The organism is Duganella kummerowiae (genome assembly GCF_053572355.1).
Map to the genome: position 1 here is coordinate 224,620 of NZ_JBKFEH010000015.1, position 56,903 is coordinate 281,522.

Genomic DNA, 56,903 nt, shown 5'->3' on the forward strand with positions numbered 1-56,903 from the left:
CAGTCCGTATCGGAAAGCAAATCCAAGGTCAACTGGGATGTCAGCAGCGTCTACAAGCTGAACAAGGACGTCAACGTGTACGGCCGCATCGCCACCGGCTTCCGCGCCCCGTCGATCGCCGCCGCCAGCACCAGCCAGCCGATCACCGTGGCCGACGCCGAGACCATCACCTCGTACGAAGCCGGTATCAAGGCCGATCTGTTCAACCGCCGCGCCCGCGCCTCGCTCAGCGTGTATGACTACGACGTGAAGAACCAGCAGCTGACCGTGGTTGGCGGCCTGTCCAATGTCACCAAGCTGATCAACGCGGCCAAGACCAAGGGCCGTGGCGTTGAAGGCGAGCTGGAAGGCTTCGTCACCAACCAGCTGAAGATGACGGCCGGCGGCTCGTACAACTTCACCAAGATCGAAGACCCGACCCTGCGCCTGCCCAAGTGCACCACCTGCACTCCGCTGGACCCGGTCGTGAACGGGTTCATGCTGCTGAACGGCAATCCTCTGCCGAACGCGCCGAAATGGACCGCCAACGTCACCGCGCGCTATTCGGTCCCGACCGAGAACGGCGAGTTCTTCGTGTTCACCGACTGGTCCTACCGCAGCAAGGTCAACTTCTTCCTGTATGAGTCGGCGGAATTCACCGGCAAGGCCCTGACCGAAGGCGGCCTGCGCGTGGGCTACAACTGGGATGGCGGCAAATACGAGCTGGCAGCCTATGGCCGCAATATCACCAACCAGACCGTGGTGACCGGCGCCATCGACTTCAACAACCGCACCGGTTTCGTGAACGAGCCGCGCATCTGGGGCGTACAGTTCCGCAGCAATTTCTAATTGCTGTCGCGCACTAGACAGGCCGGATTCCGCTGTATATAATTCGGCCTCCTTTCCCTGATAGCTCAGTCGGTAGAGCGACGGACTGTTAATCCGCAGGTCCCTGGTTCGAGTCCAGGTCGGGGAGCCAGAATAAAAAAGCCCAGCATGCAAGTGCTGGGCTTTTTGCATTTCCGGCCGCGCCAGGCGCGTTTTGTGCGGTTCGGCGATAATCGGCGTTTGCACTGCATCGCCAAGGACCATCATGACCGACCTGTCGCCATTCCCCATCACCAAGAAATGGCCGGCCCAGACGCCGGACCGCATCCAGCTGTACTCGCTGCCCACGCCGAACGGCGTCAAGGCCTCCATCATGCTGGAGGAGGCCGGCCTGGCCTACGAGCCGCACCTGGTGAGCTTCGAGACCAACGACCAGCTGAGCCCGGAATTCCTGTCGCTGAACCCGAACAACAAGATCCCGGCCATCATCGATCCGGACGGTCCGGGCGGCAAGCCGCTGGCCCTGTTCGAGTCGGGCGCCATCCTGATCTACCTGGCCGAGAAAAGCGGCAAGTTCCTGCCGCAGGACCCGGCCGCGCGCTACGAAACCATACAGTGGCTGATGTTCCAGATGGGCGGCATCGGCCCCATGTTCGGCCAGCTGGGCTTCTTCCACAAGTTTGCCGGCCGCGAGGTTGAGGACAAGCGTCCGCGCGACCGCTATGCCGCCGAAGCCAAACGCCTGCTGGCCGTGCTCGACCAACGCCTGGAGGGCCGCAGCTGGATCATGGGCGAGGAATACACCATTGCCGATATCGCCACCTTCCCCTGGGTGCGCAACCTGGTCGGCTTCTACGACGCTGGCGAGCTGGTGGAATTCCCGCGCTACGCCAACGTCCAACGGGTGCTGGACGCCTTCCTGGCGCGCCCGGCCGTGGTGCTGGGCCTGAACATCCCCAAGCGCGGCTGATCAGTTCGCCGCGCGGCAGGCGGCGTCGTTTTCCCAGCGGCCGGAGCAGATGCGCGAGCGGCACAGCAGGCTTTCGATCAATCCCAGCTGGCGGCAGCGCGCCAGTAGCGAGGCCGTGCTGTCGCCTTCCTGGCGTTCGACCACGTCGCGCGTGCGCTCCGGGACGGTCTTGGAGGGCTTGCCGGCATGGTCGACCAGTGCCGCCAGCAGGGCAACGTCGGTATCCGCAGGTGCGCTGGCGGCCTGGGTGGGTGCAGATGGCGCTGCCTTGCGCGCTGCGGGCACAGGCTTGGCGTCCGCCATCGCACCGCCTTGCGGCGGGCTGCGGGCTGCGCCCGCCTGCGCCGCTGCCGCCAGCGATGGCGCCGGATGTTGCGTCTGTTGCGGCCCCGTGCGCAGCGCCTGATGGGGCGGTGGATATTGCAGCGTATGCTGCTCACCGCCTCTGGGCGGCATGGCGGAGATAGCTTCGTTGACGATGGTCGCGGCCTGTTGCTGCTCCTCGGCCACCACTTCCCGCGTGGGAATTGTGGGTGCATGGCCGGCGCTGGAGCTGCGATAGCCGCCATAGCTGCTGCTGGTGCTGCTTGTACCATAGCGGCGCGGCGTAATCTGTCCATCGCGCGTCATCCATACCAGTACCGACAGCGCGGCCAGCATCAGCATCAGGGCCACGGTCCAGCCATCCAGCTGCCAGCGCATGGGGCGGCGCGCCACGGTTGCCGGCGCGCCGCCATGCTCCAGGCTGGACAGGATGCGGCGGCTGTGGTCGCCGGCTCCGGCCGCTCCGGTCCGCAGCTCGGGCCCAGGATTCAAAGTATCCACAATTTCCCTCCGGGTTGATGCAGGCTTAGCCGCGATATCGGCGCCGGCTTACGATGGGCGCTTGCGCGCCGCGTTCCGCTAGTGTCCGGTCAGTGGAACAGGGGCGTTTTGATGGAGCGCACCATGTTTCTCTTTTCAATGCTGCTATTGTTCGTGCTGGTTTGCGCTGGCGCTGCCTTGCTGGTGTTTCCGGCAGGGAGGGAGCTGGCCTGGCGGGTTACCGCCGGGTGGGGAGGGTGGCTGGAGGGTGGCTGGCGCCGCCTCGGCCATGGCGGCGCGCGGCAAGGCGCCCGCCTGGCCACCGTGATGGTGGCGCTGTTGCGCAGGGCCTTGTCGCGCCTGCGGCGGCACTTGCTGCTGGCTGCCTGCGCAGCCGTACTGGTGCTGGCGCCGCCGCTGCTGGCGCTGCTGCTTGGCGCCCGCATCGAGCCCGGCTATGGACAGCAGGCGCCCGCCAACGCGCAGGTCGAGGATTTGCTGAAGGGCGAACAACTCGCGGCGCCGGCCGCCCTGCCACCGCCCGTTTTCCTGACCGCAGAGGTGGCGCGCGAACGCCCCTTGCTGGGCGCCGCCAACCGCAACTGGCAGCAGCTGGCGCCGGAATTTGCCCAGCGTCTGCTGCTGGTGTTCAGGATCATGCGCGAGCGTCACGGCTACGAGATGGCCATCCTCGAAGGCTACCGCAGCCCGGAGCGCCAGAGCCTGCTGGCGGCGGCCGGACCCTCCGTGTCCAATGCACGCGCCTTCCAGAGCTATCACCAGTTCGGACTGGCTGCCGACTGCGCCTTCCTGAAGGATGGCAAGCTGCTCATTTCCGAGCGCGACCCGTGGACCTTGCGCGGCTACCGCCTGTACGGCGAGACGGCCGAAGCGCTGGGCCTGCACTGGGGCGGACGCTGGACCATGTTGGACTACGGCCACACCGAGCTGCGCGCGCCCGGTGTGCTGCACAAATAGGTCGCAGCAACTATTGCTTTGCCTCAAAAAATAGCGGCCCCAGCGGTGGCACCATGGCTGTTCCTTGCCTGGGATGCCTGCCATGATGCGACGAATCTGGGATTTCATCACCGATACCCGCCACCTGACCCTTGCCGCCCTGGCGCTGATGGTCGTGCTGCTGTTGCTGGGGGCGGAAGTGCTGGAGCTGGCGCTGGCCTGGGCGCTGTGCGCGGCGCTGCTGTTGCTGGCAGCGGCGGCGCTGGTGTGGTGGTGGCGCCGCCGGCGCGCGCTGCGCGGCTCGGAGCAGCTGGGCGCGGCCATGGCTGGCGCAGCGGCGCAGCCGGCTGGCGGCGCCGGCGCTGAAGCGGCGCGGGTCGATATCCAGGCCCTGCGCGACGGCGTGCTGAAAGCCATCGCCACCATCCGGGGCTCCAGGATGGGCCGGGTGTCCGGCGCTCGCGCCCTGTATGAATTGCCCTGGTACATGATCATCGGTAACCCCGCAGCGGGCAAGAGCAGCGCCATCGCCCACTCCGGGCTGCGCTTTCCCTTTGCCGAAGCGCGCATCGTGCAGGGCGTGGGCGGCACCCGCAACTGCGACTGGTTTTTTACCAACGACGCCATCCTGCTCGATACGGCCGGCCGCTATGCGGTGCTGGACCAGCACCGCGAGGAGTGGTGCGGCTTCCTCGAGCTGCTGAAGAAGCACCGCAGCCGGGCGCCCATCAACGGCATCCTGATCGCCGTCAGCGTGGCCGAGCTGCGCGGCGACCAGCCGGAGGCTGCGCTGCAGCTGGCGCGCAGCCTGCGCAAGCGGGTGCAGGACCTGATCGAGCGGCTGGAAGTGTACGCGCCGGTGTATGTGCTGTTCACCAAGGTCGACCTGGTGGCCGGCTTCAGCGACTTCTACGCCCAGGCCCAGGGCAGCGAACGCGAACGTGCCTGGGGCGCCACCATGGCTTACCAGCGCAAGGCCGGCAGCCAGCAGCTGCTGGCCTTCTTCGAGCAGACCTTCGACGAGCTGTGCGCCGGCCTGCGCGAACTCTCCATCGCCACTCTGGGCCAGCAGCGGCGCGAGGCGCCCCGGCCCGGCGTCTACACGTTTCCGCAGGAGTTCGCCACCTTGCGCGCGCCGCTGCGTGCCTTCCTGGCCACCCTGTTCGAGGAGAACCCGTTTCAGTTCCAGCCCGTGTTCCGTGGCTATTATTTCACCAGCGCGCTGCAGGAGGGCGAGCCGGCCAGCGAGCAGTCGCGCCGCATCGCCGAGCGCTTCAAGCTGACGGTGCCGGAGCAGCCGCCCGCCATGCGGCCGGGACAGTCGGGTTATTTTTTGCTGGACCTGTTCCGCAAGGTGATCTTCGCCGACAAGGAACTGGTGTCGCAATATGCGAGCAAGGGCAGGCGGCGCCTGGTGCTGGGCGCCTTCCTGGCGGCCACGGTGACGCTGGGACTGGCGCTGGGCGGCTGGAGCTGGTCCTACCTGGGCAACCGCCAGCTGGTGCGCAGCGTGCAGGCGGACCTGGAACAGGCGGTCAGGCTGCAGCAGCGCGGTCCCGGCCTGCAGGCGCGGCTGGAGGCGCTGGGTGTCCTGCAGGACCGCATCGAGCAGCTGGAGCGCTACCGCCACGAGCGTCCCTGGTCGTTGCGCATGGGGCTGTACCAGGGCGATCTGCTGGAACGCAAGCTGCGCGAGGAATACTTCGGCGGCGTGCGCGAGCTCATGCTCAAGCCTGTGGCGGCCAGCCTGGAAACCCTGCTGGCCGAAATGAACGCGCATGCCGCCGAGCTGCAGCCGGCGCAGCGCGTCGCGGCGGCGCCGGCCACGAGGCAATTCGTCGAGGCCTCGCCGCTCAATACGGAAGACGCCTATAACGCGCTGAAGACTTACCTGATGCTGGCCGATAAGGCCCATGCCGAGCCGGGCCACCTGAACGACCAGCTGACCCGCCACTGGCGCGCCTGGCTGGAGGCCAACCGTGGCGCCATGCCGCGCGAGCAGCTGATCCGCAGCGCCGAGCGCCTGATGACCTTCCACCTGGCGCAGCTGGCCGATCCCTCCTGGCCGCAGCTGCAGCCCAGGCTGGCGCTGGTGGACCAGGCGCGCGAGAACCTGCGCCGCGTGGTGCGCGGCATGCCGGCCCGCGAGCGCGTGTACGGCGAGATCCGGGCCCGCGCCAATACCCGCTACGGCGCGGTCACGGTGGCGCGCATCGTCGGCCCGCAGGACCAGGCCCTGGTGGCGGGCAGCCACGCCGTGCCCGGCGCCTACACGCGCGAAGCGTGGGAGCAGTATGTGGCGCCGGCCATCCGCGACGCCGCCACCCGCGAACTGCAAAGCGCCGACTGGGTGCTGCGCACGGCGGCGCGCGACGACCTGACGCTGGAAGGAAGCCCCGAGCAGATCCAGAAAGGCTTGACGGAGCTGTACCAGGCTGACTACGTGCGCGAGTGGCAGCAGTTCGTGCAGGGCGTGACCATTGCCGACCTGGGCGGTTTCGAGGCGGCGGTGGCGGCCATGAACCGCCTCGGCGATCCGCAATCCTCGCCGATCGCCAGGCTGCTGGCGGCCATCCACCAGCAGACCGCCTGGGACCAGCCGGGTGCACTGGACACCGTCGCGCGCGAGGCCGGGACCGGCATGATGGAGTGGATACGCAATCACGTGTTGAACCGGTCCCCATCCATCCCTGTCAAGGCCGAGCTGCGGCTGGACGGCGCCGGGCTGGAGCGACAGCCCGGCCCTTCCCCACCCCCCCGGCCCGGTAGGGCGCGAATTCGCCGCGCTGGGCAAGCTGCTGGCGCCCGGCGACAAGGGTGACTCGCTGCTGCGTGCCTACCTGGAGGCCCTGGCGCGCGTGCGCAGCCGCCTGAACCAGCTCAAGACCCAGGGCGATCCCGGTCCCGGCGCGCGCCAGCTGATGCAGCAGACCCTGGAAGGCACGGGCTCCGAACTGGCAGACGCCCTGCGCCTGGTCGACGACCAGATGCTGAACGGGATGAGCGACAGCCAGAAACAGGCCATCCGTCCCATCCTGGCGCGGCCGCTGATGCAGACCTTCGCCATGATCGTCGGCCCGGCCCAGGCCGACATCAACAAGACCTGGCAGGCCCAGGTCTACCTGCCGTTCCAGCAGACGCTGGCCGCCAAGTATCCGTTCGCCCCGGCCTCGCGGGTGGAGGCCAGCAGCGCCGAAATTGCCCAGTTCTTCGGCCCGGACGGCCTGATCGCCAGGTTTGTCACCAGCGCCATGGGGCCTCTGGTGGTGCGGCGTGGCGACGTGCTGGCGGCGCGCACCTGGGCCGGCATGGGCATTGCGCTGTCGCCGCAGATCCTGGCGCGCTTTCCCGGCTGGATCGCAGCGCCGGGCGCCGGCGGCCTGGCGCCATCCGGCGGTCCGGCGCAAACCCTGTTCCAGATCCAGCCCATCCCGGCGCCTGGCGCGCTCGAATACACCATCGAGATCGATGGCCAGCAACTGCGCTACCGCAATACGCCGCCGCAGTGGACCAGTATGGTGCATCCGGCAGCCCAGGGTGCGCCGGGCGCGCGCATCACCGCGGTGGGCGCCGATGGCCGCAGCGTGGAACTGTTCAACGAGCCGGGCGAACAGGGCTTGAAGCGCATGATCGACGCCGCCAGCAAGCAGCGCAAGGAGGGCGGGGTGTTCGAGCTGCGCTGGGCCAGCGGCGCCATGAGCGTGGGCTTGAACCTGAAGATCACCAGCAGTCCTGACGCTGGCGGCGCGCCGGCACAGGGGCCGGGCCTGCGCGGCATGACGCTGCCGGAGACGGTGGTGGGAGGCGCGCCATGACGCAGGCAGCGCAAGCGCTGCGGGTCGGCTATTTCGGCAAGCTCCCCGCCTGCGGGGATTTCCTCCGCTCCCCCAGCCTCCCGGCCCTGGCCCGGCTGCTGGACGCCTGGCTGGCCGAAGTCATGGAGCGGCTGGTCGCCGAGCCGCGCTGGAAACTCCATTACGATGCGCTACAGCCCTTGCATTTCGCTTTCGTCGGCACGCGCAGCAGGCGCGCCGTGGCCGGCCACCTGGTGGCCAGCAGCGACCAGTCGCAGCGCCGCTATCCCTTCCTGGCCATGACCATGCTGGAGATTGCCGAGCCCGCACCCTTCCTGGCGCGCAGCCCCCTGGTGCTGGCGCCCCTGTGGCGCGAACTGGAACTGCTGGTGTGTGATGTGACCGGGGCCGCCGATCCCCATCCCTGCCTGCAGGCCGTGGCGCACGCCGCCCCGGCGGCCGCGCCCGGCGACGCCGGGCACGGGCGGCTGTACCAGGATTTCCTGGCCGGGAACGCCCTGGAGGAGCTGGAGCGGTTGCTGGCGCATGGCCAGGCGCGCCGCATGATACTGGCCGTCGGCCTGCTGCTGCAGGCGGCGCGGGACGGACAGCGGCCGGACAGGAGCCTGGCGCTGCCGCTGCCGGCCGCGCCAGGGCAGCAGCCGCTGGTGGCGGCCTTCTGGCTGGACCTGGCCTGCCTGTTCCTGGCCCACGACGACTACGAGCTGGCCTTGTTCGTGGGCGTGGTCCGCCAGCGGCCCGTACTGGTGATCGGCTTTGCCGGCGCCGCGCCGGACACCCTGCAGGCCATCATCGACCCCCAGTACGCGGCGCAGCAGCTGGTCACCCTGGAGCAGCTGGACTGGATCGATCCGCTGGTGGCCGCCCAACCCGGCTTGCACAAATTGTCCGCTTGCCTGGAACAGGGCAGATTGCCGTTGCAGGCGGCGCTGGACCTGTTCCGCGCCGCCTTTACCTGAATGGAGACTACCGCCATGCGCGCATCGTTCCTGCTGCTTTGCCTGGTCTTTAACGATGGCGCGGCCCAGACGCCGCCGGTGGCCACGCCCCGGCCCGGCCAGGTCCTCGTCAGCGGCATGGTGGCCGATGAAGCCACCAAGGCCGCGCTGCTGGCGCGCCTGCGCGAGCTGTATGGCGCCGAGCGGGTGGCCGACCAGCTGGCCATCGGCCAGGTGGCGCCGCCGCCCAACTGGAGCGCCTACGTGCAGCGGCTGGTGCAGCCCGGCCTCAAGCTGGTGAGCCGGGGCGAGATCAAAATCGACGGCAACAACGTCAGCCTGCGCGGCGAGGTGGCCAACGAGGCGCAGCGCCAGCAGATCGCCAGCGACATCGCGGCCAGCCTCAATCCCACCTACGTGGTCAGCAATGGCCTGCGCGTCAGCGCCGCCGGCCAGGAGCTGCTGGACGCCACCCTGGCCAACCGCATCATCGAATTCGACAGCGGCCAGGCCACGCTCACGCCAGCCGGCCAGGCCATCCTCAATGAAATGGCCGCCGCGCTGCGCAAGCTGGGCGGGCGCAAGGTGGAGGTGATAGGGCACACGGACGATGTCGGCCTCAGGGCCAGCAACCTGGCGCTCAGCCAGGCCCGCGCCCAGGCCGTGCGCGCCTATCTGGCGGGGCAGGGCATTGCGCCGGACAGCATAGTCGTGTCGGGCCAGGGCCCGGACTGCCCGGTGGCCGACAACGCCAGCGCGGACGGCCGGGCGCGCAACCGCCGCATCGAATTCCGCATCGCGCTACAGGAGGGCGTTTCAAAATGAGGGTGGTCAGGCGCTGCAACGGCGCCGTGATCTTTTTGCAGCGCACTGCAAGTCAGGGCAGGGTGATGGTGACGTAGGCCGGGCGCGGCGCCAGCTTGACCACGTCGCTGTAGGCCGCCATGCTATCCTGCGCGGCCTGGCGCAGCGAGGCCCGCAGCCCGGCGTAGGCGGCGACTGCCACCAGCGCGAACAAGGTCGCCATCACCCACAGCGGGGTATTACTGCGCAGCTTGTGCGCCACCTGGTCGGGCCGCTCCGCATGCGGCGCGAAGCCGCGGCCGCGGCCCCGGATGTGGGCGATCTCGTCGCCCAGGCGGCTGATCAGCCAGGCCAGCTTGTCGCTGCCGTCGGTGGCGTACTTGCCGCGAAAGCCCAGCAGCAAGCACATGTGGAACACCTGCAGCGCCTGCACCCGCGCGCTGCCCCGGCTGCGCAGCGCTTCCAGCCGGTCGTAGAAATGCTCGCCGGCCAGCTGGTCGCCGAACAGCGCCAACTGCAGCGGGTTGCGCTCCCAGGCGGCGCGCAGCGGCAGGCCGGAGGCCAGGATGATCTCGTCCAGCGCCGAGCACCAGGCATATTTCGCGTCCTCGATATCCTCGGCCGTGGCGTGCAGCTTGCGCGCCTCGCGCTCGAAGCCGGCCAGGTAGTCGCGTACGCTGTCCAGCAATTCCCGCTCGCCGGGCGGCGCGCTGCCCTGCTTGAGCATGAACAGCAGGTAGAAGCCGTCGTGCAGCAGGTCCAGCAGGGTGCTGCTGTAGCCGTAGCCGGGCCGCATCTCGCGCCGCTGGCCGCCCATCAGCGAGGGGATGGCGCGCCGTTCGATCTGGAAGCTCATGGCGCCACCGCGATCAGTTCCAGCCGCAGGTCCGGGATGCCGGCCGGGACGTAGATGCAAATCGATTGCGCCTTGAGCATCCGCTCATACAGCGTCCCCTTGTTCTCCAGCGCGAAGTAGCAGGTCTCGGGCCGTACCGGAATCGCGGCCGGCACCTGGGGCGCGTGGGTCAGGCGCACCCCGGGCATGGCGGACAGCACGCACTGGGCCACGTCGTCCGGGGCGCCGGCCTTGATGCGCAGCGGCGCCACCTCCACCAGCTCGTGGGCCGGCAGGCTGGCGCCCACCGCCAGGTACAGCGCCGTGTGCGGGCCGATGCGGCCGGAATCGAGCTTGCCGCCATGGTAGCCGGGCTTGTCCTCGTTCAGGGCGATGGCGAAGTAGCGGGTCGAGATCACGGTGTCGAGCAGGTCGCGGATGATGCGGTCCAGCTCCCCGAAGCAGCCGCCCAGGTCCTCGTGGCGGTAGGGCGGCAGGTGCGCCAGCGTGTAATGCTTGGAGTAGGTCATCAGGGCCCCGGCCAGGGCCAGCATGGCGGCGTACAGGCGTTCCGGATGCAGGGCGCCGTGGCGCGCCAGGTGGGCCAGGCCGGCGGCCGCGGTGCTGGCCGTGTGCAGCAGCCAGAACGAGGACACGTCGCCCGAGCGGAACTCGATCACGTTGCGGCTGGGTTCGCGCATATGGCCTTGCAGCGCATGGATCTTGGCCTGCAGGGCGTCCAGCAGAAGGTCCAGCAGCTGGCGCAGGCGCGGCGCGCCGTCGATGGCCAGGGCCGGCGGGATGAAGGCCGGATCGGGCTCGAAGGCCCCGGACACCGTGCGGCGCAGGCGCGCCAGCGGCAGGTGGTCGTAGCCGCCCAGCGTCTCCTGGTCGCTGACCAGGCGCAGCACCGGCTGCAGGGAGGCGATGTCGGTGTCCGCCGCAGTCCCGTGCTGGTCGCTGCAGGGGCAGCGCCGGACGCGGTAGCGGGCCCCGGTGTCGGCCACGTTGCCGCTGGCCGCCAGCGCGGGCAGGGCGGCGTAGCAGATGAATTCCTGGGTGGCGGGGGCGATGGCGGCCAGGTCCAGCGCCGGCGGCGCCGGCGCGCTGGCGGGCGCATCGACCATCTCGCCGTCGGGGAAGATGGCGCGCAGCGACAGCAGGCGCAGCTTGTTCAGGGCCAGCGCCTCGCGGTCCCACTCGATGCCGCGCACGCCCCACAGGAAGGGCTGCAGCGTGCGTCCCAGCTGCAGCAGGTGCGCTTCGTGGTAGCGGTCCTGCTGCTGGAAGTGCTGGGGATGCAGGAATTCGCCCTCGCCCCACAGCAGCCTGGATGGTATGCCCATGTGTCTCTCCCGAAGATGGTTGTCCGCCATTAGAAACACAGCGCGCCAGCCTGTACTTGCGTCTGCGCAAGCATGGTGGATTTGCGCCCGGGCTTGTGCCAGCGCAATCCCATCGATGAAGCTTGTGGGAATAATGGCCCTCCTGTCCAGTTCAACAGTGGAGCCAAGATGAAGACATTGACACGATATGCGCCGGCACTGGCCTGCGCCATGCTGCTGTCGGCCTGCGCTACCGACGGTGCGTTGGTGCGCAACGACAAACCCGCCGCGCCGCCGCTGGAGCGCTCGCTGGCCGACGCCGACACGGCGATTGCCGCCGGCCAGGCCGACAAGGCGCAGGCCATGCTGAAGGCGGCCGCCGCCAGCTACCCTGCCGACAAGGCGCCCTGGCTGCGCCTGGCCCAGCTCAAGTTCGACCAGAACAACTACGGTGACGCCATCGGCAACGCGCTGGAGGCGCTGCAGCGCGATCCGGTCGACAAGCTGGGCAACAGCATCGTGGCCGTCAGCGGCTTGCGGCTGTCGACCAGGGCGCTGTCGGACCTGAGCCAGCAGAACAACCTGAACGGCCCGCTGCGCTCCGAGGCCCAGGAGCTGGCGCGGGTACTGCGCAGCGCGCTGGGCGAGGAGGTGCTGGTGCCGCCGGCCGCCCCCAACCGCAAGCCGGCTTCGCCGGCCAGGAAAGCGGCCGCCACGGCGTCCAATCCGGTCCCGGCCAGGCCCAATGCGCAAGCGGGAACCGATCCCTTCGGCGGCCTCAAATAACCCTCACGGAGCAGCCATGGCTAAGAGCGACAGTGTACAAAAGCGCCTGACCAAGGTGCGTGCCCCGCGCGTGCAGATGACCTACGATGTGGAAATTGGCGACGCGCTGGAAAACAAGGAGCTGCCCTTCGTGGTCGGCGTGGTGGGCGATTTCGGGGGGCATCCCGGGGCCGTCCAGAAGCGCCTCAAGGAGCGCAAGTTCGTCAATATCGACAGCGACAATTTCGACGAGGTGCTGGCCGGCGTGGCGCCGGTGGCGCGCTTCCAGGCTCCCAACAAGCTGGATGCGGAAGGCGGCAGCTTCGCGGTCGAGCTCAATTTCAAGGCCATGGCGGACTTCCGTCCCGAGGCCTTGGTGCGGCAGGTCGAGCCGCTGGCCAGGCTGCTGGAGGCGCGCACCAAGCTGGCCGACCTGCGTAACAAGCTGGCCGGCAACGACAAGCTGGAAGACATCCTTACCGAGGTCCTGAACAACACCGACAAGCTGGCCAGCCTCGGCGCCGGCAAGGAGTGCTGACATGTCGGCCCTGTTGCATCCATCGGCGGCCGGCGCGCCGCTGCAGCAAGTGTCGCTGCTGGACCAGATCGTCGAGGAAAGCAAGGTGGCCAAGTCCAGCGTCGAACATGCGCGGGCGCGCGACCTGATTGCGGAACTGGCCCGGCAGGTGCTCGATGGCACGGTGGTGGTGTCGGCCAGCCTGAGCGCCACGCTCGATGCGCGCGTGGCGGAGCTGGACCGCCTGATCTCGTCGCAACTGAGCGCCATCTTGCACGCGCCCGAGTTCCAGAAGCTGGAGCAGAGCTGGACCGGGCTGCACTACCTGGTGCGCAATTCCGCCACCGGCCCCCATCTCAAGGTCCGCATGCTGAACGCCACCAAGCGCGAACTGGTGAAGGACTTCCAGAGCGCGCTGGAGTTCGACCAGAGCAGCATGTTCAAGAAGGTCTACGAGGAGGAATTCGGGACCTTTGGCGGGGCCCCGTTCGCGGCCCTGGTGGGCGACTTCGAAATCTCTCGCCAGCCCGAGGACATGTACTTCATCGAGCAGATGTCGCACGTGGCCGCCGCCGCCCACGCGCCCTTCGTGGCGGCCGCCTCGCCCGAGTTGTTCGGCCTGGAGACCTTCGGCGACCTGGGTAAGCCGCGCGACCTGTCCAAGGTGTTCGATACGGTGGAATACGCCAAGTGGAAGGCCTTCCGCGAATCGGAAGACTCGCGCTACGTTGGCCTGACCCTGCCGCGCTTCCTGGGCCGGCTGCCGTTCAACCCGGTGGACGGCACCACGGTGGAAGGCTTCAACTTCGTCGAGGAAGTCGATGGCAGCGACCACCACAAATACCTGTGGTGCAACGCCGCCTACGCCTTTGGCGCCCGCCTGACCCAGGCCTTCGGGCAGCACGGCTGGTGCGCCGCCATCCGCGGCGTGGAAGGCGGCGGCCTGGTGGACGACCTGCCCACCCACACCTTCAAGACCGACGAGGGCGAGATCGCGCTCAAGTGCCCGACCGAGGTGGCCATCACCGACCGCCGCGAGAAGGAGCTGAGCGACCTTGGTTTCATCTCGCTGGTGCATTGCAAGAACACCGCCTACGCCGCCTTCTTCGGCGCGCAGTCGGCCCAGAAGGCGCGCAAGTACGATACCGACGCGGCCAACGCCAACGCGGTCTTGTCGTCGCAGTTGCAATACATTTTCGCGGTCTCGCGCGTGGCGCACTACATGAAGGCCATGATGCGCGACAAGGTCGGCAGCTTCAGCGCCGCCGCCAACGTGCAGGACTTCCTGAACCGCTGGCTGATGAAGTACGTGCTGCTGGACGATAACGCCAGCCAGGAACAGAAGGCCCAGTTCCCGCTGCGCGAAGCCTCGGTGCAGGTGCAGGAAGTGCCCGGGCGGCCGGGCGTGTACCGCGCCGTTTCCTTCCTGCGCCCGCACTTCCAGCTTGACGAGCTGTCCGTTTCGCTCCGACTGGTCGCGGAGTTGCCGAAATCGACCAATTAACCAACCAAAGCAAACCCTAAGGAGCACAGCATGGCAATCGACGTATATCTGCAAATCGACGGCATCAAGGGCGAATCCGCCGACGACACCCACAAGGACTGGATAGAGTGCAAATCGGTCAGCTGGGATGTGTCGCAGCCCAAGTCCGCCACCGCCTCCACCGGCGGCGGCCACACGGCGGAGCGCTGCGAGCACAGCGAAATCATCTTCACCAAGCTGGCCGACCTGGCCACGCCGGTGCTGCTGCAAACCTGCGCGTCCGGCAAGACCATCCCCAAGGCCAAGTTTGAATTCATGCGCGCCGACGCCCAGGGCCAGCGCGTCAAGTACTTCGAGATCGAGATCGAGAACGTCCTGATCGGTACGGTGGCGCCGTCGGTGCAGGAAGGCGACATCCTGGGCGAGGACGTGGGCCTGAAATTCTCCAAGGTGCGCTGGAAATACACCCAGCAGAAAATCACCGGCGGCGCCGGCGGCAATACCTCCGGCGGCTGGGATCTGTCGGCCAACCGCGTGGCCTGAACCGACCTCCCGGCGCCTGCGGAATGGCAGCCGCAGGCGCTACCCCTTGGCCAGGCCGCCCGGCCTGGCTTTTTTTATGCGAGGGCTATCATGACCGGCTATCTCCCCGGCCTGTTCGACCGCCTGCTGGGCGGCGCCGAGGGCCCGCTGACGCTGGACCAGTTGAAGGACGCCGTGGCGCGCGACCTGGAAGACTTGCTCAACACCCGCGCCGTGCTGCCCGAGGCCATGCTGCTGCCTTATCCCGAATGCGCTGCCTCGATCGCCAACTACGGCCTGCTGGACTTCGCCGGCATGTGCCTGGGCAGCGCCGACGACCGGGCCCGTATTTGCACCAGCCTGCGACTGGCCATAGAACGGCACGAGCCGCGCCTGCGCGGCGTCGAGGCGCGCCTGCAGCACCAGCCCGGGTCCATCAACCGGGTCAGCTTCGCCATCAGCGCCGCCCTGCATGCCAGCGGCGGGGCCGAGGCGGTCAGCTTCGACGCGGTGCTGCAGCCATCCACCCTGCATTATTCGATCAATCTTAGCGCGCGCGGAGCGACAGCATGAGCATCGACCTGAAAACCCTGATCGGCAAACTGAATGACTCCACCCGCCTGGCCGCCACCCGCGCCGCTTCCATCTGCGTCGGGCTGGGCCAGTACGAAGTGGAGCTGGAACACCTGCTGCTGGCGCTGCTGGAACAGGAGCGCTGCGACCTGGTGCTGATACTGCGCCGCTGCGACGTCAGCCCGGCGGCGCTGGAGGACGACCTGCGGCGCGAGATCGCCCGCTTCCGCACGGGCAGCGAACGCACCCCGGTGTTCGCGCGCCCGCTGCCGCTGCTGCTGGAACATGCCTGGCTGATCGCCTCGCTGGCGCTGCCGCAGCCGGACCGCATCCGCAGCGCCCACCTGCTGGTGGCGCTGCTGGCCGAGCCGGAACTGGCCCAGCTGGCGCTGCGCGCCTCGCCCCTGCTGGGCCGCCTGCGCATCGACGAGATCAAGCACCAGCTGGACAAATACACGCAGGGCTCGGACGAAGTGGCGCAAGCGGCCGCGCCCGACCCGCTGGCGCAGATGGCCGGCCAGCCGCGCAGCCCCGCTCTGGAGCAGTACACCAGCGACCTCACGGCCCAGGCGGCGCAGGGCAGGCTGGACCCGGTGATAGGGCGCGAAGCGGAAATCCGGCAGCTGACCGACATCCTGCTGCGGCGGCGCCAGAACAATCCCATCCTGACCGGCGAGGCCGGGGTCGGCAAGACCGCCGTGGTGGAAGGGCTGGCGCTGCGCATTGCCGCCGGCCAGGTGCCGGCGCCGCTGCAGGACGCGCACATCCACGCCCTGGACCTGGGCCTGCTGCAGGCCGGCGCCAGCGTCAAGGGCGAGTTCGAGCACCGGCTCAAGTCCGTCATCGACGAAGTCAAGCGCAGCCCGCATCCCGTGATCCTGTTCATCGACGAGGCCCACACCATGATAGGCGCCGGCGGCGCGGCCGGGCAGGGCGACGCCGCCAACCTGCTCAAGCCGGCGCTGGCGCGCGGCGAACTGCGCACCATCGCCGCCACCACCTGGAGCGAATACAAGAAGTATGTGGAGAAGGACGCCGCGCTGGCGCGCCGCTTCCAGGTGGTCAAGGTCGAGGAACCGGACCAGGAAGTGGCGTGCGCCATGCTGCGCGCCATGGCGCCGCTGATGGAGCGCCACTTCGGCATCCGCATCCGCGACGAGGCGGTGATGGAAGCGGTCAGGCTGTCGCAGCGCTACCTGAGCGGCCGCCAGCTGCCGGACAAGGCGGTCGGCGTGCTCGATACGGCCTGCGCCCGCGTGGCCCTGGGGCGCGACGGCATGCCGGCCGGACTGGAACTGGCGGCAGCCCGGCTGGCGCGCCTGGACGGCGAGATTGCCGCCGCCGAGCGTGAACGCGATGGCGGCAGCCGCAACCAGCGCCGCCTGGCGCAGTTGCGCGACAGCCACGCCGCGCTGCAGGCCGGCCACGAAACCGACAGCGCGCGCTGGCGGCGCGAGCGCAGCCTGGTGGCCGACATCGAACGCTTGCGCGGCAGTGGCGACGAGGGCGCGGCGCAGGCAGCGCAGGCGGAGCTGGCTGACCTGCAGGGCGATGCGCCGCTGGTGCCGCTGGAAGTCGATGGCGCCGCCGTGGCCGCCGTGGTTTCCGGCTGGACCGGCATCCCGCTCGGCAAGATGGTGGCCGATGACATCCGCACCGTGCTCGGCCTGCAGGAAGCGCTGCAGCGGCGCATCCTGGGCCAGGACCATGCCATGGCCGCCGTGGCGCAGCGCGTGCGCACGGCGCGCGCCAGCCTGGACGATCCCAACAAGCCGCAGGGCGTGTTCCTGTTTGCCGGGCCGTCCGGGGTCGGCAAGACCGAGACCGCGCTGGCCCTGGCCGAGCTGCTGTATGGCGGCGAGCGCAAGCTCATCACCATCAACATGAGCGAGTACCAGGAGGCGCACAGCGTGTCCGGCCTGAAAGGCTCGCCGCCCGGCTACGTGGGCTACGGCGAGGGCGGGGTGCTGACCGAGGCGGTGCGCCGCAACCCGTACAGCGTGGTGCTGCTCGATGAAATCGAAAAGGCCCACCCCGACGTGTGCGAACTGTTCTTCCAGGTGTTCGACAACGGCGTGATGGACGACAGCGAGGGGCGCGAGATCGACTTCCGCAACACCATCATCATCGCCACCTCGAACGCCGGCTCGGGCGCCGTGATGCAGGCCTGCCTCAACGAGACCGAGGCCGAGCGTCCCGGCCCGCAAGCCCTGGAACAGCTGCTGCGCCCGCAGCTGGTCAAGCACTTCAAGCCCGCCTTCCTGGGCCGGATGAAGGTGGTGCCGTTCTATCCCATACCGGACACTATCCTGGCCGGCATCATCGAACTCAAGCTGGCCCGCATCGCGGCGCGCATCGCCGCCAGCCACGGGGCCGAATTCAGCCACGATGCGGCGCTGGTGGAAGCCGTGCTGGCGCGCTGCACCGAGGTCGATTCCGGCGCCCGCAACGTCGACCACATCCTGAATGGCAGCCTGCTGCCCGACATTGCCGACGCCGTGCTGGCGCGCATGGCGCAGGGCGAACCGGTGACCCGCATCAAGGCCGGCGCCAGCCGCCAGGGCCAGTTCAAATACACCGTTAAATAAGGGGGGGCGCCATGTTCAGCGTTGCGCAACTGCTGCTGCCGGTCAGCGCCGAATCGGCCTGCGGTGAGGACATCAGCTTCAGCAAGGAAGTGGACGAGATCGCCAAGGCGCGCATGCATGACGATCCCACCCTGGACCAGGGCGAATGGGTGGTGGCGCTCAGGGAGGCCGACTGGAACCTGGTGGCGGCGCGCAGCGCGCGCCTGATCGAAAGCCGCAGCAAGGACCTGCGCCTGGCGGCCTGGCTGGCCGAAGCCCTGGCGCACACGCGCGGCCTGCGCGGCCTGGGCGACGGCTATGCCGTGCTGACCGGCTTGTGCGAGCATTACTGGGACGGCCTCCATCCGCTGCCCGAGGAGGGTGACCAGGAGCAGCGCATCGGCAACCTGCACTGGCTGCTGGCGCGCACACCGGTGCTGGTGCGCGCCATGCCGGTGGCGGAGGATGGCTCCTGCAGCATGCTCGATATCGAGGCGGCGCGCCAGCGTGTGGCCGCCGCAGCCGATCCCGGCCAGCAGAGCGGTGAGCCGTACGGCGATCCGTATGGCGGGCACGGCGAGGCCGCCGCCGCGCTGGCGCGCATGGAGGCGGCGCGGCGCCGCAATGGCGCGGCCTACAGCGCCGCCCAGCACGCCGACGCAGAATACTGCCTGGCGGCGCTGGAGGGACTGGAGCAGGTGCTGGACCGCCGCCTGGGGGCGGACGGACCGGCGTTCCGCGCCGCGCGCGAGGCGCTGCAGGCTGCGCTGGAGTTCCTCACCCCGGCCGGGGTGCTGGCGGCGGCCGGGGTTCCGGACCAGCTGGCGCCTGCGGCACGGGACGCCGCGGGCGCGCCGCGCGCACGCGCCCAGGCCCTGGTACAGCTGCGCCAGGTCGCGGATTTCTTCCGCCGCACCGAGCCGCACAGTCCGGTGGCCTACATGGCCGAGAAAGCGGCCGCCTGGGGCGAGATGCCGCTGCACGTGTGGCTGCGCGCCGTGGTCAAGGATGCAAGCACGCTCGGGGCCCTGGAGGAGCTGCTTGGCGCGGACACAACAGACAGCTAAGTGTTGCTGTATCCAATAGGCAACATTTCCGCGCTTAGCGCGGAATTGCACGTGAATGGTGCTAGCATGAACGAACAGTATTTCCAACCACAGGAAAGCACCATGAACAATCTGAAGATCGGCACCCGTCTCGGGCTTGGTTTCTCGTTGATTTTGCTGCTGCTGGTCGCCATGACCGCCATCGGCCTGCTGCGCCTCTCCAGCGCCAGCGCCCTCACCGACGACATGGTGCGCGAGCAGATCCGCGACGAGCGCCTGATCACGGAATGGCGCACCGTAATCGAGGTGAACGCGGCGCGCACCATGGGCGCCTGGATGGTCAGCGACCCCGCCAGCCAGAAGGCGCTGGAAGAGCTGATGGCGGCGTCCTCCGCGCGCGCCACCGAGATCCAGGACCAGATCGCCAAGAGCGAAGATAATCCGGAACTCAAGGCCCTGTTCGGCGATGTGCTCAGCACCCGCAAGGCCTATACGGATGCCCGCAAGGAGCTGTTCGCGGCCAAGGCGGCCGGCGACATGGAGCGCGGCAGGAAGATCTACGACAGCGACATGTCGCCCAAGCGCGAGGTCTACCTGGCCGCGCTGCAGAAGTTCGCCCAGAAGCAGCAGCAGATCCTGGATGAATCGGCGCAGCAGATACAGGCCCAGTACCGCAGCGGCCGCACGCTGCTGATACTGCTGGGGGTGGCGGCCATCGCGATCGGGGTGTCGTCCGCGTGGTGGATCACGCACACCATCACCCGCCCCCTCAACTACGCGGTGCGGGTGGCGCAGACCGTGTCCTCGGGCGACCTGACCAGTGACATCCGGGTCTCCAGCAAGGATGAAACCGGGCAGCTGATGTCGGCCCTGAAGACCATGAACACCAGCCTGGTGAACATCGTGGCGCAGGTGCGCGACGGCACCGAGACCATCGCCACTGCCTCCACCCAGATCGCGTCGGGCAACCTGGACCTGTCCTCGCGCACCGAGGAGCAGGCCAGCTCGCTGGAGGAAACTGCCTCGTCCATGGAGGAACTGACGTCCACCGTCAAGTTCAACGCCGAGAATGCGCGCCAGGCCAACCAGCTGGCCATCAACGCTTCCGAGATCGCCAGCCGGGGCGGCGCCGTGGTGGGCGAAGTGGTCGACACCATGGGCTCCATCAACGAATCCTCGCGCAAGATCGTGGACATCATCTCCGTGATCGACGGCATCGCCTTCCAGACCAACATCCTGGCCCTGAACGCGGCCGTGGAAGCGGCGCGCGCCGGCGAGCAGGGCCGTGGCTTCGCCGTGGTGGCTTCGGAAGTGCGCACGCTGGCGCAGCGCTCGGCCTCGGCGGCCAAGGATATCAAGGGCCTGATCGACGATTCGGTGCAGAAGGTGGAGCAGGGCTCGCAGCTGGTCGACAAGGCCGGCCAGACCATGGACGAAATCGTGCAGAGCATCAGCCGCGTGACCCAGATCATGAACCAGATCACCCACGCCAGCGAGGAGCAGAGCACCGGCATCGAGCAGGTCAACATGGCGGTCTCGCAGATGGACCAGGTGACCCAGCAGAACGCCGCCCTGGTGGAGGAAGCGGCGGCGGCGGCCGAGTCGCTGCAGGACCAGTCGGCGCGCCTGGCGCAGCTGGTCAGCGTGTTCAAGCTGGACGCCGCGCAGGTGGCGCTCACCCCTGCCGCCAGCCACCACGAGGTGCCGAAAGCGGTGGTGGCCCAGGTCAAGCGGCCGGCGGTGGCGGCGCCGGTCCGGCAGGCCCGGGCTCCGGCCGCCAGCACGGCGGCCGCCAGGGCGCCAGTGGCAGCCTCCTCGGACGACGGCTGGGAAGAGTTCTGATAAGAGTCTGATGCGGGGCTGGTGGCGCTTGGGTACAATGGCGTACCATGAACGCCAGCGCCTACCCTTCTTTGCCTCCGCAGCGGGCGCTGTGTCCCGCCTGCCTGCGTGCACAGCGCACCTGCATCTGCCGCTGGATAGCGCGCACCGATAACCTGCCCGAAGTCCTGATCCTGCAGCATCCCATGGAGGTGGCCAACGCCAAGGGCAGCGCGCGCCTGCTGCACCTGGGGTTGGCGCGCAGCCGGCTGGAAGTGGGAGAGCAGTTCGCGCCAGCGCAGCTGGCGCAGTGGCTGGGCGGCGATGCGCATCCGCTGCTGCTGTATCCGGGCGACGATGGGCCACCTTGCGACCCGGCCTGGCTGGACGCGCCACAGCGGCTGCGCCTGGTGGTGCTGGACGGGACCTGGCGCAAGAGCCGCAAGATGCTGCACCTGAATCCCCAACTGGCCGCGCTGCCACGGCTGCCGCTGCGCGCCATGCCGGCCTCGCATTACCTGATACGCAAGGCCCACCTGCCGGACCAGCTATCCACGCTGGAGGCCACCGCCTACGCGCTGGCGCGGCTGGAGGGCGACGAGGCCAAGTACCGGCCGCTGATCGCGGCCTTCGACGGCTTCGTGGCCCAGCTGGCCGCGCAGGGCCACGCCGCGCGTGCCTGCTGATGAACGGGCGCCGCTTGTTCCCCTTGTTCCGCGCCTTGCGCCCGTCCGTGCTGGCTGCCGCCATGGTGCTGGCCTGCCGGCTGGTCGGCGCGGCCCCGGCCGCCGCGCCGGAACCCATCATCGGCATGCAGCACTCCAGCTGGACCGCGCAGGAAGGCGCCCCGACCGGCATCACCGGCATCGCCCAGACGCCGGATGGCTGGCTGTGGATAGGCAGCTCGGTCGGCCTGTTCCGCTTTGACGGGGTACGCTTCCAGCGCGCCGCAGGCGAGCAGGCCCAGCTCTCGTCCAGCATCGCGGGGCTCGGCCTGCTGCCCGACGGGACGCTGTGGGTGGGCTACAAGTACGGCGGCGCCAGCGTGATGGCCGGCGGCCGCATGCGCCATTTCCGCGTCGGCGAGCAGGGCATGCCGGGCGGTGCGGTCCTGGCGATGGGGCGCGACGCCGATGGCCGCCTGTGGCTGGGCGGGCGCGGCCTGTACCTGCTGGGGGACGATGGCGCCTGGCGCAAGCCGGCCGCCGCGATGGGGGCTCCTGAGACGGAAGTCATCGACCTGCTGCGCGACCGCGGCGGCGTGCTGTGGGTGCGCGCCAGCCAGGCCATCTACACGCTGGCGCCGCACGCGGCGCGCTTCGAGCTGCACCGCGAGCCGGTGCAGGGCTATGGCAAGCTGGCCCTGCACCCCAACGGCAGCGTATGGTCGTCCGACATGCTGCGGCCCGGCCTGCATTGGCTGGCGGGCCCGCCGGGCAGCGAGCGCGGCTGGGACACACAGGACAAGATCAGCGCCTTTGGCTTCGATGACGCCGGCAACCTGTGGCAGCCCGACTATTCCGGCGTCGCGCGCGTGGCGGGCGCCGGGGGACGGCAGCGCACCGGCGCCGAACAGGGCTTGTCGGGCGTGCATGGCATTGCCGTGTTCCAGGACAGGGAGCGCAATATCTGGATCGGTACCGAGAATGGGCTGGACCGCTTCCGCGACTACCGCCTGGCGCCACTGGCCCTGCCGCGCTACATCAGCGGCGCCCGTCCGCTGGCAGCGCGGGCCCGGGGCGGCGCCTGGGTGGACCGCTACGCCGTGGCCGGTCCCGATGCGGCGCCGGTGGCGTTCGCGCCGCCCGCGTCCGTGGCCGACCTGACCTCGGCGCTGCACGAGGCGCCAGACGGCCGGCTGTGGAGCGGCGGCATAGGCGGTTTGTGGCTGGTGCGCGATGGCCGGCGCGAGGCGGTGCCGCTGCCGCCGGGACTGGCCGAGCCCATGCGCGCGCCGGTGCTGTCCATGGCCAGCGATGGCGCTGGCGCGCTGTGGGTCAGCCTGGGCCGGCGCGGCCTGTACACGCTGCGCGACGGCGTCTGGCTGGAAAATGGCGGCGTGTCCGGCCTGGCGGGTCTGTACCCGCCGGTGGTGGCGGGCGACGGCCGGCGCATGTGGTTCGGCGCCACCGGCGACCGGCTGGTCGTGCTGGAGGGCGGCGCACTGCGGCGCTACGGCAGCGCCGACGGCCTGCGGCTGGGCACCGTGCTGGCCATCCTGCCCACGGCCGATGGCGCCTGGGTGGGGGGCGAAAATGGCATCGCCTACGTGGATGGGCGGCGCGTGCTTCCCATCACCGGGCGCGGCGGCGATCCGTTTGCCGGCACCACCGGCCTGGTGCCGGCGGCCGACGGCACGCTGTGGATCAATGGCGGCGCCGGGATATCCGCGATCGCGCCCGACCAGCTGCGGCGCGCGCTGACCGAGCCCGGCTACCGGGTGCAGTTCGCCCGCTACGACTACCGCGACGGACTGCAGGGCACCGCCAGCCCCATCACGCCCATGCCGTCGGCGGTGCGCGGTAGCGACGGCAGGCTGTGGTTCTCGACCATGGGCGGCACCTACTGCATCGACCCGGCGGCGCTGCCGCGCAACCGGCATGTGCCGCCCGTGTACATCACCGGCCTGAGCGCCAATGGCCGCGACTACGCGGCGCTGGAGGGCATGCGGCTGCCGCCTCACAGCAGGGAGCTGAACCTGGAGTTCACCGCGCTCAGCCTGCGCGCGCCGGAACGCATGGCCTTCCGCTACCAGCTGGAGGGCGTGGACCACGGCTGGCAGGACGCGTCCGGCCAGCGCTCGGCCCATTACACCAACCTGGCGCCGGGCAGCTACCGCTTCCGCGTGCTGGCCTCCAATGACGATGGCGTGTGGAACGAGCAGGGCGCGGCGCTGTCGTTCCAGATCCTGCCGGGGCTGGAGCAGACGGCCTGGTTCCGCGTGCTGTGCGGCCTGGCGGTGCTGGGCGCACTGTGGCTGCTGCACGTGCTGCGCCTGCGCCGCGTGGCGCACCAGGTGGCGGCCCGCATGAACGGGCGCCTGGCCGAGCGCGAACGCATCGCCCGCGAGCTGCACGACACCCTGCTGCAGTCGGTATATGGCCTGATCCTGAAGATGGGCGTGGCGGTACGGCGGCTGCCGCCGGCCCAGCGCCAGCCGCTGGAGGAGGCGCTGGACGCCGCCAACGCGCTGCTGGAGGAAGGGCGCGACCGGGTGGCCGGCCTGCGCGGCGCGGCGCCCACCACGGCGGCGCTGGCCCATGCGATACGCGACTTTGGCGCCCCTCTGGCGCAGGAGCGCGGAATAAGCTTCGATGTGACGCCGACGGGAGAGGCGGTGGCGCTGGAAGCCGGTCTGGCCGGCGACGTGCTGGCCATCTGCCGCGAGGCGGTGTGGAACGCGCTGCTGCACGCCCAGGCCCGCGCCATCAGCGTGAGCCTGGCGCTGCGGGACGGCCGTCTGCTGCTGGCGGTGGCCGACGATGGACGCGGCATGCCGCCCGAGGTGATGCGTACCGGCACGGCGGCAGGCCATTGGGGCATACGCGGCATGCGCGAGCGCGCCGCCGCCATCGGCCGGCTGGAGCTGGCCTCGGGTCCCGGCGGCACCACCTGGACCCTGAGCCTGCCGCTGCCGGCGGCGCAGGGGAATTAGCCGGCCGCCGAGGGGTGTTCGGCCAGCGGGATGAAGCGTCCGCTGGCGGCGTCCAGCGCATCGATGGAGCCGGTCTCGATATCGTAGACCCAGCCGTGCAGGGTCAGCCGGCCCTGGGCCATGGCCAGCGCCACCGAAGGGTGGGTGCGCAGGTTGTTGAGCTGGGCCACCACGTTGGCGCGCACCATGCCGTCGATGCGCCCCTGTTCATCCGGATGGTTGTCCGATTCGTTGATCATGCGGGCCGCGTCCGTGTAGTGCAGCCAGTGCCTGACGGCCGGCATGTGGTCCAGGCAGGCGCAGGTGGCCACCGCCTTCATGGCGCCGCAATCGGAGTGGCCGCAGATGACGATGTCCGACACCTTGAGTGCCGCCACCGCGTATTCCACGCTGGCGCTGACGCCGCCCGGCTCTGGGCCGAAGGAGGGCACGATGTTGCCGGCGTTGCGGATCACGAACAGCTCGCCCGGTTCGCGCTGGGTGACCAGCTCCGGCACCATGCGGCTGTCCGAACAGGAGATGAACAGCGCCTTGGGCGTCTGTCCGTGCGCCAGGGTCTTGAACAGCTCTTTGCGTGCCGGGAAAACCTCGCTCTGGAAGCGGAGAAAACCGTTGATGATATCGCGCATGGGGGCCTCTTATGGTCGCTCTGATGGTTAGTGTATCAATTTGAGTCCGGGCGGCAGTGCATCGCCCAGCAGGCGTTTTTCCTCGGCCTGGTCGAGTTGGTGGACTTCGCGCACCATGGTGCTCCAGTGCGGCGGGGCGCCGCTGGCGGCCAGGCGGCGCAGCACTTCGGCGCGCAAGGTATCGTTGATGTCGCGCGCGCGGTCGCCCGTCATGCGCGCCAGGTGGGCGGCGGCGTAGCCTGCCGGTTCCGTTTTTTTCCAGTCCAACGCCAGGATGGCGTCCAGCCATTGCTCCACCGTGGGCGTGGGCGCCACGTCGTGCGCGCTGCCGTGGAAGGGCTGGCGCGCGCCGACCCGGCTCAGGCCCCACAGGAAGCGGCCCTGCGCCGCCTCGGCCCGGACGGCGTCGCCGGCGCCGCCGCGGCTCTTGTTGGCGGCGGCCTTGGCGCCGGCCCGGGTGGCGGCCTGCAGCTGGCCCAGGATCCAGGCGCCGATTTCCGCCTTGTAGCTGCCGGGGATGCGTTCCAGCGATGCGCCCAGGCGCAGCATGTCTTCCTCCCCGCCGTTGACCAGGGTGACCGGACGGCGGCCGCGCTCGGCGGCATCGGCCTGTACGTTGAAGGCGAAATCGTCCAGCACGCGCAGCTGGGCTTCCACCGGCAGGCCGCCGGAGACGCGCCGCCACATGGTCCACCATTCGGCGCAGACTTGGTTCTCCTTGTGGTTCTGCACGCCGGTTTCGTACAGGGCCCACAGCTGCTCGATGCGCCACTCGTCCAGCGCATAGCCGTAACCGGGACGCAGGCAATAGCCGCACAGGTTGAGCCAGGCCCGCTCGTGCTCGGCCGAGCGGCGGCGGCCCTTGGCGCGCTGCAGCAGGGCGTCGAACAGGCGGCGCAGCAGCGGCGTGCTCCAGCTTTCGCGGCTGCCCAGCAGGTGTTCCAGCTGGGCGCGCAGCTGGCGCACCTCCTTCAGGTCGACCTGCTGCGCGCGGCTGCCGAAGATGCGCTCGATTTTTTCCAGCGCGGCCGGGGCGCCGGGCGGCAGCCGGACTTCATCGGATGGCGCGGCCTCGCCGCTGTCGCGCAGCTGGAATTCCAGCTGCCAGCGCTGCCCCGGCTCCTGGTCGGACACGCAATGCACTTCCAGCGTGCCGACCTCGCTCAGCGTGGCGGCCAGGCGCACCGGGATGTCGCGCCGGGCGCCGGCGTCCGCCGCATCGCGCAGCACGGTGGCGATGGGCGGCAGCGCGTCGTATTCTCCCTGGTCCAGGTCCACCAGCGCGCCGGCCGCCAGCGCGTCCCCGGACAGGGACGAGACCAGGTGGAAGCGCACCGGGCGGCCCAGGCGCAGGGCGAACACGCGCTCCGCCAGCAGCACTTCGCGGCCCTCCGGGGTGCCGTGCGGCAGCAGGCAGACCGCGCGGCCGGGTTTGCCCTGGCCTTGCTCCAGCACCAGGAAATAGGCGCGCGGCGAGCCGCCGCCTATCACCGGCGCCAGCCCTTGCCGGCCCAGCGCATAGGCCACGCCGCCGCGCGCCACCGCCACGTCGGGATTATCGTTGTGCAGCAGGCGCAGCGGCTGGCCGCGCCAGCCCTCCAGTGTTTGTTGCAGGCGGCGCGCCAGCGCGTCGGCGCGGAACACGCCGCCGTTCAGCAGCAGGGTGTCCGGCACCGGCACGGGGCTGTCGGCCGGCAGCCCTAGCGCGGCGCGGGCCGCATCCGCGTGCAAGGCCAGGAAGCCCGCCAGGTGTCGGGTGATGGCCGCGTCGGCCGCGTAGGGCAGGCCGAATTCGACGATGCCGCCCCGGCTGCGCCTGGCCGGCTCCCGGCTTTCGTTGAGGGGGAAGAAGCCGTCCACCACCAGGCCGGCCACTTCCTCGCGGGTCAGCTCGGCGCTGCGGGTACCGCCGATCAAGCGCGATCCGGCGCCCAGCAGGGTGACGGTGGTGCGTTCGGGCGCATCGGCTGCCAGCAGCACTTCCTTGGCGGCCCGGCAGCGCTCCGTCAACTGCGACAAGCGGCTGGCCGGCAGCTTCTCGCCGCCGCCCATGCGCGACTCGGCCAGGTGCGCCAGCGCCAGGTCCATATTGTCGCCGCCCAGGATCAGGTGGCTGCCGACGCCGATGCGGCTGATCACCGGTTCGCCATCCTGCAGCGCGACCTGGATCAGGCTGAAGTCCGTGGTGCCGCCGCCGACGTCGCACACCAGCGCCAGGCGCGTGTGCGCCAGTTCGTCGGCCAAGGTGGCGCGGTGGCGCAGCAGCCAGTCGTAGAAGGCGGCCTGCGGTTCCTCCAGCAGGCGCAGCGACGGCAGCCCGGCCATGCGCGCCGCCTCCAGCGTGAGGGCGCGCGCGCCCTCGTCGAAGGAGGCGGGGATGGTCAGCACCAGCTGCTGGCGTTCCAGCGGATGCCTGGGGAAGCGGGTATTCCAGGCCGCGCGCAGGTGCGCCAGGTAGCTGGCGCTGGCCGCCACCGGCGACACCTTGGGCACCTCGTCCCCGGCGCCCCACGGCAGGATGGGCGCGGAACGGTCCACGCCCGGATGCGAAAGCCAGCTCTTGGCGCTGGCCACCAGCCGTCCCGGCGCCTGGGCACCCAGCTGGCGCGCCAGGCGCCCCACCGCCACCCGCTGCAATCCGGCCACGTCCTGTCCGGACCAGGGCAGCTGCAGCTCGCCGTTCGCCAGTTCGCCCTCGGCCGCGTGGTAGCGCAGCGAGGGCAGCAGCGGTGCGGCCGCCACTTCGCCCGGCGCCACCAGCTGCTCGATATCGAACAGCCGCACCTGCTGCGTACCCGGCTCGGCATAGGCCAGCACCGTGTTGGTGGTGCCCAGGTCGATGCTGACGATGTAAGAACTCACCGCGCCTGCTCCGGTAGTGGTCAGCCCGCGCTGCGCACGTCGAACTCGATCTTCCAGCGCTGGCCATCCTTGGCCACCGCCAGCAGTTCCAGCGTTCCCGATTCGGTGGCCATGGCGTGCAGGCGCACCTGCACCACGTCGCCCGGCTGGCGGCCGTCGGCGGGCAGGTCGGCGCGGATCTCGTTCATTTCCTGCAGCTCGTCCGGGCCCCAGAAATCGAGCAGGTCGCCGATCTGGTCCTGGCGCCGCACCGAGGAGCCGAAGAAGCGGAACTGCACCGGCTCGCCCACCACCAGGCCGAATTCCTGGTTGGGCAGCTCGACTTCGCTGCCTTCCTCCAGGCCGAAGGGCGCCACGCACAGGGCCTGGATGGGCGGTTCCATGCCCGGGATGGCCGGCATGGCCGACTCGATGGCCACATAGTAGGAACGCGCCGTGCCGCCACGGATGCGCACCCCGGCGCCGCGCCGCGCGTAGCTGTAGTAGGCGGCGCCGCGCGCCACCGCCAGGTCGAGGTCGGCGCCGCCCAGCATGCGGGCCGGCTCCGCGCCTTCCATGTACAGCCAGTCGTTGATGGTGGCCATGACGCGCTGGGCCAGCAGCTCGGACTTGAACACGCCGCCGTTGAACAGCACGGCGGTCGGATGCAGGAAGGTGGCGTCGGCGCTCTGGCGGCCGGCATAGCCTTCCAGCTCGCTGGTGGCGCCCAGCTGGCGGCCCAGGAAAGCGGCCAGGTGGCGCGTGACGGCGGCGTCCTGCGCGTACGGCAGGCCGAGCTGGGTCAGGCCGGCGCGGGTGCGCACGGCCGGACGGGCCGAGGCTTCCACCTGCGGGAAGAAGCCGTCCAGGATGAAGGTCTTGACTTCGTCGCGGGTCAGTTCGGTGCGGATCGAGCCGCCTATCAGTTTCGAGCCACGGCTGGGCACCACGATGGGCCAGCTCTCGGCGCTGGCGTCGGACAGCAGGTTTTCCTTGGCCGCGCGGCAGCCGTAGGTCAGGGCGCGCAGCTGCCAGGCGTCGAGCTGGGTGCCGTTGGCGGCCAGCTTGCGCGCCACCAGATGGGCCAGCGCCAGGTCCATGTTGTCGCCGCCCAGCAGGATATGGTCGCCCACGGCGACCCGGTGCGGCTCCAGCACGCCGTCGCGTTCCAGCACGGCGATCAGGGAAAAGTCGCTGGTGCCGCCGCCCACGTCCACCACCAGGATGATGTCGCCCGGCTTGACTTCCTTGCGCCAGCGGCCCTCGCTGCCCTGGATCCAGCTGTACAGGGCAGCCTGCGGCTCTTCCAGCAGGGTGATCTGGTCGTAGCCTGCCGCCCTGGCCGCTTCGGCCGTCAGTTCGCGCGCGCCCGGGTCGAACGACGCCGGAATCGTGACCGTGATGGCCTGCTGGCCGAACGGCGCTTCCGGATGGGCCTGGTCCCAGGCCTGGCGCAGGTGCGACAGGTAGCGGGTCGAGGCCTGCAGCGGCGAGACGCGCGCCACTTCCTCCGGCGCGTCATTGGGCAGGATGGCGGCGCGGCGGTCCACGCCGGGGTGGCACAGCCAGCTCTTGGCGCTGGACACCAGGCGGATGGGCGTGGTGGCGCCACGGCTGCGCGCCATTTCGCCGGCCACGCCGGCCTGGCCCGGGACCTCCGCCCACGGCAGGCTCAAGTCGCCGGCCGCCAGTTCGTCCGGGTGCGGCAGGTACAGGAAGGAGGGCAGCAGCGGCAGGTCTTCCACCGTGCCGGGCGCGGTCAGCTGGGGGATGGCCAGCACGCCCTGGGTGGTTTTCTCGCCATCGCTGGCGCCCAGGTCCACATAGGACAGGGCGCTGTGCGTGGTGCCCAGATCGATGCCGATGGCGTAGCGCGGATCGCTCACAGTTCCACCTCCGCCGGGGCCAGGATGGAGGCGTCGTGGGCCTCGGCCAGCTTGGGCAGGCGCACGCTGGACGAGCGCCAGCCGCGGTGGCTCAGGGTGCCGCGGAAAGGCGCCTTGCCGACCACGTTGCCGGTCAGGCGCACGGCGGCGGCGTCGAAGCCTTCCTCCAGCACCACGCGGCTGCCTTCGGCCTCGGCGCGCACCGGTGCGATGGTGAAGTGTTCGCGCAGCACCTTGGCGCAACCCTCGTGCACCACGCGGGCGGCGGCGCCGATGTCGGCGTCGGAATAGGCGGCCAGGTTTTCCTGGGTGAAGTCGATCAGGCGGGCTTCGCGCTGGAACAGGTTGAGCAGCTGCAGGGCGGCGTCTGGCGTGGCGATGCGCAGCGGGGCCGGAGCGGGAGCCGGGGCGGGGGCACGTGCAGGTGCAGGTGCAGGTGCAGGCGGCGCTACCGGCGCGGCAGCCGGCGCCGGCAGGTCGTCGATACCGGCCAGGCGGCCGGCGTACTCGGCGTCGGACAGGGCGCGGAAAAAGGCGCCGATGGCGATGGAAATCCGGCTGAAGAAGGATGGCGGCGTTTGGTTCGAATTGTTTTGGTTGTTCATTTCATGCTCACTGAACGGGTACAAGCCGGGACGCCGCCCCGCATGGAAGGCGGGCGTCCTGGCCGGTTATCTGTGGAAAGAGGGCGCAGGGCCCGGAGATTTGTGCGCATGATACCAGTTCGACGCAGTTTTACCTTGAAAGCGCCGCAAGGGCGGCATAGAATGCTGTATGCATGTACAGTATTGGTGTCGAGGACGGCGGCGATGGCAGTGGATGAAAACAATCTGGAACCGGGTGTGGAACAGACCATGTTGCCGCTCAAGCCGCTGCAGGCGCGCAAGGGGCGCGGCGCCGTCTCCAACCTGCAGGGGCGCTTCGAGGTGAACGGCCGCGAGGAAGTCGACGACGGCTGGGAGCGCGAGGAAGACGAGGCCCCGGCCCTGAAAACCCAGGTAACGGACGAGTACGCCAAGACCATACTCAGCCGCAACGCCTCGCCAGACCTTCCCTTCGGCGTCTCGCTCAATCCCTACCGTGGCTGCGAGCATGGATGCATCTATTGCTACGCGCGTCCCACGCACAGCTACCTGGGCCTGTCACCCGGCATGGATTTCGAGACCCGCATCTACGCCAAGGTCAACGCGCCCGAACTGCTGCGGCGCGAGCTGGCCAAGCCGTCCTATGTGCCGGAATCGATTGCGCTGGGGGTGAACACGGACGCTTACCAGCCCTGCGAACGCGAGCTGCGCCTGACGCGCCGGGTATTGGAAGTGCTGCAGGAATGCGCGCATCCGGTCGGGCTGATCACCAAGTCTTCGCTGATCGAGCGCGATATCGACATCCTGGCGCCCATGGCGGCCCGGCGCCTGGCCGGCGTGGCCGTCACCCTGACCACGCTGGACCCGGCCATTTCGCGCACCCTGGAGCCGCGCGCGGCGGCCCCGGCGCGGCGCTTGCGGGTAATACGCACCATGACCGAGGCCGGGATACCGGTGGCCGTCAGCATCGCGCCCGTCATCCCCTTCGTGACCGAGCCGGACCTGGAACGGCTGCTGGAGGCGGTCAGGGATGCCGGCGCGGTGAGCGCCCACTACACGGTGCTGCGGCTGCCGTGGGAAGTGGCGCCCCTGTTCAGGCAATGGCTGGAAGCGCACTTCCCGGAACGCGCCGAGCGCGTGATGAACCGGGTGCGCGAAATGCGCGGCGGCAAGGACTACGACAGCAACTTCGCCACCCGCATGTCGGGCGAGGGCGTGTGGGCGGACATGATCAGGCAGCGCTTCAAGATCGCCACCGCAAGGCTGGGCCTGAACCTCAGCCACAGCAGCCGCTTCCACGCCATGGACACCAGCCAGTTCCGCCGGCCGCCCATCATTCCCGCCGCCAGCGCCAAGTCCCGCCCCGGCGGAGCAGGGCAACTGGACCTGTTCTAGAATGTTGGTGAGAGAGGGAGGTGATCATGACTGGCCTGAACGGAAAAAAGCATGCAGTCACACGCTGGATCAGTGGGCGACAGGCCAACAAGTTGGCCGCCCAAGCACTGGGTCGGCAAATCCGAACTTGGACCGGGACGCTGCAGGCCAAGTCCGCAGTGGACCATGCAGGTCCGGCCCCCGGTGCTGCCGACACGCCCGAAGCGAAAGAGGCCAGACGCCAGGCCCGCATTGCCAGGCTGATGTCGACGCATGGCATGTGGCGGAACCGGACCGATATTCCAGACGGCCTTCAGTACCAAATAGAACTGAGGGCGGAATGGCCATAGTCCTTTTTGACACCAATATACTCATCGACCATCTTCGAGGCATCCAGGCTGCAACTAACGAGCTTGGTAGCTATGAGGACGCTGTCATCAGCACCATAAGTTGGATGGAGGCGTGCTGCAAAATGAATGAAATAGAGCGCGCCGAACTGAATGCTGCCTTGGCGGACATCGGGATAGCGGTGCTGCAGACTGATGTGGACATCATGGAAATGAGCGCCGACCTGCGCGGCAGGACCAAGAAAAAGCTACCGGATTGCATCATACGGGCGACGGCTCTCGGTCTAAGCAGGACCATCATCACGCGCGATCCAAACGATTTTGGCGGCTTGGGAGCTGCTAATGTGCATGTTCCGTACGAGCTGGTGGGTGGTGTTGTGGTTAATATCAAGCCAGTAGCCTGCGCTTCGCAGCGCTAACGGGCGATGGCTTTGGAACGGCTTGACGGCTGGGCCAGCACGCATCGGCCATCGTCACTGACATCCAGCTATGTGTGGAGGTTAGCCTCATCCCTGCAACCGCGCCAAATGCGCCTCGATGGCAAACACATGCGCATCCTCGCGGCCCATGTCGCGCAGGGCAGCCGCCAGGTGGTTCAGGTAATCGCTGTTGGGGCCGCTGGGGCCGGCCGAGCGGGCGATGTGGCGCGCGATGTCCAGCTCGGACGCCTCACCCAGGAAGGCCGTGTTGTCCTCGGTGGCGATGTACACCAGGCCCCGGGCGCTGCCGCCACCGGCTAAGGCCATATCGATGGCCAGGCGCAGGTAGCCGTTTTTCTCGCGGTGGTCCAGGTGCTCGAACACGTGCGGCGTGATCAGGTAAGCCATGCCGTGGCAGACCGCACCCGGCTGCGCCACCAGGGTCACCACCCGACCGGGCGCTTCCGGCGTGCCGCGATGGTCGTGCGAGCCCTGCCAGAAACGCCGGACCCAGCCCGTGATGCTGGCCGGGCGCCGCTCCAGATAGGGGAAGTCGGCCTTGTAGATCAGCGAACCGTAGCCAAACAGCCACACGCTGTCATGGCTGTCGAACTGGTTCATCATGCGGTTGGTGGCGATGGTGTCGGCGCTCATGGGCGCCATTATATGCCCGCCACGAACTGGTGCAGGAAGGCTGCGAAACTGGCTGCGGCAGGACTCGGCTGCCTGCCTTCCCTTGTATGGATGAAGAAGCGCCGCGTCAGGCGCGGCTCCTCCAGCAGGCGCATGCGCAGGCCGTACAGTTCCACCATGGGGGCGGCATAAGGCAGGCACACCGTGATGCCCAGCCCCGCGCTGGCCATGGCCAGGGCCGTGGTCATGAAGGTCACCTCGTGGTGCGGCGCCAGCGACTGTTCGCGCAGGGCGGCGTCCATGTCGCGCAGCAGGCGCTCCGTGAACTGTCCCTGCAGCGCGATCAGCGGATGGGCGGCGAGGTCGGCCCAGGCCACGCGCTCGAGCCGCTCCAGCGCATGGCCGGGCGGATGGACCACGGCAAACGGCATCTCGAACAGCGGCTCGGTCTCTATCTCCACCGTGCCGTCGCGCTCGGGACCGATGCCGAAATCCACCTCGCCGCTGAAGATGCGGGCGCCGACCTGTTCCACCGGGCAGTCCACCAGCCGCACCTGGATCTCCGGCTGGGCCTCGCGGTAAGCCGCAATCGCCCGTGGCAGCAGGGTGCAGGCCAGCATCTGCGGCGCCGCCACCCGCACCATGCCCTTCTTCAGGGCCTTGCGGCTGGCGATGTCGGCCATCATGCCGTCCAGGTCCTGCAGCATCTTGTCGAACAGCGGATACAGTTCGCGCCCCAGCTCCGACAGCTGGGTCTTGCGCGTGGTACGCTCGACCACCCGCACGCCCAGCAGCTGTTCCAGTTCCTTGATCTGGCCGCTCAAGGCGGACTGGGTCAGCGATAAATGTTCGGCGGCCAGGGTGAAGCTGCCGGTGCGGGCGATGGCCACCAGGGCGCGCATCTGGCGCAAGCTGGGATTCATAAGAAAAATCGATAAGTGATGTGAAAAATATCGTTTGTATGATATCTGAATCTGCCCTAAGGTAGCGCAATATCATCTGGAGACAGCCCATGAAACTCGCCACACTCAAGGACGGCAGCCGCGATGGCCGCCTGGTGGTCGTCAGCCGCGACCTGCAAACCTGCCTGGCGGTGCCGCACATTGCCGCCACCCTGCAACAGGCGCTGGACCGCTGGGACGATACCGCGCCGCAGCTGCGCCAGGCCTATGCCGTGCTGAATGCGGGCCAGGCCGGCGGCGCCCAGCCGCTGCGCCAGGAAGACTGCCATTCGCCCCTGCCGCGCGCCTATCAGTGGGCGGACGGCTCGGCTTATATCAACCACGTAGAGCTGGTGCGCAGGGCCCGCAACGCCGAGGTGCCGGCCTCGTTCTACACCGATCCGCTGATGTACCAGGGCGGCTCGGACAGTTTCGTGGGCCCGCGCGATCCCATCCATGCCCTCAGCGAGGACTGGGGCATAGACCTGGAAGCCGAGGTGGCGGTGATCACCGGCGACGTGCCCATGGGCGCCAGCGTGGACGATGCGGCGCGGGCCATCCGCCTGGTCATGCTGGTCAACGACGTCTCGCTGCGCAACCTGATCCCCAACGAGCTGGCCAAGGGCTTCGGCTTCTTCCAGTCCAAGCCCGCCAGCGCGTTCTCGCCGGTGGCGGTGACGCCGGACGAACTGGGCGAGCACTGGAGGGACAGCAAGCTGCACCTGCCGCTGCTGGTGCAGCTCAATGGACGTCCGTTCGGCCGGCCCAACGCGGGCGAGGACATGACCTTCAGCTTCGCCCAGCTGGTGGCGCATGCGGCCCACACGCGCGAACTGGCGGCCGGCACCATCATCGGTTCGGGCACGGTGTCCAACAAGCAGGGCGGCCTGCACGGCTCCAGCATAGCAAACGGCGGGGTAGGCTACTGCTGCCTGGCCGAATTGCGCATGTACGAGACCATCGAAGGCGGCAAGCCGGCCACGCCCTTCCTCAAGTTCGGCGACTCGGTGCGCATCGAGATGCGGGACGGGCAGGGCGCCAGCATCTTCGGCGCCATCGAACAAAGCGTGGCGCGCTACCCGCAGCGGGGCTGAGATGAAGCTCTACACCTACTTCCGCAGCTCGGCGGCCTACCGGGTGCGCATCGCCCTCAACCTCAAGGGCCTGGCCTACGACGCCATCCCCGTGCACCTGCTGCGCAACGGCGGCGAGCAGCTGTCCGAGGGCTACCGCGCCATCAATCCCAGCGCGTTGGTGCCGGCCCTGGACGATGGCGGCGAGATCGTGACGCAATCGCTGGCCATCATGGAATACCTGGACGAGGTGCATCCACTGATTCCCCTGCTGCCGCAGGACGCCCTGGGCCGCGCCCGGGTGCGCGCGCTGGCGCTGGACATCGCGGCCGACACCCACCCGCTGGGCAATTTGCGAGTGCTGAAATACATCACCGGCCCCTTGGGCCAAAGCGAGCAGGCCAAGCTGGCATGGCAGCAGCACTGGCTGGGCACCGGCCTTGCCATCCTGGAACGCAAGCTGGCGGAGGACAGCCGCACCGGCCGCTACTGCCATGGCGACACACCAACGCTGGCCGACTGTTGCCTGGTGCCGCAAGTATTCGCCGCCCAGCGCTTCCAGGTCGGCCTGGCGCCATACCCGACCGTGCTGCGCATCCACGACGCCTGCGCCACGCTGGAAGCCTTTCAGCTGGCCCACCCCGCGCGCCAGCCCGACAGCGAATAACACCGCGCCTTTGATTTCAGGCGCAGACCACGCGGTCGCGGCCCAGCTCCTTGGCGCGGTACAGCGCCTGGTCGGCGCGGTTCAGCAGCGAGGAGGCGGTGTCCGGCGGGCCGCTGGGATTGGAGGCCGCCACCCCGATGCTGATGGTGAGCTGGATGACTTCGCCCTTGTCGCCGGCAATGCGTAGCGCTGCCACCTCCATGCGCAGGCGTTCAGCGGCCTGGCGCGCCACTTCCAGGTCGGTGTCCGGCATCAGCAGCACGAATTCCTCGCCGCCGAAGCGCGATGCCATGTCGGCGCCGCGCACCCCGCCCGCCAGCGCCTGCGCCACCGCCACGATGGCGCGGTCGCCTGATTCGTGGCCGTAGCGGTCGTTGATGCGCTTGAAGTGGTCGATGTCCACCATCAGCAGCGCCAGCGTGTGCAGGCTACGCCGGCTGCGCACCAGTTCCTGGTTGATCTGCTCCGTCATGCGGCGCCGGTTGCCGATGCCCGTCAGCGGATCGGTGGTGGCCAGCAATTCCAGCTTGTCGTTGGCCGCCTGCAGCTCGCGCGTGCGCTCCAGCACGTGCAGCTCCAGCTGGCTGCGCTCGGCCTGCAGCGCCAGCGTGGTCTGGCGCCGGCCGCGCAGGGCCCGCACCAGCGCCACGATCAGGGCCGCCTCGGCCAGGATCAGCGGCGCCCCGAGCACGATTTCCCACAGGTGCTGGCGCACGATGCTGCGCGGCTGGCCCAGCCAGGCCACCGGCTCGTCCAGCTCGCGCAGGCCGTGGCGCTGGAACGCCGCGTGGTCGAAAACGTAGTGCGGTATGGCGGCGATATCGGGCTGGCGTCCCAGCAGCAGCCGGCCGAGCGCATGGCCCATGGCCACCCCGCCGGTCACATAGCCGCCCACCACGCCGCCCTGTATCGAGGATTCCACATTGGTGAACACCGGCACGTGCGAGACGGCCGCCATACGGCGCGCGATGTCCACCGGCCGGCTGCGCGCGCCGTTGCGGTCATAATAGCCGGCCAGCAGCAGCACGGCCGTGCCTTCGCCCAACAGCCCGCTCTGGTGGTACAGTTCCTCGAAGCTGAGATTGTCCCAGTATTCGAACTGTATCCGTTCGCGGTAGGGCGTGGACGCGGCCCGTATGCTGGCGATCCATTCCTGCACGCGGGGGCTGCGGTCGCCCACCACCACGATGTGGCGCACCCCCGGCATCACGCGCGGAATGACGGCCAAGGATTGCGACAGGCCGGTCGGCACGTCGTATCCCATCCCGTCGGCGGGTCGCCAGCCGGGCCGGCCGTGGTTCAGGTAGTGGCGTGCGGCGCCGGGGAACAAGCCGGGGCGCTCGCTCAGGAAGTGCGCCGCCGTATAGTTTTCCGTGATGACCGTGTCGAATCGGGTCTCGGCATACTTGATGCGCAGGTAGGGCTCCATGGCGTCCATGGAGCGCTGTTCGCCGACCCGGATAGCATCGAGCCGCTCCTCGTAGACGGCGACGTCCGCCATGCCGTCCTGCCCGGCCAGTTCCGCGTCCAGCCCCTTGCGCACCATGGCCTGCCACACCGAGACCGCGTCCGACCCCAGCGAATACAGCACCAGCACCTTGCGCTGCTGCCCGGCCTGGGCGCTGAACCCGGCCAGCAGCAACAGCAGGCAGCACAGCTGCGGGAGACGGCGGGACAGTCGCTGGAACGGGACCCACATGGCGCGGCTCGCAATAATAATTTGCAATGAAGAAAGTCTAGCACGCCGGGCCGCCGCCATCTGTGGTCCCGGCGCATCGTTTCTGTGGGCTGTGCCACACAGGCGGCCGGGCGGCTGTGACAAGCTGGCGCATCAGTGATGTATGCCCGCATATAGCCCATGACCACCCTGCCTCCGAACTGTTCCGCCGCCACCCTGGATGCCGCCACCCTGGACATGCTGCAGCAGCTGCAGCGGGACTCGTTCGACTACTTTGTCACCGAAACCAACCCGGCAAACGGCCTGGTGCGCGACAAGACCGCGCCTGGCTGGCCGGCCAGCATTGCCGCCGTCGGCATGGCGCTCACCGTGTATCCGATCGGCGTCGAGCGCGGTTTCATGGCGCGCGCCGAGGCGGTGCTGCGCACCCTGACCGTGCTGCGCTTCTTCGCCCGCAGCGAGCAAAGCGAGTCGCCCAGGGCCACCGGCTACAAGGGCTTTTATTATCACTTCATCGACATGGACAGCGGCCAGCGGGTGTGGAACTGCGAACTGTCCAGCATAGACACGGCGCTGCTGGTCGCCGGCATGCTGACGGCGGCCGAATACTTCCAGGCCAACACCCCGGAGGAAGCCGAGATCCGCACCCTGGCCGACCAGCTGTACCGCCGCGTGGACTGGCAGTGGATGCTGACGCGCAAGGGCACGCTAAGCCACGGCTGGGGGCCCAGGAAGGGTTTCCTGCGCTGGCACTGGGAAGGCTACGATGAAGCCCTGATCCTGTACGTGCTGGCGCTGGCCTCGCCCACTTACCCCATCCCGCGCGCCAGCTACGACGCCTGGTCCCGCACTTACGAGTGGAAAAGCGTGTACGGCATCGACTATCTGTACGCCGGGCCGCTATTCATCCACCAGATGTCGCACCTGTGGCTGGACCTGCGCGGCATCCGCGACGATTTCATGCGCGACCACGGCCTCGATTATTTCGAGAACAGCCGCCGCGCCACCCATGTGCAGCGCCAGTATGCGATCAGCAATCCGCTCGGCTTTCCGGAGTACGGCGAACTATGCTGGGGCATCACGGCCAGCGACGGTCCGGGGCCGGCCTGCCGCCGCATCGATGGCGTGCAGCGCCGGTTCTACGACTACGTGGCGCGTGCCGCGCCCTACGGTCCGGACGACGGCACCCTGGCGCCGTGGGCGGTGGCGGCCTCGCTGCCGTTCGCCCCGGAGATCGTGCTGCCCAGCATACGCCACTACCACGGCCTGCCCTTGTGCGAGGCCGATACCAAGGGTTTCAAGGCCTCGTTTTCCACCGTCTACCGGCACAACGACGGCACCCGCTGGGTCTCGCCCTATCACTTCGGCATCAACGAGGGACCGACCATCATCATGGTGGAAAATTACCTGCACGACCGCCCCTGGAAGCTGATGCGGGGCTGCGCCTATCTGCGGGAAGGCTTGCTGCGGGCGGGATTCCGTGGCGGCTGGCTGGACGCCGAACCGCCACGGCAAGGGGAACGCTAGCTTACTTGCGCTGCGCCGCGCTCTGGTCGCGGATGGTGCGGAATTCCGCGTCCTGGGCCCAGTTCGGCCAGGCGCGCGACTCGGCCAGGTCATGCCCCAGCGTGTACAGCAGCTGCAGGTCGCGCGCCATGCCGGTGAACGGCCAGTCGGCCTTCCATTCGTCGGACGGCTGGTGGTAGTTGTTGTTCACGTAGTCGTCCTCGGCCTTCTTGCCGGCCGCCACGCCGCCTTGTTCCCAGTCCTCGCCGGAGCCGAAGGAGATGGCGGGCACGCCGCGCTTGGCCATGGGGAAGTGGTCGGAGCGGAAGAAGTGGCCGGCTTCCGGTTTCGGATCGGGCGCGTAGCTCAGGTTCCACTTCTTGGCGGTGGCGACCAGCTGGTCCAGCAGCTCCAGCTTGGCGCTGCCGGAGATGGTGAAGTTGCGCGCCGGGCCGTGCGGGTCCAGGGCGTCCATGTTGATGTTGGCCACCGTGGTGGCCAGCGGGTAGAGCGGGTTGGCCGCGTAGTACTCGGAGCCGAGCAAGCCCTTTTCCTCGGCCGTGACGGCCAGGAACACCACGCTGCGCTTGGGCGCCGGCGCCTTGCCATAGGCGCGCGCCAGTTCCAGCAGGGCGGCCAGGCCGGTGCCGTTGTCGACCGCGCCGTTGTAGATCTTGTCGCCCCTGGCGTCCGGCAGGCCCACGCCCAGGTGGTCCCAGTGGGCGCTGTACAGCACCGTCTCGTTGGGATGCTCGCTGCCGCTGCGGATCGCCACCACGTTCTTGGACTTGATCACCTGCGCATCGACGGCGTAGCTGCCCGACAGGGTCACACCTTTCAGTTCCACCGGCTTGAAGTCGCGGGTCTGGGCCTGCTTCTTCAGGGCCTCGAAATCCAGGCCGGCATGCTGGAACCAGGCCGCCGCCACGTCGCGCTGCACCCACGCTTCCACCGGCGCGTGCGCCTTGCCCGGCTCCTTGCGCACGATGTCGTACATGACGTTGGTGTTGGAATTCTTCACCGTGGCCCAGCCGTAGGAGGCGGGCGCGGTCTCGTGCACGATCAGGGTGCCGAGGGCGCCGCGGCGCGCCATTTCCTCGTACTTGTAGGTCCAGCGGCCGTAGTAGGTCATGGCTTTGCCGCCGAAGTCGCCGCTGCCGGTTTCGAAGTCGGGATCGTTGATCAGCACCACGGCCAGCTTGCCCTTCAGGTCCTGGCCCTTGAAGTCGTCCCATTTGCGCTCGGGGGCGTGGACGCCGTAGCCGACGAACACCAGCGGGGCGTTCTTGAAGTCCACATGTTTGGCGCCGTTCATGGCGGCGCGCACGGCCAACTGCTCGCCCTGCGCCAGTTCCTGGCTTTGCTTGCCTTCGGTGACGCTGAGCTTGACGGGGCCCTTGATTTCAAAGCGGCCCAGGGGCACGTCCTGGGTCCAGGCGCGCTTGCCGTTGACCAGGTCGCCGCCCGGCTGCAGGCCGGCCGCCTTGAACTGCTCGACCAGGTAGGCCACGGTCTTGGTCTCGCCCGCCGTGTTGGGGCCGCGGCCCTCGAACTCGTCCGAGGACAGCACCTTGACGTCCTGCGACAGCCGCTTGGCGTCAAACACCGGCGTATAGGCCGCACTGGCCACACCGGCGGCCAGGAGCAGGGTTACCAGCATAGTAAATTTCACTGCGTAGCTCCTTTTTATTAGATGGAAACGAAATGGGACGCGGCAAAGTATCGGCGTATTGGCAAAGAACGTCAAACTTTCTTCGGATGGCTGCGCCGCAGGCGCTACAATTCCGCCTTTTCCTTCCTGACCAGTGAACGCCATGACCATCCCCGCGCCCATCCCTGCGTCCATCCTTGTTGCCCTGGACCTTGCCGACGCCTCCTGGCGCCCGTTGCTGCTGCGCGGGCTGGAGGCCATGTCGCCGGCCTACCTGGCCGAGCTGGCCCAGGACCAGTATTTACCCACGGAGCAGCGCCTGTTTGCCGCCTTCGCGCTGCCGCTGGGGCAGGTGCGCTACGTGCTGATGGGCGAGGGACCGTATCCGCGCGCGGAAAGCGCCACCGGGGTGTGCTTCATGGACGGCGCGGTCGGCAGCCTGTGGTCGTCCGAGGCGGGCGGCGGCCTGTCCAAGCCGGTCAACAAGGCCACTTCGCTGCGCAACTTCATGAAGATGCTGCTGGTGGCCGATGGCCAGCTGCAGGTGGAGCAGACCGCTGGCGAGGCCATGGCGGCCGTGTCCGCGCGCGCCCGGCGGGACGGCAGCGGCGTGGTCCAGACCCTGGCCCAGCTGCAGGCGCAGCTCACCGCGCGCGGCTTTTTGCTGCTGAACGCCTCGCTGGTGTTCCGCCCGCACGTGGCGCCGGCCAAGGACGCCAAGGCCTGGCTTCCCTTCTTCGAGACCGTCATGGCGGGCCTGGCGCAGCAGGCCGACACGGCGCCCACCATGATTTTGTGGGGCAAGATCGCCGAGCTGCTGAATAAATTGCCTGTGATGAAATCTTTCCCGCAGATTAACGCGGAACACCCCTACAACATCAGCTTTATTGGTAATAAGCATATGCATGCGCTGTTCGGTCCGATGCGCCTGCTGCAGTTGCAGGGGAAATGAGGGGAGGCGGGCATAAAGGCGGCAATGGGCCGCCCGGCAAACTTCGTTAAAGTTTGGTATACTTGACTAAATCGATCAACTAATCAGGCTTTGATCAGTTGGAATACCCGATATTTTAACCGAGCTGAACCGAGGTAGGAATGCGTCTGACCACCAAAGGCCGTTTTGCCGTGACCGCCATGATAGACCTGGCCCTGCGCCAGGGCAAAGGCCCGGTCACGCTGTCTGGTATCAGCCAACGCCAGGCAATTTCGCTGTCCTACCTGGAGCAGCTGTTCGGCAAGCTGCGCCGCCATGAGATCGTGGAATCCATCCGCGGCCCCGGCGGCGGCTACAGCCTGGCGCGCCGGGCCGACAAGGTAACGGTGGCCGACATCATCATCGCCGTGGATGAACCCCTGGACGCCACCCAGTGCGGCGGCAAGGAAAACTGCCACGGCGCCGACGCCAGCAATGGCGCGCGCTGCATGACCCACGAACTGTGGGCCACGCTGAACGAGAAGATGGTCGATTACCTGGATTCGGTGTCGCTGCAGGACCTGGTCGATCAACAAAGGCTGAAGAATGCTGAACAGAACGTGGTTGTGATGCATCGCAACGACCACGCGGCGCTCGGTTGAAAATATCTATTACGGAGTAAACGGATGAACGCCCCAGAAAAAAACGTCGCGCAGGTTGCCCCGGTCGAGTTCAAGACCGCCCCGCATTTCCCGATCTACATGGACTACTCGGCCACCACGCCGATCGACCCGCGCGTGGCCGACGTCATGATCCCCTACCTGCGCGAGCAGTTCGGCAACCCCGCCTCGCGCAGCCACATGTACGGCTGGACCGCCGAGAAGGCGGTGGAGGAGGCGCGCGGCCACGTGGCGGCCCTGGTCAATGCCGACCCGCGCGAAATCATCTGGACTTCCGGCGCCACCGAGTCGAACAACCTGGCCATCAAGGGCGCGGCGCAGTTCTACAAGACCAAGGGCAAGCACATCATCACCGTGAAGACCGAGCACAAGGCGGTGCTGGACACGGTGCGCGAGCTGGAACGCCAGGGCTTCGAAGCGACCTACCTGGAACCGCAGGACAACGGCCTGATCACCATCGAGCAGCTGAGCGCCGCCATCCGTCCGGACACCATCCTGGTCTCCGTCATGCTGGTCAATAACGAGATCGGCGTGATCCAGCCCATCGCCGAGATCGGCGCCCTGTGCCGCTCGAAAGGCATCATCTTCCACTGCGACGCGGCCCAGGCCACCGGCAAGGTCGAAATCGACCTGCAAAAGACCAAGGTCGACCTGATGACCTTCACCGCCCACAAGACCTACGGTCCCAAGGGCATAGGCGCGCTGTACGTGTGCCGCAAGCCGCGCGTGCGCATCGAGGCGCAGATGCACGGCGGCGGCCACGAGCGCGGCCTGCGCTCGGGCACCCTGCCGACCCACCAGATCGTCGGCATGGGCGAAGCCTTCCGCCTGGCCAAGGTCGAGATGGACGAGGAAATCAAGCGCATCAAGGCGCTGCGCGACCGCCTGGCGGGCGGCCTGCAGGAAATCGAGGAAACCTACATCAACGGCGACATGGAGCACCGCGTGCCGCACAACCTGAACGTCAGCTTCAACTACGTCGAGGGCGAGTCGCTGATCATGGCGGTCAAGGACCTGGCGGTGTCGTCCGGTTCGGCCTGCACCTCGGCCAGCCTGGAGCCGTCCTACGTGCTGCGCGCCCTGGGCCGCAGCGACGAGCTGGCGCACAGCTCCATCCGTTTCACCATCGGCCGCTTCACGACCGAGAAGGATATCGACTTCGCCATCGAACTGATGAAGTCCAAGGTTGGCAAGCTGCGCGAACTGTCGCCGCTGTGGGACATGTTCAAGGAAGGGATCGACATCAATTCGATCCAATGGGCCGCACATTAAACGCATACACTAGATAGAACTGGAGCACCAAATGGCTTACTCGGAAAAAGTGTTGGACCACTACGAAAACCCCCGCAACGTCGGCGCCTTTGAAAAGGGCGACGAATCGGTAGGCACCGGCATGGTCGGCGCCCCCGCCTGCGGCGACGTGATGAAACTGCAGATCAAGGTCGGCGCGGACGGCCTGATCGAAGACGCCAAGTTCAAGACCTATGGCTGCGGTTCGGCCATCGCCTCCAGCTCGCTGGTGACGGAATGGGTCAAGGGCAAGTCGCTGGACGAGGCGCTGGCCATCAAGAACACCCAGATCGCCGAGGAACTGGCGCTGCCGCCCGTCAAAATCCACTGCTCGATCCTGGCCGAAGACGCGATCAAGGCCGCCGTCGAGGATTACAAGGCGAAGCACCCCGTAGCAGCGTGACGGTCGCTCCCGCGCGAGCGGGAGCCCATACTGAGCTGATCATGATACTCAGCATAGGTTCCCGCTCGCGCGGGAACGACACGGAGAAGCAAATGGCAATTACCCTGACCGAAAAAGCAGCAAAGCACATCAACCGCTACATCGAGCGCCGCGGCAAGGGCATCGGCCTGCGGTTCGGCGTGCGCACCACCGGCTGCTCGGGCCTGGCCTACAAGCTGGAATACGTGGACGAGGTGGCCGACGAGGACAGCGTGTTCGAATCGCACGGCGTGAAAGTCTTTGTCGATCCGAAAAGCCTGCCCTATATCGACGGCACCGAACTGGACTTCGCGCGCGAAGGCTTGAACGAAGGCTTCAAATTCAACAACCCGAACGAGAAAGATGCGTGTGGCTGCGGCGAGAGCTTCCGCATCTGAGCGCCATGCAAAATCACTTTGAGTTGTTCAACCTGCCGCAGCGTTTTGCCGTCGACAGCGCCGCGCTGGACAGCGCCTACCGCGACGTGCAGAGTCGCGTCCATCCGGACAAGTTCGTCAGCGCCACGGACGCCGAAAAGCGCGTCGCCATGCAGTGGGCCACGCGCGCCAACGAAGCCTACCAGACCCTGAAGAATCCGCAGAAGCGCGCCCAGTACCTGTGCGAGCTGCATGGAGTGGACTTGCAGACCGAGTCCAACACGGCCATGCCGATGGCTTTCCTGATGCAGCAGATGGAGTGGCGCGAGGCGCTGGGCGAGGCCCGCGCCGCCAGGGATGCGGATGCGCTGGACAAGCTGGACCGCGATTTGCGCCTGGAACGCAAGGGCCGCTTGCTGGACATCGAGCAGCAGCTGGACGCCGGCGACTACGCGGCCGCCGCCCAGGGCGTGCGCGCCCTGATGTTCCTGGAAAAATTCGGCGAGGAAGTCCGTTTCGCCTTCGAAGCGATCGAAGCCTGATCGCCCGCCGCCCGCCGGGCGGCGCCCCTGACAAGAATACAGCTTAGACCTCAGCTTAGACATCAGCTTACACCCCATGGCACTTCTGCAAATTTCCGAACCCGGCATGTCGACCGCGCCGCACCAGCACCGGCTGGCGGTGGGCATCGACCTGGGCACCACCAATTCCCTGGTCGCCACCGTGCGCAACAGCATCCCCGAAGTGCTGAACGACGAGGAAGGCCGCCCGCTGCTGCCGTCCGTGGTGCGCTACCTGCCCAATGGCCACGCCCACATCGGCTACAAGGCCCAGGCCGCGCAAACCACCGATCCCAAGAACACCATCGTGTCGGTCAAGCGCTTCATGGGACGCGGGCTGAAGGACATCGCCTACGCGGAAAACCTGCCGTATGACTTCGTGGACGGCCCCGGCATGGTGCAGCTGAAAACCATCGCCGGCGTGAAAAGCCCGGTCGAAACCTCGGCCCAGATCCTGGCCACGCTGCGCCAGCGCGCCGAGGACTCGCTGGGCGACGACCTGGTGGGCGCAGTGATCACGGTGCCGGCCTATTTCGACGACGCCCAGCGCCAGGCCACCAAGGACGCGGCCCAGCTGGCCGGCCTGAATGTACTGCGCCTCTTGAGCGAGCCGACCGCCGCCGCCATCGCCTACGGCCTGGATAATGGTTCGGAAGGCGTGTACGCCGTGTACGACCTGGGCGGCGGCACCTTCGACATTTCCATCCTCAAGCTGAGCAAGGGCGTGTTCGAGGTGCTGTCCACCGGCGGCGATTCGGCCCTGGGCGGCGACGACTTCGACCACCGCCTGTTCTGCCATATCCACCAGGAAGAGCGCTTGCAGCCGCTGTCCGACGTGGACACGGCCACCCTGATGGTGAAGGCGCGCGAGGCCAAGGAACTGCTGTCCACCAAGTCCGAAGTGATGGTCGACGCCATCCTGAAATCGGGCGAGGAAGTCCACCTGCGCATCACGGCCGAGACCTTCCATGAGATCACCAAACACCTGATCGCCAAGACCATGAACGCGGTCAGGAAGGCCCTGCGCGACGCCAACATCGACGCCGACGACGTGGACGGCGTGGTCATGGTGGGCGGCGCCACCCGCATGCCGCACGTGCAGCGCGCCGTGGGCGAGTTCTTCCACACCATCCCGCATGCCAACATCGATCCGGACAAGGTGGTGGCGCTGGGCGCGGCCATACAGGCCAACCTGCTGGCGGGCAACCGCGCGCCGGGCGACGACTGGCTGCTGCTGGACGTGATCCCGCTGTCGCTGGGCATAGAAACCATGGGCGGACTGGTCGAGAAGATCATCCCGCGCAATTCCACCATCCCGTGTGCGCGGGCCCAGGAATTCACCACCTTCAAGGATGGCCAGACCGCGCTGGCGGTGCACGTGCTGCAGGGCGAGCGCGAGCTGGTGAGCGATTGCCGCTCGCTGGCGCGCTTTGAGCTGCGCGGCATCCCGCCCATGGCGGCCGGGGCGGCGCGCATCCGCATCACCTACCAGGTGGATGCGGACGGCTTGCTGTCGGTGTCGGCGCGCGAGCTGCGCTCGGGCGTGGAAGCGTCCATCAGCGTCAAGCCTTCGTACGGCCTGGGCGACGACGACGTGGCGCGCATGCTGCAGGATTCCTACAAGTCGGCCGAAGGCGACATGGTGGCGCGCGCACTGCGCGAGGAACAGGTCGAAGCCGAGCGCATCCTGCTGGCCACCCAGGCCGCGCTGGACGAGGATGCGGCCCTGCTGTCGGCCGACGAGCGCGCCGCCGTCGATGCGCTGATGGCTCACACCCGCGGCATCCTCGCCCAGTCGGCCGAGGGCAAGGTGGACCACCGCGCCGTGAAAGCGGCCGTCGAGGCGCTGGCACACGGCACCGAGGAATTCGCATCGCGCCGCATGGACCGCAGCGTGCGCAGCGCCCTGGCCGGCAAGTCGCTGGACCAGGTCGCGTAAATAAACCGCGCAGCGTCGCTCCCGCGCAGGCGGGAGCCCATGCTGAGCATCAGAATTCGCTCCCTATGGGCTCCCGCGTGCGCGCGAGCGACGCCGGGGGCAGAACTTGAAAGAGGTAACAAGTGCCACAAATCGTATTCCTGCCCCACGCCAAGCTGTGCCCAGACGGCGCCGTGGTCGATGCCCCCGCCGGCAAGACCTTGTGCGACATCATGCTGGACAACGACATCCACATCGAGCACGCCTGCGAGAAATCGTGCGCCTGCACCACCTGCCACGTGCTGGTGCGCGAGGGTTTCGATTCCCTGAACGAAGCCAGCGAAACCGAGGAAGACTTGCTGGATAAGGCCTGGGGCCTGGAAGCGGTGTCGCGCCTGTCCTGCCAGGCCGTGGTGGCGGACGAGGACCTGGTGATCGAGATCCCCAAATACACCATCAACCACGCCAGCGAAGGCGGCCACTGACATGAAGCAGAACAAGGCAGCCAAGGCCGCCAAAGCCGCACCGGCGGCGTCCATCGGCGCCACCACCTCGGCCGCCACCCTGCCGGAGATCCGCGACGGGCAGTCGGTGGCGCTGCTGCAGGAATTGCACATCCTGACCCGCGACGGCAAACTGAACCAGGACAGCCGCCGCAAGCTCAAGCAGGTCTACCACCTGTACCAGTTCATCGAGCCCCTGCTCAAGGACGTGCAGGAGCACAAGGGCGGCGTGTCGCTGGTGGACCACGGCGCCGGCAAGTCCTACCTGGGTTTCATCATCTACGACCTGTTCTTCAAGGCGCTGCAGGATGGTTCGCACATCTACGGCATCGAGACGCGCGAGGAACTGGTGGCCCGTTCGCAGGAGCTGGCCCGCAAGTTCGATTTCCCCGGCATGTCCTTCTTGCCGCTGTCGGTGGCGGAATCGACTTCCTCGACCCTGCTGCCGGAGCAGGTCGACATCGTCACCGCGCTGCACGCCTGTAACACGGCCACCGACGACGCCATCGATTTCGCGCTGAAGAAAAAGGCCAAGCACATCGTGCTGGTGCCGTGCTGCCAGGCAGAGGTGGCCTCCGTGCTGCGCAAGAACAAGGGCCAGGACCTGGGCAAGAGCGCGCTGACGGAAATCTGGCGCCATCCCATCCACACGCGCGAATTCGGCAGCCAGATCACCAACGTGCTGCGCTGCCTGCAACTGGAGGCGCACGGCTACCAGGTTACGGTGACGGAGCTGGTGGGCTGGGAGCACTCGATGAAGAATGAGCTGATCATCGCGACGTATAAAAACCTGCCGCGCCGCCGTCCGGCCGAGCGCCTGAAGGAAGTGCTGGACACGGTGGGCCTGCGGGAAATGGACAAACGCTTCTACGCGGAGGCATGATGGACCACTGGCTGGACCTGCGCAGCGACACCGTCACCTGCCCCAGCGCGGCCATGCGCGAGGCCATGAACGCGGCCGACGTCGGCGACGACGTGTATGGCGACGACCCCACCGTCAACGCGCTGCAAGAGTACGCGGCCGATTTGTTCGGCCATGAGGCGGCCCTGTACGCGCCGTCCGGCACCCAGAGCAACCTGCTGGCGCTGCTGGCCCACTGCGGGCGCGGCGATGAATACCTGGTGGGCCAGGAAGCCCACACCTACCGCTACGAGGGCGGCGGCGCGGCCGTGCTGGGCAGCATACAGCCGCAGCCCATCGCCAACCAGGCCGACGGCAGCCTGGCGCTGGCCGATATCGAAGCGCAGATCAAACCCGACGATTTCCACTTCGCCCGCACCCGCTTGCTGGCGCTGGAAAACACCATAGGCGGGCGCGTGCTGCCGGTTGAATACGTGCGCGCGGCCACGTCGCTGGCCCATGCGCGCGGCCTGGCCACCCACCTGGACGGGGCGCGCATCTGCAATGCGGCCGTCCGGCAGGGCGTCTCCCTGCGCGAGGCGGTGGCGGGCTTCGACAGCGTGTCGGTCTGCCTGTCCAAGGGCCTGGGCGCGCCGGTGGGCTCGGTGCTGTGCGGCAGCCGCGCACTGATCAAGGAAGCGGCGCGCTGGCGCAAGATGCTGGGCGGCGGCATGCGCCAGGCCGGCGTGATCGCGGCCGGCGGCCTGTACGCGCTGCAGCACAATGTGGCGCGGCTGGCGGAGGATCACGATAACGCGGCCTGGCTGGCGTCCGAACTGGCGGGCATCGATGGGCTGAAGGTCAGTACGCCGCAGACCAATATCTTCTACGTGGACCTGCCGGCCGAACGCTGCGCCGCGCTCAACGAGGCGCTGCTGGCCGAACGGGTGCGGGTGTCCATGGGGCCGCGTTTGCGCATCGTCACCCACATGGATGCGCCGCGTGCGGAGCTGGAGCGCGCCGCCGCCGTATTCCGCCACTTCTTCCGCTAAGGCCCCCCGCTCGCCAGGCTGCCGCTTGCATGCCGGCCGCCGATGCGGCGCGGCGGCCGCGCTGGCGTATAATGCCCGCCTTCCGCACCTCAAGGCCCACCATGACCGACACCGACAACACCGTCCGCCTCGCCAAGCGCGTGGCGGAGCTGCGCCCCTGCTCTCGGCGCGAAGCCGAACTGTATATCGAAGGCGGCTACGTCAGCGTGGACGGCGCCGTGGTCGAGGAGCCGGGCGCGCGCGTGGCGCCTGGCCAGCGCATCGAGATCGCGCCCGACGCCAGCCTGCTGGAAATCGCGCCCGTCACCCTATTGCTCAACAAGCCGGCCGGCGCCGGCGAGGCCGCCGCGCTGCGCTGCCTGCTGCCGGAACACCTCTCCGGCGCCGCCCCGGGCGGGCGCTTCCTCAAGCGCCACGTCAGCGGCCAGCAGCTGACCATCGCGCTGGACGACAAGGCCAGCGGCCTGCTGGTCTATACCCAGGACTTCCGGGTGGCGCGCAAGCTGATCGAGGAGGGTTCGCGCATGGAACAGGAAATCATCGTGGAAGTGCAAGGGACCATCGCGGACAACGGCCTGGCGCAGCTGAACCAGATTCCCGGCAAGGTCTCGTGGCAAAACGAGAACCGGCTGCGCTTTGCCATCAAGGGCGCGCGCCCCGGCCTGATCGAGCGCTTGTGCCGCGAGGTCGGCCTGACCGTGGTCTCCATGAAGCGCATCCGCATCGGCCGCATCGCCATGGCCGGGCTGCCGGCCGGCCAGTGGCGCTACCTGCAGGGCTACGAGCGCTTCTGATCACTGCCCGGTAGTCTGCGACAGCACGAAGGCGTAGGTGTCGGCGGCTTCCGCATCCTGCTGGGCGCGGGTGGAACCCATGCCGTGGCCGGCGTCGAAGTCCACCCGCAGCAGCACCGGCTTGCCGCTGGCCGTGGCGGCCTGCAGCCGCGCCGCCATCTTGGCCGGATGGAAGGGCGCCACGCGCGGATCGGTGACGCCGGTGGTCAGCAGCACGGCCGGATACTTCACGCCATCGGTCACGGCCTGGTAGCTGTCTATGCTTTTCAGCGCCTTGAAGCCGGCTCTATCGCTGATCGCGCCCCATTCCGGTTCCTCGCCATAGCCATTCTGTTCCGCCACGTAGCGCAGCGGATTGTGCCAGCCCACGCCCGAGACCACGGCCGCGAACAGGTCGGGGCGCTCGGTCAGGGCGCGGCCCATGGTGATGCCGCCGGCCGAGCGGCCGTTGATGGCGGTGCGCGCGGGCGAGGTATAGCGCTTGGCGTCCAGGTCCTCGCACACGGCAATCAGGTCGCGCCAGGTATTCGGCTTGTTTTCCAGCTGGCCGGCGCGGTGCCAGGCGCGCCCATATTCGCCGCCGCCACGCACATTGGCGAAACCGACCACTGCACCCTGGTCGATCAGGGCCAGCAGGCGTCCGGCAAAGGCCGGGGTATAGGCCGCCGCGCCGTAGCTGCCGTAGGCCGAGATGTAGGCGGGGTGGCTGCCATCCTGCTTCAGGCCTTTCTTGTAGATCAGGCTGTACGGCACTTTCGTGCCATCCTTGGCGGTGGCGAAACGGCGCTCGGTGGTGTAGGCGCTGACGTCGATGTTGGGGCGCGGCGTGATGCCGGTGTCGGCCAGCTTGCCGCCGGCGTCCACCGACCAGATGGCGGTCGGCGTCAGCCAGCCGGCCAGCAGCATCAGCACGCCCGGCGCGTCCGGATCGGCTGCCATGCGCGAGACGGTGCCGTCGAAGGGCAGGGCGATGCTGGCCAGCTTGCCGTCCGCACCCAGGCGCTGTACGCGGCTGATGCCGCCGTCCATGGCGCGCAGGTAGAGGCCGTCGCTGGCGCGCACCAGGCCCTGTAGCACCAGGTCCGATTCAGCCACCACTTCCTTCGCGCCCTTGAGCGTAGGAGAGGACGCCTTCAGCTTGAGCACGCGGCCGCGCGGATGGCCGCGGTTGGCCAGCAAGTACAGGTCGTCGCCATGCAGGTCGATGTCAGTCACCTCGTCGGCGAAGTCGGCCACGGTCTTCCAGCGCGCCTTGCCTTTCAGGACATCCGCCAGCGGCGCGGTCAGGAAGCGCTTTTCGCTGCGCACGTCGGTCAGCACCAGTAGCGCGTGGCGCGAGTGCGGCGCCGTGAAGATATAGGGCGCCTGGATTTTCTCGTACTTGACCTTCTGGCCCAGGTTACGGGCCATCAGGATGGGATCCTTGGCGGGATCGCTGCCCAGCCGGTGGAAGCGGGCGCGCGAGTCGAGGAAGCGTTCCGGCGTATCGACCTTGCCGGTCAGCCGGTTATAGAAAAACCCGGAGCTGTCGGCCAGCCAGCTGGGTTCGGCGGCCTGGGTGTCGGGGATGCGCTCCGGCAGGATGGTCCCGCTGGCCACGTCCATGATCTGCAGGGTGGAGTCTTCGCTGCCATCCCTGGACAGGCCATAGGCCAGCTTGCTGCCGTCCGGTGACACGCTCCACCAGTCCAGCGACACGTGGCTGGTGGCGGTGTCCAGCGTGGTGGGATCGACCAGCAGGCGGCTGGCGCCGTTTTCCTGCACGAACAGCTTGAAGTTGTTGCTGCCGGCCGGACGCTGCTGGTAGAACACGCGGCCGCCGGCGCGCTGCACGGCCATGGGCGCGGCCACGTCGCCGGATAGCTGCTGTATGCGCTTGAGCAGTTCCGCCCGCAGGGGCAGGGTGGCCAGCACCGAGCGCGCGTAATCATTCTGGCCCTTGAGGAAGGGCAGCCAGTCGGGATCCTTGCTGTTTTCCATCCATCGGTAGCGGTCCACCACCTGCTCGCCGAAATAGGTGTCGGTGACGGGCTCGACGCGGGCCACGGGCGGGCCGGCAAACGCGGCGGCAGCGGACAGCGCCAACACGGCGCCGCCCAGCAGGCGGACAAGCACAGGCATGGGTTTCCTCCTCAAGACAATATCTTGCAATATTGCCACAATTAGGAGGCGGTCTTCACCTTTTTCGGGGGCTTGGGCAGCTGCAGCAGGCGGGTGCCGGCCAGGCGGTCGTGCAGGAACTGGCGGTCACGGTCGAGGAAGGCGGTCAGCGACCACAGCAGGATGCCGGCCAGCACGGCGCCCAGCGCTTGCCAGCGCTGCAGGCCGACGGCGTAGTCCAGCAGCAGGGCCGGCAGCACCCACATCCAGGCGAGCAGGTAGCGCAGCGCGGCCACGCGCGGTGGCGGCAGGGCGCCGTCCGGCAGCGCCACCCGGATGCGCCAGGTTTTCATGGCCAGGGTCTGGCCTTGGCGCGTCCACTGGTGGATGAAGTAGGCGCCCAGCACCAGGAAGGCCAGGGCCTGGCGCATGTGTTCGGCCACCGGCGTGTGGCTGGCGCCGCTGGCGACTTCGAACACGAGGAAGGGCAGGAACAACACGGCAAAGGCCAGCAGCAATTCGTACACCATGGCGACCAGGCGGCGCCGGACGGTCGGGGTGGGGAGTGCCGCCAGGGGCGCGCCGGTGGGCGCCGCCCCGGCCGGCAGAGAGGAAGATGCGGCCAGTGCATCGGTGGATGGCATGGGAGGCGTTGCGCGGCCGGACCCAGCCGGTGTAGCGGCGCCGGCATCCGGACGGCTGGCGGCGTGCATATTTACCTTATTTACCATTGGCGGAGGCGGGTGGCGTGCTGGACGGCGGCGTCGCTGCGGGCGCCGGGGCGGCGGGGGCCGGCGCCGGCGTGGGGGTAGCAGAGGGCGCAACCGTCATACCGGGTGCAACAGCGGGCGCCGCGGCCTGGGCCGGGGCGGCGATGGTGGGCGTGATGTTGGAAGCCCCCGGGGCGTTGGCCGGCAGCGGCACCAGCGGCGCGCCGGGCTGCGGCGCCGGGGCCGAGTACGAGGGCGCCGGTGCAGCGGCGGCCGGCGCCGAAGCCGGTTCGGCGGTCTTGATCGGGGCCGGGGTCTTGACCTTGGCCTGGGCCGCCGTCGGCAGGTTCACCACCTGCTTTTTCTGCGGCGCGGCGGCGGCCAGCTTTTTCTTCTGTTCCTCGGGCAGCTGCTGGTATTCCTCCCACTGCAGCGACTTCTTGTCGGCGGCCAGCTTCTGCGCGCGGGCGAAGTTCTGGCGCACCTGGCGCCGCTCCTCGGGCGTCATCTTGACCCATTCACGCATGCGGTCGTGCACGCGGGCCTGCTCGTCCGGCTTCATGGACGAGTAGCGGGCCGCGATCTCCAGCCATTTCTGCTTGCGGATGGGTTCTATGGTGTCCCACTCGTCGCGCAGCGGTTCCAGGGCCTGCTGCTGGGCCGGACGCAGTTCTCCCCACAAGGGCTTGGTGCGCTGTTTGGGCGCTTGGGCCTGGCCGGCGGCAGCGGCCGGGACGGGCGCCTTGCTGTCGCACGCCGCCCCGGCCAGGGCCAGGGCCATCACGGTCATTACGCTGGCGGTCTTGTGCATCCGGCTGCCGAACCACGCCATTTATTGCTCGCTTTGCGACAGGTAGGCGTTGAACCCGTGGTCCAGGTAAGCCGTCAGCGGCAGCTCGTCGGACAGCACGGCCGCGTCGATTTCCGCCAGCTCGGCGATGCGCTGCTGTTCCTCATAGTGGTAGACGCCGGCCAGGCCGGCCACCAGCAGCAGCAGGGGCACGGCCACGCCGACCCGGCCCAGCCAGGCGAACGGCTGCGAGAAGAAGCCGCCACCGGCGCCGGCCGTGGCCAGCTCGGTGTGGGCCACGCGCACTTCCACATGCGGCTTCTTGCGCGCCAGCGCGGCGCGGCGGGCTGCCGCCAGGCGGTCGGTGGTCGATGCGGGCAGGTCCTCCAGGGTTTCATTCAGCGCGTGCCGCACCTTGTACGCGAAGTTCAGATCGTCGGTGTTCATAGTTTTATTCCCTTGGCTTTGAGCGACTCGGCCAGTGCATGAGTTGCCCTTGAGCAATGCGTTTTCACGCTGCCTTCGGAGCATCCCATTGCTTCGGCTGTCTCAGCCACGTCCATATCGTGCCAATAACGCATAAGGAAGGCTTCCCGTTGACGCGCCGGGAGCTTTTTTACTTCATCATCAATGAGTTGCAGCATTTGCTGGCGCTCGACCTGGTCGGCGCTGGATTCGGCGGCGGCCGATCCCGCCTCGGCCTGGTAGGATTCGAGTATATCAAAGTCCTCGTGCTCGTCCGACGACGGGCCCATGCCGGAAAACAGGCTGACCCAGGTGTTGCGCACTTTCTCGCGCCGGAAGTAATCGAGGATGGTGGTCTGCAGGATGCGCTGGAACAGCAGGGGCAGTTCGGCGGCCGGCTTGTCGCCGTATTTCTCGGCCAGCTTGATCATGGCGTCCTGCACGATGTCCAGGGCCGCCTCGTCCTTGCGCACCGCGTACAAGGCATGTTTGAAGGCGCGCCGCTCCACGTTTTCGAGGAAATCCGATAATTCTTTGTCTGTTGCCATGCGTCGGGTGGGCGGAGGAGATTGCGGCCGGTTCAAACTTGCGCATGCTAGCAAAATTTACTTTGTTTTGCATGGTTTTTACGACTATTGACGGCCAGCACGCCGCTAAAACGGCAATATTCTCAATTTGTCCTTGCTCAAAATGATGCGCCGTAGTACCGTATGGGACGCTTTGCAACCCCGAAGCCTTATGGTCTGGTCGCAGCAGGCACACAACGCCGCAATCGATCCGACGCGCTTTCATTTGTCAGCAGTTTGCTCTTACCCGCGTTACAAGCGCGAGAGGTAAGCCGAGCCGCTACAGACAACCCGGCCAAACGAGAATTTGCGCTAACGCCGCTTTGCACGCCACTACGGTTGGCGGAAGAGGCAGTGTGACCGCATACGCAAAGGGAGGCAGGGCGGAGCTGCAGCAGCAGGCCTATTTCGCCAGGACAGAGCATCCGATCAATCTCCTATGGACCTTGAAAGGAATGTTTCATGAACACCGAAGCAGGATCTCAACTCACAGGCGCGGAAATCGTCGTGCGCTGCCTGGCGGAGGAAGGCGTTGAACACGTCTTTGGCTACCCCGGTGGAGCCGTCCTCTACATCTACGACGCCATCTTCAAGCAAGACAAATTCCAGCATATCCTGGTGCGCCACGAGCAGGCCGCGATCCACGCCGCCGATGCCTATTCGCGCAGCTCCAACAAGGTCGGTGTCGCCCTGGTGACTTCGGGTCCGGGCGTGACCAATGCCGTGACCGGCCTGTCCACCGCCTACATGGATTCCGTTCCCATGGTCGTGATCTCGGGCCAGGTGCCCAGCCACGCCATCGGCCAGGACGCCTTCCAGGAATGCGACACGGTGGGCATCACCCGCCCCGTGGTCAAGCACAACTTCCTGGTCAAGGACGTGAAGGACCTGGCGGAAACCATCAAGAAAGCCTTCTTCATCGCCCGCACCGGCCGTCCCGGCCCCGTGCTGGTCGATATCCCCAAGGATATCTCGATGCACAAGGCGGCCTACTCGTACCCGAAAGAGGTCGAGATGCGTTCCTACCGTCCGGTCGACAAGGGCCACGCGGGCCAGATCCGCAAAGCGGTCCAGCTGCTGCTGCAGGCCGAGCGCCCCATGATCTACACCGGCGGCGGCGTGATCCTGGCCAATGCCTCGCCCGAGCTGAACAAGCTGGTCGACAAGCTGGGCTTCCCGGTCACCAACACCCTGATGGGCCTGGGCGCCTATCGCGCCAGCGACGACAAGTTCGTCGGCATGCCCGGCATGCACGGCACCTACGAAGCCAACATGGCGATGCAGAACTGCGACGTGCTGATTGCCATCGGCGCCCGCTTCGACGACCGCGTGATCGGCAATCCCAAGCACTTCGCCTCGAATCCGCGCAAGATCATCCATGTGGACATCGACCCCTCGTCGATTTCCAAGCGCGTCAAGGTGGACATACCCATCGTCGGCAACGTCAAAGACGTGCTGGTCGAATTCCTGGCCCAGCTGGACGCCACCGACGCCAAGCCCAACGCTCCGGCCCTGAAGGACTGGTGGAAGCAGATCAACGAATGGCGCGGCCGCGAGTGCCTGAAATACCCGACCTCGGACCTGGTGATCAAGCCCCAGTCCGTGGTGGAAAAACTGTGGGAAGTGACCAAGGGCGACGCCTACATCACGTCCGACGTCGGCCAGCACCAGATGTGGGCCGCGCAGTACTACCCGTTCAACAAGCCGCGCCGCTGGGTCAATTCCGGCGGCCTGGGCACCATGGGGGTCGGCCTGCCCTACGCCATGGGCGTGCAGATGGCCAACCCGGACGCCACCGTGGCCTGCATCACGGGTGAAGGCTCGATCCAGATGAACATCCAGGAACTGGCCACCTGCAAGCAGTACCATCTGACGCCCAAGATCATCATGCTCAACAACCGCTTCCTGGGCATGGTGCGGCAGTGGCAGCAGATCGACTACGGTTCGCGCTACTCCGAGTCCTACATGGATTCGCTGCCCAACTTCGAGAAGCTGGCCGAGGCCTATGGCCACGTCGGCATGCGCATCGAGAAGCCGGGCGACGTGGAAGGCGCGCTGCGCGACGCCTTCGGCATGAAGGACAGGCTGGTATTCATGAACTTCATCACCGACCAGTCGGAGAACGTGTGGCCCATGGTCAAGGCAGGCAAGGGTCTCTCTGAAATGCTGCTGGGTTCGGAGGATCTCTGACATGCGACACATTATTTCTGTATTGCTGGAAAACGAAGCCGGCGCGCTGTCGCGCGTGGTGGGCTTGTTCTCGGCGCGCGGCTACAACATCGAAACCCTGACCGTGGCCCCGACCGAGGACGCGACCCTGTCGCGCATGACCATCGTCACCTCCGGTTCCGACGACATCATCGAGCAGATCACCAAGCACCTGAACCGCCTGATCGAGGTGGTCAAGGTGGTGGACCTGACCGAAGGCCAGCACATCGAGCGCGAACTGATGCTGATCAAGGTGCGCGCGGTGGGCAAGGAGCGCGAGGAAAT

51 protein-coding genes and 1 tRNA gene (2 of these 52 only partly in view) are annotated in these 56,903 nt (G+C 67.9%); 36 read left to right on the forward strand and 16 right to left on the reverse strand.

The genetic code is table 11. The features are described from left to right. The 3 genes from ACLB1G_RS20690 to ACLB1G_RS20700 form a co-directional block, all read left to right on the forward strand. Positions 1-828, forward strand: the end of a protein-coding gene (locus tag ACLB1G_RS20690) for a TonB-dependent receptor (protein WP_491629125.1). Its footprint begins 1,371 nt before the window's first position; the window shows 828 of its 2,199 coding nt (coding positions 1,372-2,199); its start codon lies beyond the left edge, outside the window; it ends in the stop codon at positions 826-828. Between the two features lie 54 nt (positions 829-882). Continuing rightward, positions 883-958 (forward strand) — tRNA-Asn (locus ACLB1G_RS20695). Between the two features lie 114 nt (positions 959-1,072). After that, complete coding sequence (locus ACLB1G_RS20700; RefSeq protein ID WP_491629126.1) at positions 1,073-1,777, forward strand: glutathione S-transferase N-terminal domain-containing protein; 705 nt, start codon at positions 1,073-1,075, stop codon at positions 1,775-1,777. On the opposite strand, the gene ACLB1G_RS20705 is transcribed toward ACLB1G_RS20700, so the two are convergent. After that, positions 1,778-2,602, reverse strand: a complete 825-nt coding sequence (locus ACLB1G_RS20705; protein ID WP_491629127.1) for a hypothetical protein — start codon at positions 2,600-2,602, stop codon at positions 1,778-1,780. A 123-nt stretch (positions 2,603-2,725) separates the two neighbouring features. On the opposite strand from ACLB1G_RS20705, the gene ACLB1G_RS20710 reads away from it, so the two are divergent. From ACLB1G_RS20710 to ACLB1G_RS20730, 5 genes are all read left to right on the forward strand, one after another. Continuing rightward, positions 2,726-3,559, forward strand: coding sequence for a M15 family metallopeptidase (locus tag ACLB1G_RS20710; RefSeq protein WP_491629128.1), 834 nt, complete (start codon positions 2,726-2,728; stop codon positions 3,557-3,559). A gap of 82 nt (positions 3,560-3,641) precedes the next feature. Then, complete coding sequence (gene tssM / locus ACLB1G_RS20715; RefSeq protein ID WP_491629129.1) at positions 3,642-6,359, forward strand: type VI secretion system membrane subunit TssM; 2,718 nt, start codon at positions 3,642-3,644, stop codon at positions 6,357-6,359. 37 nt (positions 6,360-6,396) lie between these two features. After that, the gene (locus ACLB1G_RS20720; RefSeq protein WP_491629130.1) at positions 6,397-7,353 is read left to right on the forward strand and encodes a type VI secretion IcmF C-terminal domain-containing protein; all 957 of its coding nucleotides are present in this window, start codon (positions 6,397-6,399) and stop codon (positions 7,351-7,353) included. Beyond that, positions 7,350-8,312: a type VI secretion system-associated protein TagF gene (tagF, locus tag ACLB1G_RS20725; RefSeq protein ID WP_491629131.1), complete on the forward strand. Its 963-nt coding sequence runs from the start codon at positions 7,350-7,352 to the stop codon at positions 8,310-8,312. Before ACLB1G_RS20720 ends, tagF begins: the two co-directional genes overlap by 4 nt. Before the next feature lie 15 nt (positions 8,313-8,327). Continuing rightward, positions 8,328-9,116 carry an OmpA family protein gene (locus ACLB1G_RS20730; RefSeq protein WP_491629132.1) on the forward strand — a complete coding sequence of 263 codons (789 nt, stop codon included), beginning with the start codon at positions 8,328-8,330 and terminating at the stop codon, positions 9,114-9,116. 52 nt (positions 9,117-9,168) lie between these two features. Here the strand turns inward: ACLB1G_RS20730 and icmH are convergent, their stop codons facing one another. Then, a complete protein-coding gene (gene icmH, locus ACLB1G_RS20735) occupies positions 9,169-9,951 on the reverse strand; it encodes a type IVB secretion system protein IcmH/DotU (protein ID WP_491629133.1) in 783 nt (260 codons plus the stop codon). Beyond that, on the reverse strand, positions 9,948-11,276 hold the full coding sequence (gene tssK / locus ACLB1G_RS20740; RefSeq protein WP_491629134.1) for a type VI secretion system baseplate subunit TssK: 1,329 nt from the start codon (positions 11,274-11,276) through the stop codon (positions 9,948-9,950). Before tssK ends, icmH begins: the two co-directional genes overlap by 4 nt. Positions 11,277-11,444: 168 nt before the next feature. Between tssK and ACLB1G_RS20745 the strand changes: the two genes are divergently transcribed. From ACLB1G_RS20745 to ACLB1G_RS20790, 10 genes are all read left to right on the forward strand, one after another. Further along, on the forward strand, positions 11,445-12,041 hold the full coding sequence (locus tag ACLB1G_RS20745) for a tetratricopeptide repeat protein (protein ID WP_491629135.1): 597 nt from the start codon (positions 11,445-11,447) through the stop codon (positions 12,039-12,041). A 16-nt stretch (positions 12,042-12,057) separates the two neighbouring features. Then, positions 12,058-12,558 carry a type VI secretion system contractile sheath small subunit gene (tssB, locus tag ACLB1G_RS20750; RefSeq protein WP_491629136.1) on the forward strand — a complete coding sequence of 167 codons (501 nt, stop codon included), beginning with the start codon at positions 12,058-12,060 and terminating at the stop codon, positions 12,556-12,558. Between the two features lies 1 nt (position 12,559). After that, on the forward strand, positions 12,560-14,041 hold the full coding sequence (gene tssC, locus ACLB1G_RS20755; RefSeq protein ID WP_491629137.1) for a type VI secretion system contractile sheath large subunit: 1,482 nt from the start codon (positions 12,560-12,562) through the stop codon (positions 14,039-14,041). A gap of 30 nt (positions 14,042-14,071) precedes the next feature. Further along, entirely contained in the window at positions 14,072-14,563 is a 492-nt protein-coding gene (locus ACLB1G_RS20760; protein ID WP_491629138.1) for an Hcp family type VI secretion system effector, read from the forward strand. Positions 14,564-14,653: 90 nt separating this feature from the next. Then, on the forward strand, positions 14,654-15,115 hold the full coding sequence (gene tssE / locus ACLB1G_RS20765; RefSeq protein ID WP_491629139.1) for a type VI secretion system baseplate subunit TssE: 462 nt from the start codon (positions 14,654-14,656) through the stop codon (positions 15,113-15,115). Further along, entirely contained in the window at positions 15,112-17,703 is a 2,592-nt protein-coding gene (gene tssH, locus ACLB1G_RS20770; RefSeq protein ID WP_491629140.1) for a type VI secretion system ATPase TssH, read from the forward strand. Before tssE ends, tssH begins: the two co-directional genes overlap by 4 nt. An 11-nt stretch (positions 17,704-17,714) precedes the next feature. Beyond that, positions 17,715-18,749 (forward strand): type VI secretion system protein TssA, encoded by a 1,035-nt coding sequence (gene tssA, locus ACLB1G_RS20775; RefSeq protein WP_491629141.1) that lies wholly within the window; start codon positions 17,715-17,717, stop codon positions 18,747-18,749. A gap of 102 nt (positions 18,750-18,851) precedes the next feature. Next, the gene (locus ACLB1G_RS20780) at positions 18,852-20,570 is read left to right on the forward strand and encodes a methyl-accepting chemotaxis protein (RefSeq protein ID WP_491629142.1); all 1,719 of its coding nucleotides are present in this window, start codon (positions 18,852-18,854) and stop codon (positions 20,568-20,570) included. A gap of 47 nt (positions 20,571-20,617) precedes the next feature. Beyond that, positions 20,618-21,235, forward strand: coding sequence for a tRNA-uridine aminocarboxypropyltransferase (locus ACLB1G_RS20785; RefSeq protein ID WP_491629143.1), 618 nt, complete (start codon positions 20,618-20,620; stop codon positions 21,233-21,235). After that, positions 21,235-24,204: a sensor histidine kinase gene (locus tag ACLB1G_RS20790; RefSeq protein ID WP_491629144.1), complete on the forward strand. Its 2,970-nt coding sequence runs from the start codon at positions 21,235-21,237 to the stop codon at positions 24,202-24,204. Before ACLB1G_RS20785 ends, ACLB1G_RS20790 begins: the two co-directional genes overlap by 1 nt. On the opposite strand, the gene ACLB1G_RS20795 is transcribed toward ACLB1G_RS20790, so the two are convergent. Genes ACLB1G_RS20795 through ACLB1G_RS20810 form a run of 4 tightly spaced genes read right to left on the reverse strand, consistent with a single transcriptional unit; the run spans position 24,201 to position 30,165 of the window. Then, a complete protein-coding gene (locus ACLB1G_RS20795; protein WP_491629145.1) occupies positions 24,201-24,833 on the reverse strand; it encodes a carbonic anhydrase in 633 nt (210 codons plus the stop codon). The two genes, ACLB1G_RS20790 and ACLB1G_RS20795, sit on opposite strands and share 4 nt — an antisense overlap. Before the next feature lie 27 nt (positions 24,834-24,860). Further along, complete coding sequence (locus ACLB1G_RS20800) at positions 24,861-27,695, reverse strand: Hsp70 family protein (protein WP_491629146.1); 2,835 nt, start codon at positions 27,693-27,695, stop codon at positions 24,861-24,863. A 20-nt stretch (positions 27,696-27,715) separates the two neighbouring features. Next, on the reverse strand, positions 27,716-29,560 hold the full coding sequence (locus ACLB1G_RS20805) for an Hsp70 family protein (RefSeq protein ID WP_491629147.1): 1,845 nt from the start codon (positions 29,558-29,560) through the stop codon (positions 27,716-27,718). Continuing rightward, positions 29,557-30,165 carry a DUF2760 domain-containing protein gene (locus ACLB1G_RS20810; RefSeq protein WP_491629148.1) on the reverse strand — a complete coding sequence of 203 codons (609 nt, stop codon included), beginning with the start codon at positions 30,163-30,165 and terminating at the stop codon, positions 29,557-29,559. Before ACLB1G_RS20810 ends, ACLB1G_RS20805 begins: the two co-directional genes overlap by 4 nt. A gap of 249 nt (positions 30,166-30,414) precedes the next feature. Here ACLB1G_RS20810 and ACLB1G_RS20815 point away from each other — a divergent pair, with 249 nt between their 5' ends. Next, a complete protein-coding gene (locus ACLB1G_RS20815; RefSeq protein ID WP_491629218.1) occupies positions 30,415-31,539 on the forward strand; it encodes a PA0069 family radical SAM protein in 1,125 nt (374 codons plus the stop codon). A gap of 319 nt (positions 31,540-31,858) precedes the next feature. Further along, complete coding sequence (locus tag ACLB1G_RS20820; RefSeq protein ID WP_491629149.1) at positions 31,859-32,284, forward strand: PIN domain-containing protein; 426 nt, start codon at positions 31,859-31,861, stop codon at positions 32,282-32,284. 87 nt (positions 32,285-32,371) lie between these two features. Here the strand turns inward: ACLB1G_RS20820 and ACLB1G_RS20825 are convergent, their stop codons facing one another. Both ACLB1G_RS20825 and ACLB1G_RS20830 read right to left on the reverse strand, forming a co-directional pair. Continuing rightward, positions 32,372-32,938, reverse strand: a complete 567-nt coding sequence (locus tag ACLB1G_RS20825) for a gamma-glutamylcyclotransferase (protein ID WP_491629150.1) — start codon at positions 32,936-32,938, stop codon at positions 32,372-32,374. Between the two features lie 8 nt (positions 32,939-32,946). After that, the gene (locus ACLB1G_RS20830) at positions 32,947-33,840 is read right to left on the reverse strand and encodes a LysR family transcriptional regulator (RefSeq protein WP_491629151.1); all 894 of its coding nucleotides are present in this window, start codon (positions 33,838-33,840) and stop codon (positions 32,947-32,949) included. Positions 33,841-33,929: 89 nt separating this feature from the next. Between ACLB1G_RS20830 and ACLB1G_RS20835 the strand changes: the two genes are divergently transcribed. Then, a complete protein-coding gene (locus ACLB1G_RS20835; RefSeq protein ID WP_491629152.1) occupies positions 33,930-34,952 on the forward strand; it encodes a fumarylacetoacetate hydrolase family protein in 1,023 nt (340 codons plus the stop codon). A gap of 1 nt (position 34,953) precedes the next feature. Next, on the forward strand, positions 34,954-35,598 hold the full coding sequence (maiA, locus tag ACLB1G_RS20840; protein ID WP_491629153.1) for a maleylacetoacetate isomerase: 645 nt from the start codon (positions 34,954-34,956) through the stop codon (positions 35,596-35,598). A gap of 16 nt (positions 35,599-35,614) precedes the next feature. Here the strand turns inward: maiA and ACLB1G_RS20845 are convergent, their stop codons facing one another. Further along, on the reverse strand, positions 35,615-37,297 hold the full coding sequence (locus ACLB1G_RS20845) for a diguanylate cyclase (protein WP_491629154.1): 1,683 nt from the start codon (positions 37,295-37,297) through the stop codon (positions 35,615-35,617). A gap of 159 nt (positions 37,298-37,456) precedes the next feature. On the opposite strand from ACLB1G_RS20845, the gene ACLB1G_RS20850 reads away from it, so the two are divergent. After that, complete coding sequence (locus ACLB1G_RS20850) at positions 37,457-38,803, forward strand: glucoamylase family protein (protein WP_491629155.1); 1,347 nt, start codon at positions 37,457-37,459, stop codon at positions 38,801-38,803. A 1-nt stretch (position 38,804) separates the two neighbouring features. On the opposite strand, the gene ACLB1G_RS20855 is transcribed toward ACLB1G_RS20850, so the two are convergent. Continuing rightward, on the reverse strand, positions 38,805-40,454 hold the full coding sequence (locus ACLB1G_RS20855; RefSeq protein ID WP_491629156.1) for a M28 family metallopeptidase: 1,650 nt from the start codon (positions 40,452-40,454) through the stop codon (positions 38,805-38,807). 142 nt (positions 40,455-40,596) lie between these two features. On the opposite strand from ACLB1G_RS20855, the gene ACLB1G_RS20860 reads away from it, so the two are divergent. From ACLB1G_RS20860 to ACLB1G_RS20910, 11 genes are all read left to right on the forward strand, one after another. After that, positions 40,597-41,385, forward strand: coding sequence for a uracil-DNA glycosylase family protein (locus tag ACLB1G_RS20860; RefSeq protein WP_491629157.1), 789 nt, complete (start codon positions 40,597-40,599; stop codon positions 41,383-41,385). A gap of 140 nt (positions 41,386-41,525) precedes the next feature. Beyond that, positions 41,526-42,005 carry a Fe-S cluster assembly transcriptional regulator IscR gene (gene iscR, locus ACLB1G_RS20865; protein ID WP_491629158.1) on the forward strand — a complete coding sequence of 160 codons (480 nt, stop codon included), beginning with the start codon at positions 41,526-41,528 and terminating at the stop codon, positions 42,003-42,005. 24 nt (positions 42,006-42,029) lie between these two features. After that, positions 42,030-43,295, forward strand: a complete 1,266-nt coding sequence (locus ACLB1G_RS20870) for an IscS subfamily cysteine desulfurase (protein ID WP_491629159.1) — start codon at positions 42,030-42,032, stop codon at positions 43,293-43,295. Between the two features lie 31 nt (positions 43,296-43,326). Then, positions 43,327-43,716: a Fe-S cluster assembly scaffold IscU gene (gene iscU / locus ACLB1G_RS20875; protein WP_491629160.1), complete on the forward strand. Its 390-nt coding sequence runs from the start codon at positions 43,327-43,329 to the stop codon at positions 43,714-43,716. Positions 43,717-43,808: 92 nt separating this feature from the next. Further along, positions 43,809-44,132 (forward strand): iron-sulfur cluster assembly protein IscA, encoded by a 324-nt coding sequence (gene iscA / locus ACLB1G_RS20880; RefSeq protein ID WP_491629161.1) that lies wholly within the window; start codon positions 43,809-43,811, stop codon positions 44,130-44,132. A gap of 5 nt (positions 44,133-44,137) precedes the next feature. After that, complete coding sequence (gene hscB / locus ACLB1G_RS20885) at positions 44,138-44,653, forward strand: Fe-S protein assembly co-chaperone HscB (protein WP_491629162.1); 516 nt, start codon at positions 44,138-44,140, stop codon at positions 44,651-44,653. Positions 44,654-44,729: 76 nt separating this feature from the next. After that, a complete protein-coding gene (gene hscA, locus ACLB1G_RS20890) occupies positions 44,730-46,610 on the forward strand; it encodes a Fe-S protein assembly chaperone HscA (protein ID WP_491629163.1) in 1,881 nt (626 codons plus the stop codon). A 122-nt stretch (positions 46,611-46,732) separates the two neighbouring features. Next, a complete protein-coding gene (gene fdx, locus ACLB1G_RS20895; RefSeq protein WP_491629164.1) occupies positions 46,733-47,074 on the forward strand; it encodes an ISC system 2Fe-2S type ferredoxin in 342 nt (113 codons plus the stop codon). A 1-nt stretch (position 47,075) separates the two neighbouring features. Next, positions 47,076-47,975, forward strand: a complete 900-nt coding sequence (locus ACLB1G_RS20900; protein WP_491629165.1) for a class I SAM-dependent methyltransferase — start codon at positions 47,076-47,078, stop codon at positions 47,973-47,975. Beyond that, entirely contained in the window at positions 47,972-48,985 is a 1,014-nt protein-coding gene (gene ltaE, locus ACLB1G_RS20905; protein WP_491629166.1) for a low-specificity L-threonine aldolase, read from the forward strand. Before ACLB1G_RS20900 ends, ltaE begins: the two co-directional genes overlap by 4 nt. 101 nt (positions 48,986-49,086) lie before the next feature. Further along, entirely contained in the window at positions 49,087-49,779 is a 693-nt protein-coding gene (locus tag ACLB1G_RS20910) for an RNA pseudouridine synthase (protein WP_491629167.1), read from the forward strand. Here the strand turns inward: ACLB1G_RS20910 and ACLB1G_RS20915 are convergent, their stop codons facing one another. The 5 genes from ACLB1G_RS20915 to ACLB1G_RS20935 form a co-directional block, all read right to left on the reverse strand. Continuing rightward, the gene (locus ACLB1G_RS20915; RefSeq protein ID WP_491629168.1) at positions 49,780-51,900 is read right to left on the reverse strand and encodes a prolyl oligopeptidase family serine peptidase; all 2,121 of its coding nucleotides are present in this window, start codon (positions 51,898-51,900) and stop codon (positions 49,780-49,782) included. Between the two features lie 41 nt (positions 51,901-51,941). Beyond that, the gene (locus ACLB1G_RS20920; protein WP_491629169.1) at positions 51,942-52,523 is read right to left on the reverse strand and encodes an RDD family protein; all 582 of its coding nucleotides are present in this window, start codon (positions 52,521-52,523) and stop codon (positions 51,942-51,944) included. 76 nt (positions 52,524-52,599) lie between these two features. Next, positions 52,600-53,400 carry a DUF3106 domain-containing protein gene (locus ACLB1G_RS20925; RefSeq protein WP_491629170.1) on the reverse strand — a complete coding sequence of 267 codons (801 nt, stop codon included), beginning with the start codon at positions 53,398-53,400 and terminating at the stop codon, positions 52,600-52,602. Positions 53,401-53,421: 21 nt separating this feature from the next. Continuing rightward, positions 53,422-53,826 (reverse strand): DUF3619 family protein, encoded by a 405-nt coding sequence (locus ACLB1G_RS20930; RefSeq protein ID WP_491629171.1) that lies wholly within the window; start codon positions 53,824-53,826, stop codon positions 53,422-53,424. After that, on the reverse strand, positions 53,823-54,392 hold the full coding sequence (locus tag ACLB1G_RS20935) for an RNA polymerase sigma factor (RefSeq protein ID WP_491629219.1): 570 nt from the start codon (positions 54,390-54,392) through the stop codon (positions 53,823-53,825). Before ACLB1G_RS20935 ends, ACLB1G_RS20930 begins: the two co-directional genes overlap by 4 nt. Before the next feature lie 480 nt (positions 54,393-54,872). Between ACLB1G_RS20935 and ACLB1G_RS20940 the strand changes: the two genes are divergently transcribed. Both ACLB1G_RS20940 and ilvN read left to right on the forward strand, forming a co-directional pair. Then, complete coding sequence (locus ACLB1G_RS20940) at positions 54,873-56,600, forward strand: acetolactate synthase 3 catalytic subunit (protein WP_491629172.1); 1,728 nt, start codon at positions 54,873-54,875, stop codon at positions 56,598-56,600. A gap of 1 nt (position 56,601) precedes the next feature. Next, positions 56,602-56,903 carry the 5' portion of an acetolactate synthase small subunit gene (gene ilvN / locus ACLB1G_RS20945; RefSeq protein ID WP_491629173.1) on the forward strand. The gene runs 190 nt beyond the window's last position, so the window shows 302 of its 492 coding nt (coding positions 1-302); the start codon lies at positions 56,602-56,604; its stop codon lies beyond the right edge, outside the window.

Coding starts and splice junctions, on each gene's coding strand:
- ACLB1G_RS20810 (WP_491629148.1), bottom strand. CDS start 30,165: ATGAACAACCAAAACAATTCGAACCAAACGCCGCCATCCTTCTTCAGC.
- ACLB1G_RS20860 (WP_491629157.1), top strand. CDS start 40,597: ATGACCATCCCCGCGCCCATCCCTGCGTCCATCCTTGTTGCCCTGGAC.
- tssM (WP_491629129.1), top strand. CDS start 3,642: ATGATGCGACGAATCTGGGATTTCATCACCGATACCCGCCACCTGACC.
- ACLB1G_RS20700 (WP_491629126.1), top strand. CDS start 1,073: ATGACCGACCTGTCGCCATTCCCCATCACCAAGAAATGGCCGGCCCAG.
- iscA (WP_491629161.1), top strand. CDS start 43,809: ATGGCAATTACCCTGACCGAAAAAGCAGCAAAGCACATCAACCGCTAC.
- tssC (WP_491629137.1), top strand. CDS start 12,560: ATGTCGGCCCTGTTGCATCCATCGGCGGCCGGCGCGCCGCTGCAGCAA.
- ACLB1G_RS20935 (WP_491629219.1), bottom strand. CDS start 54,392: ATGGCAACAGACAAAGAATTATCGGATTTCCTCGAAAACGTGGAGCGG.
- hscA (WP_491629163.1), top strand. CDS start 44,730: ATGGCACTTCTGCAAATTTCCGAACCCGGCATGTCGACCGCGCCGCAC.
- ACLB1G_RS20910 (WP_491629167.1), top strand. CDS start 49,087: ATGACCGACACCGACAACACCGTCCGCCTCGCCAAGCGCGTGGCGGAG.
- ACLB1G_RS20710 (WP_491629128.1), top strand. CDS start 2,726: ATGTTTCTCTTTTCAATGCTGCTATTGTTCGTGCTGGTTTGCGCTGGC.
- ACLB1G_RS20820 (WP_491629149.1), top strand. CDS start 31,859: ATGGCCATAGTCCTTTTTGACACCAATATACTCATCGACCATCTTCGA.
- ACLB1G_RS20730 (WP_491629132.1), top strand. CDS start 8,328: ATGCGCGCATCGTTCCTGCTGCTTTGCCTGGTCTTTAACGATGGCGCG.
- maiA (WP_491629153.1), top strand. CDS start 34,954: ATGAAGCTCTACACCTACTTCCGCAGCTCGGCGGCCTACCGGGTGCGC.
- ACLB1G_RS20920 (WP_491629169.1), bottom strand. CDS start 52,523: ATGCCATCCACCGATGCACTGGCCGCATCTTCCTCTCTGCCGGCCGGG.
- ACLB1G_RS20845 (WP_491629154.1), bottom strand. CDS start 37,297: ATGTGGGTCCCGTTCCAGCGACTGTCCCGCCGTCTCCCGCAGCTGTGC.
- tagF (WP_491629131.1), top strand. CDS start 7,350: ATGACGCAGGCAGCGCAAGCGCTGCGGGTCGGCTATTTCGGCAAGCTC.
- tssA (WP_491629141.1), top strand. CDS start 17,715: ATGTTCAGCGTTGCGCAACTGCTGCTGCCGGTCAGCGCCGAATCGGCC.
- ACLB1G_RS20835 (WP_491629152.1), top strand. CDS start 33,930: ATGAAACTCGCCACACTCAAGGACGGCAGCCGCGATGGCCGCCTGGTG.
- ACLB1G_RS20815 (WP_491629218.1), top strand. CDS start 30,415: ATGTTGCCGCTCAAGCCGCTGCAGGCGCGCAAGGGGCGCGGCGCCGTC.
- ACLB1G_RS20850 (WP_491629155.1), top strand. CDS start 37,457: ATGACCACCCTGCCTCCGAACTGTTCCGCCGCCACCCTGGATGCCGCC.
- ACLB1G_RS20930 (WP_491629171.1), bottom strand. CDS start 53,826: ATGAACACCGACGATCTGAACTTCGCGTACAAGGTGCGGCACGCGCTG.
- ACLB1G_RS20915 (WP_491629168.1), bottom strand. CDS start 51,900: ATGCCTGTGCTTGTCCGCCTGCTGGGCGGCGCCGTGTTGGCGCTGTCC.
- ACLB1G_RS20925 (WP_491629170.1), bottom strand. CDS start 53,400: ATGCACAAGACCGCCAGCGTAATGACCGTGATGGCCCTGGCCCTGGCC.
- tssB (WP_491629136.1), top strand. CDS start 12,058: ATGGCTAAGAGCGACAGTGTACAAAAGCGCCTGACCAAGGTGCGTGCC.
- hscB (WP_491629162.1), top strand. CDS start 44,138: ATGCAAAATCACTTTGAGTTGTTCAACCTGCCGCAGCGTTTTGCCGTC.
- ACLB1G_RS20870 (WP_491629159.1), top strand. CDS start 42,030: ATGAACGCCCCAGAAAAAAACGTCGCGCAGGTTGCCCCGGTCGAGTTC.
- ACLB1G_RS20760 (WP_491629138.1), top strand. CDS start 14,072: ATGGCAATCGACGTATATCTGCAAATCGACGGCATCAAGGGCGAATCC.
- ACLB1G_RS20795 (WP_491629145.1), bottom strand. CDS start 24,833: ATGCGCGATATCATCAACGGTTTTCTCCGCTTCCAGAGCGAGGTTTTC.
- ACLB1G_RS20745 (WP_491629135.1), top strand. CDS start 11,445: ATGAAGACATTGACACGATATGCGCCGGCACTGGCCTGCGCCATGCTG.
- iscR (WP_491629158.1), top strand. CDS start 41,526: ATGCGTCTGACCACCAAAGGCCGTTTTGCCGTGACCGCCATGATAGAC.
- ACLB1G_RS20785 (WP_491629143.1), top strand. CDS start 20,618: ATGAACGCCAGCGCCTACCCTTCTTTGCCTCCGCAGCGGGCGCTGTGT.
- icmH (WP_491629133.1), bottom strand. CDS start 9,951: ATGAGCTTCCAGATCGAACGGCGCGCCATCCCCTCGCTGATGGGCGGC.
- ACLB1G_RS20940 (WP_491629172.1), top strand. CDS start 54,873: ATGAACACCGAAGCAGGATCTCAACTCACAGGCGCGGAAATCGTCGTG.
- tssH (WP_491629140.1), top strand. CDS start 15,112: ATGAGCATCGACCTGAAAACCCTGATCGGCAAACTGAATGACTCCACC.
- ltaE (WP_491629166.1), top strand. CDS start 47,972: ATGATGGACCACTGGCTGGACCTGCGCAGCGACACCGTCACCTGCCCC.
- ACLB1G_RS20790 (WP_491629144.1), top strand. CDS start 21,235: ATGAACGGGCGCCGCTTGTTCCCCTTGTTCCGCGCCTTGCGCCCGTCC.
- tssK (WP_491629134.1), bottom strand. CDS start 11,276: ATGGGCATACCATCCAGGCTGCTGTGGGGCGAGGGCGAATTCCTGCAT.
- ACLB1G_RS20825 (WP_491629150.1), bottom strand. CDS start 32,938: ATGAGCGCCGACACCATCGCCACCAACCGCATGATGAACCAGTTCGAC.
- ACLB1G_RS20900 (WP_491629165.1), top strand. CDS start 47,076: ATGAAGCAGAACAAGGCAGCCAAGGCCGCCAAAGCCGCACCGGCGGCG.
- iscU (WP_491629160.1), top strand. CDS start 43,327: ATGGCTTACTCGGAAAAAGTGTTGGACCACTACGAAAACCCCCGCAAC.
- ACLB1G_RS20830 (WP_491629151.1), bottom strand. CDS start 33,840: ATGAATCCCAGCTTGCGCCAGATGCGCGCCCTGGTGGCCATCGCCCGC.
- ACLB1G_RS20780 (WP_491629142.1), top strand. CDS start 18,852: ATGAACAATCTGAAGATCGGCACCCGTCTCGGGCTTGGTTTCTCGTTG.
- tssE (WP_491629139.1), top strand. CDS start 14,654: ATGACCGGCTATCTCCCCGGCCTGTTCGACCGCCTGCTGGGCGGCGCC.